The organism is Sphingobium yanoikuyae (assembly GCF_034424525.1).
In the GTDB taxonomy this organism is placed as follows: domain Bacteria; phylum Pseudomonadota; class Alphaproteobacteria; order Sphingomonadales; family Sphingomonadaceae; genus Sphingobium; species Sphingobium yanoikuyae.
Genome location: NZ_CP139979.1, coordinates 3,015,440 through 3,072,772 on the forward strand (window position 1 = coordinate 3,015,440; position 57,333 = coordinate 3,072,772).

51 protein-coding genes (2 of these 51 only partly in view) are annotated in these 57,333 nt (G+C 66.4%); 20 read left to right on the forward strand and 31 right to left on the reverse strand.

All coding sequences use genetic code 11. The features are described 5' to 3' along the window. A protein-coding gene (guaB, locus tag U0025_RS13940; RefSeq protein ID WP_004208012.1) for an IMP dehydrogenase crosses the window boundary here: on the reverse strand, positions 1–732 show its 5' portion. Its footprint begins 726 nt before the window's first position; the window shows 732 of its 1,458 coding nt (coding positions 1–732); the start codon lies at positions 730–732; its stop codon lies beyond the left edge, outside the window. A 326-nt stretch (positions 733–1,058) separates the two neighbouring features. Here guaB and U0025_RS13945 point away from each other — a divergent pair, with 326 nt between their 5' ends. After that, on the forward strand, positions 1,059–3,041 hold the full coding sequence (locus tag U0025_RS13945) for an oleate hydratase (RefSeq protein ID WP_004208013.1): 1,983 nt from the start codon (positions 1,059–1,061) through the stop codon (positions 3,039–3,041). 16 nt (positions 3,042–3,057) lie between these two features. Here the strand turns inward: U0025_RS13945 and U0025_RS13950 are convergent, their stop codons facing one another. From U0025_RS13950 to ptsP, 7 genes are all read right to left on the reverse strand, one after another. After that, positions 3,058–4,359: a hypothetical protein gene (locus U0025_RS13950; protein WP_004208014.1), complete on the reverse strand. Its 1,302-nt coding sequence runs from the start codon at positions 4,357–4,359 to the stop codon at positions 3,058–3,060. 147 nt (positions 4,360–4,506) lie between these two features. Further along, a complete protein-coding gene (gene ftsH / locus U0025_RS13955) occupies positions 4,507–6,453 on the reverse strand; it encodes an ATP-dependent zinc metalloprotease FtsH (protein ID WP_004208015.1) in 1,947 nt (648 codons plus the stop codon). 100 nt (positions 6,454–6,553) lie between these two features. Then, a complete protein-coding gene (locus tag U0025_RS13960) occupies positions 6,554–6,745 on the reverse strand; it encodes a hypothetical protein (RefSeq protein ID WP_004208016.1) in 192 nt (63 codons plus the stop codon). Between the two features lie 130 nt (positions 6,746–6,875). After that, positions 6,876–7,823, reverse strand: a complete 948-nt coding sequence (gene tilS, locus U0025_RS13965; RefSeq protein ID WP_004208017.1) for a tRNA lysidine(34) synthetase TilS — start codon at positions 7,821–7,823, stop codon at positions 6,876–6,878. Between the two features lie 10 nt (positions 7,824–7,833). Beyond that, the gene (locus U0025_RS13970; RefSeq protein ID WP_004208018.1) at positions 7,834–8,775 is read right to left on the reverse strand and encodes a tol-pal system YbgF family protein; all 942 of its coding nucleotides are present in this window, start codon (positions 8,773–8,775) and stop codon (positions 7,834–7,836) included. A gap of 96 nt (positions 8,776–8,871) precedes the next feature. Beyond that, positions 8,872–9,798 carry a helix-turn-helix domain-containing protein gene (locus tag U0025_RS13975; protein WP_072893671.1) on the reverse strand — a complete coding sequence of 309 codons (927 nt, stop codon included), beginning with the start codon at positions 9,796–9,798 and terminating at the stop codon, positions 8,872–8,874. Between the two features lie 74 nt (positions 9,799–9,872). Beyond that, the gene (ptsP, locus tag U0025_RS13980; protein WP_004208020.1) at positions 9,873–12,146 is read right to left on the reverse strand and encodes a phosphoenolpyruvate--protein phosphotransferase; all 2,274 of its coding nucleotides are present in this window, start codon (positions 12,144–12,146) and stop codon (positions 9,873–9,875) included. Positions 12,147–12,342: 196 nt separating this feature from the next. On the opposite strand from ptsP, the gene U0025_RS13985 reads away from it, so the two are divergent. Together U0025_RS13985 and U0025_RS13990 are read left to right on the forward strand one after the other, a co-directional pair. Then, positions 12,343–13,500, forward strand: coding sequence for a pyridoxal phosphate-dependent aminotransferase (locus U0025_RS13985; RefSeq protein ID WP_004208021.1), 1,158 nt, complete (start codon positions 12,343–12,345; stop codon positions 13,498–13,500). Positions 13,501–13,644: 144 nt separating this feature from the next. Then, positions 13,645–14,811 (forward strand): pyridoxal phosphate-dependent aminotransferase, encoded by a 1,167-nt coding sequence (locus tag U0025_RS13990; protein ID WP_004208022.1) that lies wholly within the window; start codon positions 13,645–13,647, stop codon positions 14,809–14,811. Positions 14,812–15,029: 218 nt separating this feature from the next. Here U0025_RS13990 and U0025_RS13995 read toward each other — a convergent pair whose 3' ends face one another. The 4 genes from U0025_RS13995 to U0025_RS14010 form a co-directional block, all read right to left on the reverse strand. Further along, positions 15,030–15,566, reverse strand: a complete 537-nt coding sequence (locus U0025_RS13995) for a hypothetical protein (RefSeq protein WP_004208023.1) — start codon at positions 15,564–15,566, stop codon at positions 15,030–15,032. 78 nt (positions 15,567–15,644) lie between these two features. Beyond that, a complete protein-coding gene (locus U0025_RS14000; RefSeq protein ID WP_004208024.1) occupies positions 15,645–18,422 on the reverse strand; it encodes a TonB-dependent receptor in 2,778 nt (925 codons plus the stop codon). Between the two features lie 14 nt (positions 18,423–18,436). Continuing rightward, positions 18,437–19,207 carry an EF-hand domain-containing protein gene (locus U0025_RS14005; RefSeq protein ID WP_004208025.1) on the reverse strand — a complete coding sequence of 257 codons (771 nt, stop codon included), beginning with the start codon at positions 19,205–19,207 and terminating at the stop codon, positions 18,437–18,439. A 74-nt stretch (positions 19,208–19,281) separates the two neighbouring features. Beyond that, positions 19,282–19,590 carry a hypothetical protein gene (locus U0025_RS14010; protein ID WP_004208026.1) on the reverse strand — a complete coding sequence of 103 codons (309 nt, stop codon included), beginning with the start codon at positions 19,588–19,590 and terminating at the stop codon, positions 19,282–19,284. Between the two features lie 239 nt (positions 19,591–19,829). Between U0025_RS14010 and U0025_RS14015 the strand changes: the two genes are divergently transcribed. Then, a complete protein-coding gene (locus tag U0025_RS14015; RefSeq protein ID WP_004208027.1) occupies positions 19,830–21,089 on the forward strand; it encodes an oligogalacturonate lyase family protein in 1,260 nt (419 codons plus the stop codon). Between the two features lie 511 nt (positions 21,090–21,600). Next, on the forward strand, positions 21,601–22,560 hold the full coding sequence (locus U0025_RS14020; RefSeq protein ID WP_004208028.1) for a hypothetical protein: 960 nt from the start codon (positions 21,601–21,603) through the stop codon (positions 22,558–22,560). Here U0025_RS14020 and U0025_RS14025 read toward each other — a convergent pair. Genes U0025_RS14025 through U0025_RS14045 form a run of 5 tightly spaced genes read right to left on the reverse strand, consistent with a single transcriptional unit; the run spans position 22,523 to position 25,150 of the window. Further along, positions 22,523–22,990: an SRPBCC domain-containing protein gene (locus U0025_RS14025; protein WP_004208029.1), complete on the reverse strand. Its 468-nt coding sequence runs from the start codon at positions 22,988–22,990 to the stop codon at positions 22,523–22,525. The two genes, U0025_RS14020 and U0025_RS14025, sit on opposite strands and share 38 nt — an antisense overlap. After that, positions 22,987–23,478 (reverse strand): VOC family protein, encoded by a 492-nt coding sequence (locus U0025_RS14030; protein WP_004208030.1) that lies wholly within the window; start codon positions 23,476–23,478, stop codon positions 22,987–22,989. Before U0025_RS14030 ends, U0025_RS14025 begins: the two co-directional genes overlap by 4 nt. Beyond that, entirely contained in the window at positions 23,478–24,278 is an 801-nt protein-coding gene (locus tag U0025_RS14035; RefSeq protein WP_004208032.1) for a VOC family protein, read from the reverse strand. Before U0025_RS14035 ends, U0025_RS14030 begins: the two co-directional genes overlap by 1 nt. A gap of 32 nt (positions 24,279–24,310) precedes the next feature. After that, positions 24,311–24,673 carry a DUF1428 domain-containing protein gene (locus U0025_RS14040; RefSeq protein WP_004208033.1) on the reverse strand — a complete coding sequence of 121 codons (363 nt, stop codon included), beginning with the start codon at positions 24,671–24,673 and terminating at the stop codon, positions 24,311–24,313. Between the two features lie 30 nt (positions 24,674–24,703). Continuing rightward, the gene (locus tag U0025_RS14045) at positions 24,704–25,150 is read right to left on the reverse strand and encodes a VOC family protein (protein ID WP_004208034.1); all 447 of its coding nucleotides are present in this window, start codon (positions 25,148–25,150) and stop codon (positions 24,704–24,706) included. Between the two features lie 114 nt (positions 25,151–25,264). Between U0025_RS14045 and U0025_RS14050 the strand changes: the two genes are divergently transcribed. Then, entirely contained in the window at positions 25,265–25,960 is a 696-nt protein-coding gene (locus tag U0025_RS14050; RefSeq protein ID WP_004208035.1) for a winged helix-turn-helix transcriptional regulator, read from the forward strand. Here the strand turns inward: U0025_RS14050 and U0025_RS14055 are convergent. Both U0025_RS14055 and U0025_RS14060 read right to left on the reverse strand, forming a co-directional pair. Then, positions 25,932–26,252, reverse strand: coding sequence for a DMT family transporter (locus tag U0025_RS14055; protein WP_004208036.1), 321 nt, complete (start codon positions 26,250–26,252; stop codon positions 25,932–25,934). The genes U0025_RS14050 and U0025_RS14055 overlap by 29 nt on opposite strands. 128 nt (positions 26,253–26,380) lie before the next feature. After that, positions 26,381–27,121, reverse strand: coding sequence for an SDR family oxidoreductase (locus U0025_RS14060; protein ID WP_004208037.1), 741 nt, complete (start codon positions 27,119–27,121; stop codon positions 26,381–26,383). Positions 27,122–27,222: 101 nt separating this feature from the next. Here U0025_RS14060 and U0025_RS14065 point away from each other — a divergent pair, with 101 nt between their 5' ends. Further along, a complete protein-coding gene (locus U0025_RS14065) occupies positions 27,223–27,660 on the forward strand; it encodes a winged helix-turn-helix transcriptional regulator (RefSeq protein ID WP_004208038.1) in 438 nt (145 codons plus the stop codon). A gap of 7 nt (positions 27,661–27,667) precedes the next feature. On the opposite strand, the gene U0025_RS14070 is transcribed toward U0025_RS14065, so the two are convergent. From U0025_RS14070 to U0025_RS14085, 4 genes are all read right to left on the reverse strand, one after another. After that, positions 27,668–28,588, reverse strand: a complete 921-nt coding sequence (locus U0025_RS14070; protein ID WP_004208039.1) for a hypothetical protein — start codon at positions 28,586–28,588, stop codon at positions 27,668–27,670. Positions 28,589–28,789: 201 nt separating this feature from the next. Continuing rightward, positions 28,790–29,548, reverse strand: a complete 759-nt coding sequence (locus U0025_RS14075) for a hypothetical protein (RefSeq protein WP_004208040.1) — start codon at positions 29,546–29,548, stop codon at positions 28,790–28,792. Between the two features lie 85 nt (positions 29,549–29,633). Continuing rightward, positions 29,634–30,647 carry an NAD(P)H-dependent flavin oxidoreductase gene (locus U0025_RS14080; protein WP_004208041.1) on the reverse strand — a complete coding sequence of 338 codons (1,014 nt, stop codon included), beginning with the start codon at positions 30,645–30,647 and terminating at the stop codon, positions 29,634–29,636. A 134-nt stretch (positions 30,648–30,781) separates the two neighbouring features. Continuing rightward, positions 30,782–32,047, reverse strand: coding sequence for an aspartate kinase (locus U0025_RS14085; protein WP_004208043.1), 1,266 nt, complete (start codon positions 32,045–32,047; stop codon positions 30,782–30,784). 351 nt (positions 32,048–32,398) lie between these two features. Here U0025_RS14085 and ubiG point away from each other — a divergent pair, with 351 nt between their 5' ends. The 3 genes from ubiG to U0025_RS14100 all read left to right on the forward strand — a co-directional run bounded on the left by ubiG (position 32,399) and on the right by U0025_RS14100 (position 34,803). Then, positions 32,399–33,133, forward strand: a complete 735-nt coding sequence (gene ubiG / locus U0025_RS14090) for a bifunctional 2-polyprenyl-6-hydroxyphenol methylase/3-demethylubiquinol 3-O-methyltransferase UbiG (protein ID WP_037490399.1) — start codon at positions 32,399–32,401, stop codon at positions 33,131–33,133. Between the two features lie 385 nt (positions 33,134–33,518). Continuing rightward, on the forward strand, positions 33,519–34,052 hold the full coding sequence (locus U0025_RS14095) for an energy transducer TonB family protein (RefSeq protein ID WP_004208045.1): 534 nt from the start codon (positions 33,519–33,521) through the stop codon (positions 34,050–34,052). Between the two features lie 157 nt (positions 34,053–34,209). Next, positions 34,210–34,803, forward strand: coding sequence for a YdeI/OmpD-associated family protein (locus U0025_RS14100; RefSeq protein WP_004208046.1), 594 nt, complete (start codon positions 34,210–34,212; stop codon positions 34,801–34,803). A 4-nt stretch (positions 34,804–34,807) separates the two neighbouring features. On the opposite strand, the gene U0025_RS14105 is transcribed toward U0025_RS14100, so the two are convergent. Both U0025_RS14105 and U0025_RS14110 read right to left on the reverse strand, forming a co-directional pair. Then, a complete protein-coding gene (locus U0025_RS14105; RefSeq protein WP_037491694.1) occupies positions 34,808–35,080 on the reverse strand; it encodes a hypothetical protein in 273 nt (90 codons plus the stop codon). Positions 35,081–35,130: 50 nt separating this feature from the next. Then, complete coding sequence (locus U0025_RS14110; protein ID WP_037491696.1) at positions 35,131–37,758, reverse strand: TonB-dependent receptor; 2,628 nt, start codon at positions 37,756–37,758, stop codon at positions 35,131–35,133. Positions 37,759–38,203: 445 nt separating this feature from the next. On the opposite strand from U0025_RS14110, the gene U0025_RS14115 reads away from it, so the two are divergent. Next, entirely contained in the window at positions 38,204–40,240 is a 2,037-nt protein-coding gene (locus U0025_RS14115) for a tetratricopeptide repeat-containing sulfotransferase family protein (protein ID WP_004208049.1), read from the forward strand. 93 nt (positions 40,241–40,333) lie between these two features. On the opposite strand, the gene U0025_RS14120 is transcribed toward U0025_RS14115, so the two are convergent. Together U0025_RS14120 and U0025_RS14125 are read right to left on the reverse strand one after the other, a co-directional pair. Beyond that, positions 40,334–41,746 carry a sensor histidine kinase gene (locus U0025_RS14120; RefSeq protein WP_004208050.1) on the reverse strand — a complete coding sequence of 471 codons (1,413 nt, stop codon included), beginning with the start codon at positions 41,744–41,746 and terminating at the stop codon, positions 40,334–40,336. Next, complete coding sequence (locus U0025_RS14125) at positions 41,736–42,389, reverse strand: response regulator (protein ID WP_004208051.1); 654 nt, start codon at positions 42,387–42,389, stop codon at positions 41,736–41,738. The genes U0025_RS14120 and U0025_RS14125 overlap by 11 nt, the downstream gene beginning before the upstream one ends. A gap of 106 nt (positions 42,390–42,495) precedes the next feature. On the opposite strand from U0025_RS14125, the gene U0025_RS14130 reads away from it, so the two are divergent. The 4 genes from U0025_RS14130 to U0025_RS14145 are packed head-to-tail and all read left to right on the forward strand — an operon-like array spanning position 42,496 to position 47,446. Next, positions 42,496–43,569 (forward strand): ABC transporter substrate-binding protein, encoded by a 1,074-nt coding sequence (locus U0025_RS14130; RefSeq protein WP_004208052.1) that lies wholly within the window; start codon positions 42,496–42,498, stop codon positions 43,567–43,569. Positions 43,570–43,571: 2 nt separating this feature from the next. Continuing rightward, positions 43,572–45,062, forward strand: a complete 1,491-nt coding sequence (locus tag U0025_RS14135; protein ID WP_004208054.1) for an OprO/OprP family phosphate-selective porin — start codon at positions 43,572–43,574, stop codon at positions 45,060–45,062. Positions 45,063–45,096: 34 nt separating this feature from the next. Further along, the gene (locus tag U0025_RS14140; protein WP_004208055.1) at positions 45,097–46,398 is read left to right on the forward strand and encodes a CitMHS family transporter; all 1,302 of its coding nucleotides are present in this window, start codon (positions 45,097–45,099) and stop codon (positions 46,396–46,398) included. Between the two features lie 4 nt (positions 46,399–46,402). Beyond that, positions 46,403–47,446, forward strand: a complete 1,044-nt coding sequence (locus U0025_RS14145; protein WP_004208056.1) for an AbrB family transcriptional regulator — start codon at positions 46,403–46,405, stop codon at positions 47,444–47,446. Between the two features lie 91 nt (positions 47,447–47,537). Here U0025_RS14145 and U0025_RS14150 read toward each other — a convergent pair whose 3' ends face one another. Both U0025_RS14150 and U0025_RS14155 read right to left on the reverse strand, forming a co-directional pair. Next, entirely contained in the window at positions 47,538–48,191 is a 654-nt protein-coding gene (locus tag U0025_RS14150) for a TerC family protein (protein WP_004208057.1), read from the reverse strand. A gap of 117 nt (positions 48,192–48,308) precedes the next feature. Further along, complete coding sequence (locus tag U0025_RS14155) at positions 48,309–48,959, reverse strand: DedA family protein (RefSeq protein WP_004208058.1); 651 nt, start codon at positions 48,957–48,959, stop codon at positions 48,309–48,311. Between the two features lie 201 nt (positions 48,960–49,160). Between U0025_RS14155 and U0025_RS14160 the strand changes: the two genes are divergently transcribed. Beyond that, on the forward strand, positions 49,161–50,207 hold the full coding sequence (locus tag U0025_RS14160; RefSeq protein WP_004208059.1) for an NADP(H)-dependent aldo-keto reductase: 1,047 nt from the start codon (positions 49,161–49,163) through the stop codon (positions 50,205–50,207). Between the two features lie 18 nt (positions 50,208–50,225). On the opposite strand, the gene U0025_RS14165 is transcribed toward U0025_RS14160, so the two are convergent. After that, positions 50,226–51,566 (reverse strand): sensor histidine kinase, encoded by a 1,341-nt coding sequence (locus U0025_RS14165; protein WP_004208060.1) that lies wholly within the window; start codon positions 51,564–51,566, stop codon positions 50,226–50,228. Next, the gene (locus U0025_RS14170) at positions 51,556–52,965 is read right to left on the reverse strand and encodes a sigma-54-dependent transcriptional regulator (protein ID WP_174320745.1); all 1,410 of its coding nucleotides are present in this window, start codon (positions 52,963–52,965) and stop codon (positions 51,556–51,558) included. The genes U0025_RS14165 and U0025_RS14170 overlap by 11 nt, the downstream gene beginning before the upstream one ends. A 183-nt stretch (positions 52,966–53,148) precedes the next feature. Between U0025_RS14170 and U0025_RS14175 the strand changes: the two genes are divergently transcribed. The 4 genes in view from U0025_RS14175 to U0025_RS14190 are tightly spaced (at most 52 nt apart) and all read left to right on the forward strand, a layout consistent with a single transcriptional unit that may run on beyond the window. After that, positions 53,149–53,349, forward strand: a complete 201-nt coding sequence (locus tag U0025_RS14175; protein ID WP_004208062.1) for a hypothetical protein — start codon at positions 53,149–53,151, stop codon at positions 53,347–53,349. A 52-nt stretch (positions 53,350–53,401) separates the two neighbouring features. Next, positions 53,402–54,718, forward strand: coding sequence for an efflux RND transporter periplasmic adaptor subunit (locus U0025_RS14180; RefSeq protein WP_004208063.1), 1,317 nt, complete (start codon positions 53,402–53,404; stop codon positions 54,716–54,718). Between the two features lie 11 nt (positions 54,719–54,729). Then, complete coding sequence (locus U0025_RS14185; RefSeq protein WP_004208064.1) at positions 54,730–55,422, forward strand: ABC transporter ATP-binding protein; 693 nt, start codon at positions 54,730–54,732, stop codon at positions 55,420–55,422. A 24-nt stretch (positions 55,423–55,446) separates the two neighbouring features. After that, positions 55,447–57,333: the 5' portion of an FtsX-like permease family protein gene (locus U0025_RS14190; protein WP_004208065.1), read on the forward strand. It continues 618 nt past the right edge of the window; only the first 1,887 of its 2,505 coding nucleotides appear in the window; the start codon lies at positions 55,447–55,449; the stop codon falls past the right edge of the window.

Here is a 57,333-nt window from a genome sequence, read left to right on the forward strand (position 1 = left end):
GATGACGATCAGGTCGCATTCCGCGTCGATCAGCGCCTTGCTGCGCTCCAGCCCCTTGTCGCCCACGGTCGATGCAGCCGCGACGCGCAGCCGGCCCGACGCATCCTTGGTCGCCTGCGGATAGGTGACGGCCTTCTCGATATCCTTGACGGTGATGAGGCCGACGCAATGATAATTGTCATCGACCACCAGCAGCTTTTCGATCCGGCGGGCATGCAGCAGGCGCATCGCCTCATCCTGGCCGACGCCGGCCTTGACCGTCGCCAGATTGTCCTTGGTCATCAGCTCGCTGACCGGCTGGCCGGGATTCTCGGCAAAGCGGGTATCGCGATGGGTCAGGATGCCGACCAGCTTGCCGCTGGCCTCGACAACCGGAATGCCGCTGATCCTGTGGCGCTGCATCAGCATCTGCGCGTCGGCCAGCGTGGCGGTCGGCAGGATGGTGATGGGATTGACGACCATGCCGCTTTCGAAGCGCTTGACCGCACGGACCGCATCGGCCTGTTCCTCGACCGTCAGGTTACGGTGCAGCACGCCGATGCCGCCCAACTGCGCCATGACGATCGCCATGTCGGCCTCGGTCACCGTGTCCATCGCCGACGACAGGATCGGGATGTTCAGCTTGATCGCCTTGGTCACATGGGTCGACGTATCCGCCTGGCTGGGCAGCACATCGGATTCGGCGGGCTGCAACAGCACGTCGTCAAAGGTGAGGCCAAGGCGGATGTCCATGTGAAAGCCACTTTCTGCTGCGCGGGTCGGGCGGAGGGGAACCGGACCGCTGGGGATTCGTGGCGGCCCATGTAACCATTAACCCGCAAAACGGCCAGACCCCGGCGTCATTTTATTGCGGCACCTGCGCGGCATCCTGCAGCCGCCGGTCCAACGGCCCGGACGCGGCCAGGCGCAATATGCTCCCCTTGCCAGCCACATGGGATTTTCTGCCCTGTCTCAGGGTATTTACGCAATGCCCACGCCGTCCACCGGCTGCTAGACCGACCCCGACCAAGGCTTTCCCCTGCGATCGTTCCGCGATCCAAGCGAAGGAGACGGCAGATATGCCCCAATCGCCGATACCGGGTTTCGACATTCCCCGCACCGCCCCCGACGGATTCGTCCACGAACCCGACGCAGCCGGTGCCTTCTGGGAAAACAGCGCCGCCAACACGCTTCCCCCGCCCGACATGGTGGCCGCCTATCAGCGCAATCGCCCCCTGCCCACGGACGGCATCGACACGCGCAAGGCCTATATCATCGGCGGCGGCATCGCCGGCCTTGCCGCCGCTTATTATCTGATCCGCGACGCGCATATGCCGCCCGCCAACATCATGATCCTCGAAAATCTCGATATAGAGGGCGGCTCGCTCGATGGCGCGGGCAATGCGCAGGACGGCTATATCATCCGCGGCGGGCGCGAGATGAACTGGAATTATGACAATCTGTGGGACATGTTCCAGGATGTCCCTGCGCTCGAACTGCCCGCAGGCTTCAGCGTCCTCGACGAATATCGGATGGTCAACGACAATGACCCCAACTGGTCGAAGGCCCGGCTGATGCACCGGCAGGGCGAGATACGCGACTTCTCGACCCTTGGCCTCACCCGCGCCCAGCAATGGGAACTCATTCGCCTGCTGCTCAAGCGCAAGGAGGATCTGGATGACCTGACGATCGAGGATTATTTCTCCAAAGGCTTTCTCCAGAGCAATTTCTGGTTCCTCTGGCGCTCCATGTTCGCCTTCCAGAACTGGCAGAGCCTGCTGGAAATGAAGCTCTACATGCACCGCTTCCTCGATGCGCTCGACGGGCTGCACGACATGTCGGCGCTGGTCTTCCCCAAATATAACCAGTTTGACAGCTTCGTCCGCCCGCTCAGCAAGCTCTTGCGCGACAAGGGCGTGCAAATCCGCTTCGACACCCAGGTGCGCGACATGCGCATGCGCCTGGAGGGCGACCGGCGCACCGTCACCGACCTGCTCTGCCGCATCGACGGCCGGGAAGACAGCATCGCCGTCGGTCCCCGCGATCTGGTCTTCGCCCTCACCGGATCGATCACCGAGGGGACGGCCTATGGCGACATGGACCATGCGCCGGTGCTGAAACGGGGCAAGGCCGATCCCAGCCCCGACAGCGACTGGACGCTGTGGAAGAATCTCGCCGCCCAGTCGCCGGTCTTCGGCCGGCCCGAAAAATTCTATGGCGACGCGGACCGTTCCACCTGGGAATCGGCGACGCTCACCTGCAAGCCATCGCCGCTGGTCGATCGCCTGAAGCAATTGTCCGTCAATGATCCCTATTCGGGCCGCACCGTCACCGGCGGGGTCATCACCTTCACCGACAGCAATTGGGTGATGAGCTTCACCTGCAACCGCCAGCCCCATTTCCCCGACCAGCCCGGCGATGTGCTGGTGCTGTGGGTCTATGCCCTGCTGATGGACAAGGACGGCAATCATGTAAAGAAGCCGATGCCGGCCTGCACCGGGCGCGAGATATTGGCCGAACTCTGCTATCATCTGGGCATCGCCGACCAGGTCGACGCGGTCGCCGCCAACACCAAGGTGCGGCTGGCGCTGATGCCCTATATCACCGCCGAATTCATGCCGCGCGCGGCTGGCGACCGCCCCCGCATCGTGCCGGAGGGTTGCACCAATCTCGGCCTGCTCGGCCAGTTCGTGGAAACCAACAATGATGTGGTCTTCACCATGGAAAGCTCGGTCCGCACCGCGCGGGTCGCGGTCTACACGCTGCTCGATATCCCCAAGGCCGTGCCGGACCTCAGCCCGACCCAATATGATATCCGCAACCTGCTGAAAGCCGCCCGCGCGCTCAACAATGGCGAGCCCTTCATCGGCGAGCGGCTGCTGCGTCGCCTGCTCGACCGCACCTATTTCGCCCATATCCTGCCGCCCGCCCCCGACGGCGCGCCGCTTGACCGGGCGGAGGAGGAATTGCGCGGCCTGCTCGGCAAGGGCGGCGACGCGATCCAGCGCGTCGGCACCTGGCTCAGCGGCTTCCGCGATGCGCTGCAACGCCGGGGCGACTGACCGCGCCCGACGCGGCTCAGCCGATCAGCGCAAAGAACAGCGGCGCCCCTGCCATCAGCCCGCGTGCCAGGCGCCTATGCCGCGCGTCGGGCAGCGATCGGATGGCATATAGCGCCGCCAGCGGAACGATCGGCAGCAGCGGCAGATAATAGCGGGGATAGGCGTCCATCATCCATCCCGTCGCCAGATGCCGTTGATAGCTGAACAGGATATGGACCAGCATCACGCCGGCTGCGGCGCCGCCGCCCGCCAGGATCAGCATCGCCAGCGGATCTCGACGACGCTGCACGAGCACCGCCACGCCCGCGCGCTTTATCCCGTCCATCGCCAGGATCAGCATGCAGGCCGGAATGGCAAGCGCCCCCCATTGCAGCCCCGTTCTTTCGCTCAGCACCGGCATCCACCCTTCCACGAAGGATGTCAGGAACATCAGGACATAGGCCGGAAAGCCCATCCGCGCCTGCCCGGCCCAGCCGGCAGCGGCCGCCCCATCCCGCAACAGGCTTTGCTGCGCGAAGGTGTCGGGTGCGGGGCTTCCATAAGCCAGCCAGAAGGCGACAAACGGCCAGGTAGCAACCGCGAACGCCAGCAGGACCACGCCAAGATGCAGGAGCGGCATTCGCTTCCCCGTCCAAACCAGCAGCATCAGCAGCGCGGCCAATGTGCCCCCACACAGCATCAATCCCGTCAGCTTGGCCAGGCTCGCCACGATCAGGCCGATGCACGCCAGCAGCAGGTCGCCCAGGGCACCACGCCGCAGATAGCGGCCCAATCCGAACAGCAACGCACCGCCGCCCAGAAAGGCCAGATTGTCGTTGTTGACCGCCCCGGCCAGTTCGATCAGCAATCGGACGCAGCACAGGTTCAGCGCCAGCGCGATCCATTCCGCGTCCGCCCGCACCAGACCCCGCCCAAATCCCAGCATCAGCAGCAGGCCGATCCCGACGATCGCGACATTGGCGAAATGCAGGATGATGACGGCACCGGCCCCTACGCCAGTCAGGCGCGGCGCCATCGCTGCCATCAGCTGATAATAGGGCGCGGGATGGTTCAGATAATTATCATTGTCGGTCCATTGCATCGTCGCAGGATCGAGCAGCCGCAACCGTTCAAGCGGGACCGCAGCGCCATTGGCGTCCTGGATCTCGGCCACATAGGATAGATGGGCAAGTTCATCGAACCCCTGCGTCACATTGACGCGCAGCGCCGACAGCGACGCCGCAACCATGAACAGCAGCAGGCAGGCCCCGAGCACGAGGCCGGGCCGCAATGTCGGCGCATGCGCCTGCACGGGAAAAGGCATGTTCTTGGTGGTCATGGCCTGCCATCATCAAAGACTGGTCCATGCCTGCCAGAGACGCCTTAAGATTAAGGTAAAGCCCGCCTTCAGCAGTGCTGCCAGCCGCCGACAAAAAAGAAGGCCCGGCAAATCTGCCGAGCCTTCTCATCTGCCTCAATCGCTGGATCAGGCGCCAGCGGGGGTCGGATCGCCGAACGGCCCCTTGCGCTTGCGCGTTTTGGGAATGGACGACCCCGCAGCCGGGATCACCGACGGCTTGATCGTGGTGCCGTCGTCGCGGGTGATCTCGCCCTTCTCCAGCAGCGCCTTGATCTCCTCGCCGGAGAGCGTCTCATATTCCAGCATGGCGTTGGCCAGCAGGTGCAACTGGTCCTCATGGCCCTTCAGCAATTCCTGCGCGCGGGCATAGCCCTGCTCCACCAGACCACGGATTTCCTTGTCGATCAGCTTCGCCGTCTCGTCCGACATATGGACGCGCTGGCTCTGCGAATAGCCAAGGAAGGTCTCGCCCTGCTGCTCTTCATATTGCAGCGGGCCCAGCTTGTCGGACATGCCCCACTGGGTGACCATGTCGCGCGCCAGCTTGGTGGCATATTGGATATCGCCCGACGCACCCGACGACACCTTGTCATAGCCGAAGATGATTTCCTCGGCGACGCGGCCGCCCATGGCCACGGCCATGTTCGCGTGCATCTTGTCACGATGATAGCTATAGCTGTCCCGTTCCGGCAGGCGCATCACCATGCCCAGCGCACGGCCGCGCGGGATGATCGTTGCCTTGTGGATCGGGTCGGACGCCGGCTCATGGACCGCGACGATGGCATGGCCTGCCTCATGATAGGCGGTCATCTTCTTCTCGTCGTCGGTCATGACCATCGAGCGACGCTCGCTACCCATCATGACCTTGTCCTTGGCCGCCTCGAACTCGTCCATGGCGACCAGGCGCTTGCCGCGACGGGCCGCCATCAGGGCAGCTTCGTTGACCAGGTTGGCGAGATCCGCGCCCGAGAAGCCCGGCGTGCCGCGCGCGATGGTGCGCGGATTGACGTCGGGTGCCAGCGGCACCTTCTTCATATGGACGGCCAGGATCTTCTCGCGGCCCTCGATGTCGGGACGGGGCACTACGACCTGACGGTCGAAGCGGCCCGGACGCAGCAGCGCGGGGTCCAGCACGTCGGGGCGGTTGGTCGCCGCGACGATGATGATGCCCTCATTGGCCTCGAAGCCGTCCATCTCGACCAGCAGCTGGTTCAGCGTCTGCTCGCGCTCGTCATTGCCATTGCCCAGGCCCGCGCCGCGATGGCGGCCGACCGCGTCGATTTCGTCGATGAAGACGATGCACGGCGCGTTCTTCTTGGCCTGCTCGAACATGTCGCGCACGCGGCTCGCGCCGACGCCGACGAACATCTCGACAAAGTCGGAACCCGAAATGGTGAAGAAGGGCACGCCCGCCTCACCCGCGATCGCGCGGGCCAGCAGCGTCTTGCCGGTACCCGGCGAACCGACCAGCAGCGCGCCCTTGGGAATCTTGCCACCCAGCCGCGCGAACTTGCTCGGATCCTTCAGGAACTCGACGATTTCCTGCAGTTCCTCGCGCGCCTCATCGATGCCGGCGACGTCATCGAAGGTCACCTTGCCATGCTTTTCGGTCAGCAGCTTGGCCTTGGACTTGCCGAAGCCCATCGCGCCACCGGCGCCACCGCCCTTCTGCATCTGGCGCAGCACGAAGAAGGCGATGCCCAGGATCAGCAGGAACGGCAGCGACTGGTAGAGCATGATCTGCCAGAAGCTGGGCTGCTGTTCGGCCTGGCCCGAATATTTGACATTATAATCGTCCAGCAGGTCGGTCAGCTTGGGGTCATTGACCGGGACCGTGCTGAAACCCTGGCCACTCGACAGGGTGCCGGTGATCCGGTCGGGCGCGATCGCCACATCCTTGACCTGGCCTTCCTGCACCTTGGCACGGAATTCCGAATAGGCGATGGCGCTGCCGGCCTGGGTGGTCGGGCGCTCGAACAGCGAAACGAACAGGAGCAGGGCGATGATGACCCCTGCCCAAATCATCGCACTCTTGATCCAGGGATTACCCTGTGGGTCTTTTTCGTCGTTCATCATCACTCTCTTTCACCCCGCAAGATAGGGTGTGGCCGGCAAAGCGCAAGCTGGACGCGCCGTCCGCTGCCGATTTCCGGCCCTGTCGATTGCCAGATGGTCAGTTGCCGGTCAGCTGGAACAGCGCGACATAGGCCAGCACCAGCGCCAGACCGGCGGACAGGCCGCACAGCAGATAGCCCATATAGAGAAGCAGCGGCGGATGCGCCTTGTTCAGCTTCCGGTTCCGCTTCACGGCCGAAAGGATCACGCTGATCAGCAAGCCATAGGTCAGCGCCGCAAATTCCATCATTCCGAACAAATCCCGCTATTGGTCACGCCATGTGGTTAACGGCCCATGGGTTAAGAACCGGTCAGCATGCCGCCCAAAAGCGACCGGCCGTTGGCACCCTGCGTCGGACGGTGGAACTTTTCCGAAAATCTCAGCGTCGCGGGGGTGCCGGTGACAGGGTCCATACCGCGCCACCCCGCAGCAGCCAGTCGCCCAGACTCGCCTGCCGCCCCGCCCGCGCAGCGGCAATCGCCCGGTCCAGCGCCTCGCCGCGCGGCAGCACGATCTCCGGGTCGGCAGAACAGAGCATCTCGATCAGCAGCCGCCGCAAAAGCTCGCGCGGCAGGTCGGTGCGGTCCAGCACCCAGGCGTCGGTCGACGGATGGATATGCGTGGCCGCCAGCCCCGCCACCGTCCATTGCAGCGCCGCCTCCGCCTCCGCCAGCGCCGCCGCGCTGCGCGCCGCCGCCTCGGCATCGATCCAGTCGACGCCATCCAGCCGCTTGCGCAGCGCCGCCCGGTCGAAGCGCGGATCGGCATTGGACGGGTCCAGCACATAGGGCAGCCCGGCCTGGTCGGCATGGGCCTGCAACTGCGCCTTGCGCACCGTCAGCAACGGCCGCAGCACCCGGCCGGCCCGCGCCCGCACCCCGGCCAGACCGCCGACCCCCGATCCCCGGTTGAGCCGCATCAACAGGGTTTCCAGCTGGTCGTCGGCATGATGGGCGGTCAATATCCAGTCCAGCCCGGCGCCGGCCCGCCATGCCTCCAGCTGAGCATAACGCTGCCGCCGCGCCCAATCCTGGATATTGCCGGACACTTCCGTCTCCGGCGCCAGCGTCGCATGGGGCACGCGCCGCTCCGCGCACCAGCGCGCGACCATCGCCGCCTCGGCCGCGGATTCAGCCCGCAATCCATGATCCAGGGTCGCCGCCGCCACCCGGCCGGGCCAGGCCTGCACCGCCAGATCGAGCAGCGCCATGCTGTCCGGCCCGCCCGACACCGCAATGCCGAACCGGGCCGTCTCCTCCCCGTCCACCAGCGCGCGCACGGCCAGCCGCAGCGCATCGGGGCGATGGGAAGGTGCCAGCTCCGGCACGTCTATCGGCTCACACGCTGCACTTGGCCTTGGTCCGCCCCTTGTCCATCATGCCGCGCAGGCCGCTCGACAGGGTCGAACCATAGACCTGTTCCAGCTCCGCATAGACCTTGCAGGCATCCGCAGGCTTCTTGAGCTGGATCAGCGCCTCGCCCAGATAGGCCAGGCTGTCGGGCGCGCGCTCGCCACGCGGGCGCTTCTGGTAATTTTCGTAGAAGGCGACCGACGCCAGCGCCGGCTTGCCATCGTCCAGATAGGCCCGGCCCAGCAGGTTGGCGGCGCGGCTGCCGACCGACCCGTCGCCATATTTGTCGACCGTCGCCTTGAGCTGCGCCTGCGCCTCGGGATAGAATTTCGCGTCCCACAGGCGGAAGCCATAGCTATAGGCATCGCCCGCCGCATCGCCGGTATCCGGCTTCTCGATCGCCGCCACCGCCGTCTTGCGGGCATCGCTGGCCACCGGCGCGGCGGCGGACTTTGCGGGCGGGGTCGTCGGCTTGGCAGCAGCCGGCTTGGGCGCGGGCGCATCGGTCGCGACCGTCGGACGCATCACCGGCGGGCCGGCCTCGACCGGCGTTGCGGCCCGCGCTTCGGCTTCCGCCTTGTAGCGGTTGAACGCCTCTTCCAGCTGCTTGAGCTTGTAGCTGTTTTCCTCGACCTGGCCGGTGATCGAGGCGAGCTGCGATTCCAGCGCCCCCACCCGCGCGGTCAGGTCGGCCACCGGGCTCGACGTCGGGCTGCCCGGCGCGATGGTCGGCGTCTGGGGACGGGTGATTTCCGCCTCTACCGGCGTGCCGGCCGGGAACACCTTGCGCTGCACCGCCCGCATTTCCTTTTCCAGCCGGTCGACCCGCAGTTCGACCGTGGGATTCTGCTGGGCAGCGGCCGGCACAGCCGACAGCAGCGGGGCCGCCAGCGCGATGGCGGTGGTGGCAAGAAAGGCGTAACGCATGATGATCCCCGACTAAATCTTTCCGCCTTTAACCATAGGCGGACGCGCCACGCAACAAAGCGCGGCCCGCTCGTACCTGTACGGCTATGGGACGGATTAGTTGCCCGCGCTGGGCTGCGGCGCGGCGGTCGGCGGCGGTGACGCAGCCGGCGTCGGCACGCTCCCCTGCCCGCCCGCGGGCGTCGTCGGCGCGCGCTGCGGCTGGCCGGCCGGTGCCGGAGCGCCCGCCGGAGCAGCGGCCCGTGCCAGCAGCGCCTCGGCACTGACCGGAACGTCGGCGATGGTGCGGTCGGCCGCGCCCAGCGGCGGGATCGCCTTGCCACCCACGGTCACGTCCAGCGCCTGCGGGCGACCGGTCAGGATCGTCGGATTGCGCGCGCCGGCCGGCAAGGTGAAGCTCTCGCCCTTCTTCAGCAGCCCGTCTTTCAGCCGCTCGCCCGCCTCGTCGACGATGCGCATCCACACATCGTCATTGGCGGTGAACACCACCGGCCCGGTGACGGGCGCCGCGATCGGCGCCTGCACGCCGACCTTGGGCGCGGCGGCGGGCTTTTCTGCCTGCTGCTCGGCGATTTCCTCGCCGGTCGGCGGGGTCAGCAACTGGGTGCGCCAGATGGTGAAGCCGGCAATCACGATGATGCCGATCACCGCCGCGGTCCAGGCCAGGGTGCGCGACGGCACCCGCGCCGGATCGGCCGGCTCGAACGCTTCGTAGCGGGTCGCCCCCATGTCGGAATTATGCACGGCATTGCGCACGTCGGCGGCGATCGCCACCTCGTCCAGGTCGATCGCGCGGGCATAGGCGCGGGCGAAACCCACCGCATAGGGAATGCCCGGCAAGGCGCCATAATCATCCCGCTCGATCGCCTCCAGCTGACGCTGGGCGATGCGGGTCCGGGTGGCGATATCCTGCACCGACAGCCCCTGCGCCTCGCGCGCGGCGCGCAACTTGGCGCCGGGGGTGCTGGGATGCGCTGCCGTCGCGTCGTCCGCGACGGGTTCGAATTCGGGTTCGTCTGCCATGCTGCTCCGCGACCTTGATTGCCGGCCTTGTCTCATTGCGGGACGGCGCTTGTCAACGCCGGGGCGGTGTCTTTTCAGGCCAGCTCGATGTTCCGCTGCTCGGCCCAGCTGGTCAGTTGCGCGCGCAGATCGCTCGCCCCGCTGTCCAGCAGATCGCGCATCAGCGCCTGCAATTCGGCCGCATCGATCGCGCGGATCATCGCCTTGACCGGCCCGACCGACGCCGGCGTGATCGACAGCCGCCGCACGCCCAGGCCAATCAGCGCCATCGCCTCCAGCGTGCGTCCGCCCATCTCGCCACAGACGCCGACCGGCACCTTGTAGATCTCGCAGATCCGCACCACCCGATCCAGGAACCGCAGGATCGCCAGGCTCAGCCAGTCATAACGCTCCGCCAGCTTGGGATGGGCACGGTCGGCGGCGAACAGGAACTGGGTCAGGTCGTTGGTGCCGATCGACAGGAAATCGAGCTGCGGCAGCAGCAGGTCCAGCACCTCGGCCAGCGCCGGCACCTCCAGCATCGCGCCATAGCGCACCGCCACCGGCAGCTTCTTCTTCTGCCCGATCAGCCATTGCCGCTGATGCTCGACCAGCGTGCGCGCCTCTTCGAACTCCCAGGGTTCCGACACCATCGGGAACATGATGTTCAGCACCTTGCCCGCGCTCGCCTCCAGCAATGCGCGCGCCTGCGCCTTCATCAGGCCGTCGCGGTCCAGCGCCAGCCGGATCGCGCGCCAGCCCATCGCCGGATTATCCTCATGCTCGTCATCCTCGCGCGTCATATAGGGCAGCGCCTTGTCACCGCCGATGTCGACGGTGCGGAAGATGACGGGCCGGTCGCCCGCCGCGTCCAGCACATCCTTGTAGAGCCGCTGCTGCTTCTCGCGCTGCGGCAGCGTCGCCGACACCAGGAACTGGAACTCGGTGCGGAACAGGCCGATGCCGTCGGCGCCGACCATGTCCAGTGCCTGCGCATCCTCGCGCAGGCCGGCATTGACCATCAGCTCGATCCGCGCCCCATCCTGCGTCACCGACGGCAGGTCGCGCAGCGCGGCAAATTCCGCCCGCCGCTTCTGGGTGATGTGCAGCTTGGTCTCGAACGCCTCCTCCATGTCGGGCGTCGGCCGGATCAGCAGCGCATTTTCGGCGACATCCATCAGGATCAGGTCGCCTTCATTGACCCGGTGGCGAATGTCGCGCACCCGGCCCAGCACCGGCACGCCCATGGCGCGGGCGACGATGGTGACATGGGCGGTCAGCGACCCTTCCTCCAGGATCACGCCCTTCAGCCGCCGCCGGTCATATTCCAGCAGCTCCGCCGGCCCCAGGTTGCGGGCGATCAGGATCGCATCTTGCCGCAACCCCAGTTGCGCCGCCGTGCCCAGTTGCCCGGACACGATGCGCAGCAGCCGGTTGGCCATGTCCTCCAGATCGTGCATCCGGTCCTGCAGCAGCGGATCGTCGATCTGGCGCATCCGCATCCGGGTGCGCTGCTGCACTCGCTCGATTGCCGCCTCGGCGGTCAGGCCGCTGTCGATCGCCTCGTTGATGCGGCGGATCCAGCCTTCGTCATAGGCGAACATCTTGTAGGTTTCGAGCACCTCCTGATGCTCGCCCTCGGTCCCGAAATCGGCCGTGCCGGTCATCCGGTCGATCTGTTCGCGCATCTTGGCAAAGGCGGAAATGACCCGCTGCCGCTCGGCTTCCGTATCCTCGGCGACGGTATGCTCGATATGGACGCGCGGCTGGTGGAAGACGACATGGCCCCGCGCCATGCCCATCACCAGCTGCAGCCCGGTCATGATGTTCGACCCGGTTTCCTGCACCCGCGCATCGGTCGGGCCGTCATCGGCCAGCTCGGCATTGGCGATCAGCTCGGACAGCACCATGGCGACCGTCTGCAGCGCCTCGATCTCGACCTCTTCATATTTGCGCGGCTCGACATGCTGCACGCACAGCACGCCCAGCGCGCGCTCGCGCCGCACGATCGGCACGCCGGCAAAGCTGTGGAACAGTTCCTCGCCGGTTTCCGGGCGATAGGAAAAGTCGGGATGGGCGGCCGCCTCATCCAGGTTCAGCGGCTCGACATTGGTGGCGATCAGGCCGACCAGCCCCTCGCCCTTGGCCATGCGGGTGACATGCACCGCCTCCTGCTTCAGGCCACGGGTCGCGAACAGTTCCAGCACGCCCTCACGCACCAGATAGATGGAGCAGACCTCGCTCGACAGCGATTCGCCGATGATCTCCACCACCTTGTTCAGCTTGGCCTGCGCGCTGGTGCGCGCCGCCATCACCTCCTGCAGGCGGACGAGGATCTGGCGGGCGGCGGCGGCGGGCGTACTGGGCATGGCAAATCGCTAACAGATGGATGGCTTTCTTTCCAAGCGCTTTCCTCGCGATATGTTGATGAACACCGCAGAAAAGCACGATTGTTGCGCATCGCTGATAAGCTAGGTCATCTTCCTCATTTGCGTGGCGGATACATGCTGTACATTCGTCTAACGCCGCAAAGGCAGCATCAAGCATGTCTGGGAGTCAGGGATCATGGAAACGACCACGCCAACGGAGTTTGAACAGGAGCTTCTGGACCGCGGCTATTCGCGCCGCCAGCTGGCCAAGGTGACCGCGCTGCTCGGCGCCGGCGCCGTCGCGATGCGCACCGTCGGTGCCGCCGCACAGCAGGCCGCCAAGCCGGTCGAAGGCGCGGTCCGCATCGGCGCCAACGAATGCTGGACCGGCCCCTTCCCGGTCGCCGCCGAAGCCGCCTTCAAGCTGGTGACCGAAGGCAATCGCTACGAACCCGACAATGAGCATGAAAAGCTGTTCGCCGCCGTCGCGCAGGTGGAGGGCATTCCGGCCGACCGCATCGTTGCCTGGCCCGGCTCGTCCGATCCGCTGAGCCGCGTCGCCGTCGCCTTCGCCTCGCCGACCAAGGGCATCGTCACCGCCGACCCGACCTATGAAGCGATCTGGCGCACCGGCGCCTGGCTCGGCGCCAAGGTGACGAAGGTGCCGCTGACCAAGGACAATGCCCATGACGTGAAGGCGATGCTGGCGGCCGATCCCAATGCCGGCGTCTATTATATCTGCTCGCCCAACAACCCGACCGGCACGATCACGCCGATCGGCGACATCGAATGGCTGGCCGCCAACAAGCCCAAGGATTCGGTGCTGGTGGTCGACGAAGCCTATATCCACTGGACCGATACGCCGCGCGCCGCCAAGCTCGCCGCCACCCGCGACGACGTGCTGGTGCTGCGCACCTTCTCGAAGCTGTTCGGCATGGCCGGCATGCGCCTCGGCCTCACCTTCGCCGCGCCCTCGCTGATGGAAAAGATGATGCGCTATGACGGTGGCCAGGTCACCGCCATGCTGCCGATGACGGCCGTTGCCTGCGGCACCGTCTCGGTCGCCCAGGCCGATCTCATCAAGGCGCGTCAGGCCGAAATGGCGGCCAACCGTGACAAGGCGATCGCCCATCTGACCAAGAAGGGGATCAAGGTGCTGCCGGGCAGCATGGCGAACATGTTCATGGTCGACTGGGGCAAACCCGCCAAGGACATGCAGGCCGCCCTGCTGACGCAGAAGGTGCAGATCGGCCGCAACTGGCCGATCTGGCCCAATGTCTCGCGCATCTCGGTCGGCTCTGCCAGCGAGATGGACGCCTTCTGCAAGGCTGTGGACGCGGTCTGGAAGGCCTGATCTGACCTGACCTTACGAAAAAGGGGCTGCGGCGCGTAAAATAAAGCGTGCCGCAGCCCCTTTTGCATTGCGGAAATTGTTTCCGCCTTCGTTTCTCCAGACGAAATCCAAGGCATTTCGCAGGAAAACAAGGGGACAATCGGCATGACCATGATGTTGGACAAGGAAGCGCGGGAAGACCTGATCGAGCGCGGCTATTCGCGCCGCCAGCTTGCCAAGGTTGCCGCCCTGATCGGCGCCGGCGCCGCGATGCACGAAATGCTGGCCGCGCCCGCCTTCGCGCAGCAGCAGGCCGCCCGCGGCATCAAGGGCGCGGTGCGCATCGGCTCGAACGAATGCTGGACCGGCCCCTTCCCCTCGGGCGTCGACGCCATCGCCAAGGCCGGCGCGGTCGGCAACTGGTATGATCCCGACAATTATCGTGGCGACCTGGTCTCGACCATCGCCAAGGTGGAGGGCATTCCCGAAGCGCAGGTGATGCTGTGGCCCGGCTCGGGCGGCCCGCTGGTCTCGACCGTCGCGGCCTATTGCTCGCCGACCAAGGGCCTGGTGACCGCCGACCCGACCTTCGAATCCGCCTGGCGCACCGCCGATTACCTCAAGGCGCCGATCGCCAAGGCCCCCCAGGCCGTCGGCAAGGGCCATGACGTCAAGGCCATGCTGGCCGCCAACCCGAACGCCGGCCTCTACTATATCTGCACGCCCAACAACCCGACCGGCACGATCACGCCGATCGCCGACATCAAGTGGCTGCTCGACAACAAGCCGGCCGACGCCATGCTGCTGGTCGACGAAGCCTATATCCACTTCTCGGACGCGCCCAGCGCCGCTTCGCTGATCGGCAACCGCAAGGACATCATCGTCATGCGGACCTTCTCGAAGCTGTTCGGCATGGCCGGCATTCGCCTCGGCCTCACCTTCGCCGATCCCGAAGTGCAGAAGCGCCTGATGCTGTTCGGCCCGTCGGCCGGCGGCCTGTCGATCACCGCCATGGCCTGCGGCAACGCCGTCTATCCCGAAGCCGCGCTCATCAAGGCGCGCCGCGACGAGATGATCGCCGCCCGCGACCAGACCATCGCCTGGCTCACCAAGAAGGGCATCGAAGTCCAGCCCGGCAGCGAAGCCAATATGTTCATGGTCAACTGGAAGAAGCCGGCCAAGGAAATGCAGGCCGCCCTGCTCGCCTCGCCGGAAAAGGTGCAGATCGGGCGCAACTGGCCGATCTGGCCCAATGTCTCGCGCGTCACCGTCGGTTCGGCCGAAGACATGACGAAATTCTGTGCGGCTGTGGACAAGGTCTACAAGGCCTGAGAGCCTGTCTGAAAAATCGCGAAAGGGCGATTTTTCAGTACGGTTCCGGCCCGCGCCCCCGCCCAACCACCCGATCCAGTGTCATCCTGTCGGGTGGTTGGGCGGGGGAGCGGGCTGGAGCCGGCTTTCTCGAACAGACTCTAAGCCTGAGCCACGGCATCCCATAGCAAAGCCGTCACGAAGGAGGGGCGTCCGGACACCGGGCGCCCCTTTTCATATCAGGGCGCATCGCCTTCCTGACTGTCCAGCGCCTTGCGATCCTCATGCGACACGAACTCGCAGGTCAGCAATGTCCGACCGGCCAGGGCAGGTCCCTGCCGCGCAACGACGGAAATCAGCCCCATCTCGCGCATATCCTGCGCCGCATCGTCCAGTTGCCGCGCAAAGCCCAGGCTCGACGCGCCGAACAACCGGCTCTTTTCCCTGGCAAGCCCATAACGGGCGGCCGCGGCCTCCGCGACCTCGCCATCCAGCAGCACGCCGACCGACATGCCGGCGAAGACCACCGCCCGCGCCACAAAGCCGTCCCGCTCGATCGGCGTGGGCAGCGTATAGATCGCCGCCCCCAACATCGATGTATCTGCTTTGGCGACCTTTTCGGCGGCTTCATACAGAGCGGTCGCGCTGTCGGTCGAATAAGGCGGCTGGCACAGCGCCGCGCCGAAAAAGTCCGGCGCCTCCTGCGCAGCGGCGGGCGTCCCCAGCAAGACGCTGATCGGCGCCCCTATCCGGGCAAGGAAAGAGATTTTGCTCATCCGAGTCAGATGCGCATTTTATGACGCATTTTCAATCAGGTTGAAGGGGCAGCCAGTCATCGGCCGCCCCTTTCCCGTTCAGAATATCTTCCGCACCGACAGCATCAGCGTGCGCCCCTCGGGATCGAGATAGGCGGGCTGATAGGCGACCGGCGTCGCGCCCGTGCCATCGGTCACGCTCTGCCGCCGGTTGAGCAGGTTGCCGACGGTGAAGCTCACCCGCATGCCCCGCGCCCAGTCCTGGCCGCGGAACCGGTTGGCCATGTTGGCGAACAGCCGCAGGTCGAACGTCACCAGCTGGCCAAAGCGCAGGTCGCCACCCGACGCCGTCTGGTCGCCGGTCACATGCGACGCGCTCTGCCAGTTGCCGTCCAGCCGGATGCCGACGCCATTGTCGATCACGCCACTGCTCAGCTGCACCTTGTGGCGCGGCTGCGGACTCCCGCCCAGCGTGCCGCCGTTCAACAGGTCGACCCACGGGCCGCCTTCGCTCAACAGCACTGCGTCGCGCAGCATGATGCTGTGATAGAGCGAGAGTTGCAGCCGCGCGCCATTGTCGCTGCCGCCGCCGAACGGGCCGCCACCGGGCGGACCGAAACCGCCCCGTCCGCCGGGCCCGCCGGGACCGCCCGGACCACCAGGTCCACCGCCGGGCGGCGGACCATCGGGCGGCCCCATGCCATCGGGCGGAGGGCCAGGCGGCGGACCAAAGCCATCCGGCCCGCCAAAGCCGCCGGGCGGCCCCATCGGCGTCGCATCATCGGGCCGGTGGCCATCGACCAGGATCGCATCCTGCTCGGCATCGGGACCACCGCCGGGCGCGCCCTCTGCGGGCTGCCCGTCGCCACCCTCCGCCTTTGGCGCCGCCATCTGCGCCTCATCGCCCTGCGCCGCCGTCCGCCGCCATGGCGGCACGAAACCGGCCGGCGGCTCGGGCCGCTTGGGCTTGCGCAATAGCTGCGTGAAATTGAGGCCCCAGCGCAGCTGCTTCACCTCCTCGCGCGCGACATTGACGGACCGTGTGTCGATCCGCGTCAGCATCCCGTCCTCGTCGCGGCTGTAGCGATCGGGGAAGGCCGCCTCCAATGCCGAGGATACGCCGGTCAGGCTGATGATCGCGTCGCGCGTCTCGCTGCTCACATAATTGGCCGACAGGGTCAGGTTGACCTTGGTGAGCGGCTTCACCGTCGCGCCCAGCTTGAACTGGTGGCGATTGTCGGCGGTCAGCGCCGGATTGCCGCCGCTCACCTGCGTCACCGTGACGCTCTGCCCGCGCACATAATCATAGACGCGGACATTGCTGGTGGTGATGGTCGGGCTGTTGCGCTGGTCCAGCGTCGGCGCGGTCCGGTCATTATTGACCGCCGCGATGATGGTGATGCCAGTGCGCGGCGTCCAGCTCAGGCCATAGCCCAGCGTGCCGAGCGTACCATAGTCGGAAACCTGCGTCACCGACGCGTTCATATTGGCGGTCAGCGTCCCCAGCACCGGCAGGAAGCCATTGCGCCGGCTGGCGATCGGCAGGTCGAAACTGATCTGGGCGCCGCCATTGGTGCGGCTCGCGGTCCGCTGCGACATCACGCCGTCCAGCGTGCTGGACGATCGCAGGCTGCTCGTGTCGCCGCTCAGGCGCAGGTTCATGCCGACATTGCCGGCCGGCAGCTTGAACAGCTTGCCATTGACCAGCAGGCTGGCGCTGCCCGTGTCCTGCAACGCACGCGCCTTCTGCGTGCCCATCGCCCCCAGCAGGCTCGCGGGCAGCACGCCATCGGCCGCCACATCGCCCGCGTCCAGCGCCGCCTGCACATCGTCCAGATCATAGCCGCGATCGCTGTCGGTGCGGCTATCGCTATGGCTGTAGCTGCCGATCACCGACAGGCGCCAGGTCTTCGACAGGTCGACATTCAGGCTGACGCCGCTGCTCAGCGTCAGCGCGCGCGTGTCCTGATGCAGCGGATCGAGCGACAGGATGCGGTCGACCGTTTCGTCGCCTTCGGTCAGGCTGCCGGTGGGCAGGCCATTCAGCGCCTTGCTGGTCTTGTAGTCCGCACGCCCGTTCCAGGACAGGTTCGCCGTCTCGCTCAACTGATGCGCGACCGTGGCGTTCAACATATAGCTGCGGGTGGCGGGCGACAGCGTGCGATAGCCGCGGTCGTCGCTGACCCGCCCGGTCGGATCGCCCGCCGCCTCCGGATCGACGATCACGTCGCGTTCGCTCTCCAGCAGCGAGGCGGAGGATTTGGCCCGCGCCGTCACGCTCACCCGGTCATTGTCGCGAATGCGGGTATAGCCGACATCGCCGGCCAGATTTTCGCCCTGTCCCGCCGTCGCGATCCCGCCGCCCGCATTGGCGACCTGCGATCGGAAGCGGCGGTGCAGGATGATGTTCACCACCTTGCGCTGCGCATCATAGCCATATTTGAGCGCGACCTCCTCGGGCAGGATGTCGAGCCGCAATATCGCCTCGGTCGGCAGGTCGCTGACCTCGTTGACGCCCGAAATCCGCTTGCCGTTGACCAGCACCACCGGGCCGTCATCGCTGCGCCCCTGGTTGCTGCTGGTCTGCGACGCGATCTCGTCCAGCAATTCGCTGACCGTGCCGACGCCATAGGCATCGATGTCGGCACGACCCAGTTGGTTCTGCGCGGGAATATCGCCGATCACCGCCCCCGGCGGCGCCTGCCCGGTGACGACGATATCATCGCTCGCCACCGTCTGCGCCGCCGCTGGCGTCGACAGGGCGAACGGGGACAGGGCGAACGGGGACAGGGCGAACGGCGACAGGGCGAACAGGCTGCATCCGGCGCGCAGCAGGGCGCTGCCCGCCCGACGGCAGGACAAGGATAGGCAAGGCATCGGCATCTATCCCGTCAATTGCGCGGCGGCGGTCCGCCCGCGCCGCCCGGTCCACCCGGACCGCCGGGGCCTCCACCGGGGCCTCCCCCCGGACCACGCCGCGGCATCAGGCTGCGCATCTCCTCGGCCGACAGCACGCCGTCATGATCGGCGTCTGCCGCATCGAAGCGGGTATGTTCGAACGCCAGCACTTCCTCCAGCGATGCGCCGGCATCATAATTGCTGTTGGCCTGGGCGATCGCGCTGGCATTGAGCGGTTCGATCAGCCGGCCCAGTATCGCGTCCTCGGGGTCGTCGCCCAGCTTGGGCATGATCGCCTCGGCCACCGGCCCGCCCTGATCGCCCATCGCGCCCGTTTCCGACAAGGCAACCGATCCCATGCTGCTCTGCCAGGCCTGGAACTCGGCCAGGCTCAGCGTGCCGTCATGATTGCTGTCGATCGCCTCGAAGCGGGTACGGATGATCGCTTCGCGCCGCGCCTGCACCATCAGCCGCAATTCGTCGATCGTCACCATGCCGTCGCGATTGCTGTCGGCTTCGGCAAACATGGCGGTAACGATCTTGTCGATCTGGCTGCGCTTGATCGGCTTCATCTCGCGCGGCTTTTGCGGCCGGCCTTCGCCGCCACCGGGAGGGCCGCCGCCGCCGGGCGGGCCACCGCCCATGCCTCCCCCCATGCCGCTGCCGCCCATGCCGCCGCCGCCCATGCCGCCACCCATGCCCCCCTGGGCCAGCAACGGCGCCGAACAGAGCAGCAGCGCCGCCCCGATCATCATCTTGCGCATCGCGCCTCGTCCTTCTTCATGAAAACAGGAACGGGGCGGCGCCGTCCCCCGGCACCGCCCCGCGTCGATCGCGATCAGAGCGTGCAGCGCACCCGCTTGCCGCGATAGAGATAGCTGTCCAGCCTGGCGTCATAGCTCTTGTAGCGATTGCGGCAGGCCTTCTGGTGCGCCGCGCCGGTCGAACGGCCCTGGGCCTTGGCGGGTTGGGCCTTGGCCGGCTGAGCCTTGGCCGGTTGGGCCTTTGCCGGGGCAGGCTTCTTGGCCGGCGCCTTGCTGCTCGCCGGCTGGCTCGCGCCATGATGCGGCGCCTGCGCCATGGCCGGCGCGCCCAGCGTCGCCATCAGCGCGGCGGCGCCCAGGGTCAGGAGCGAGGGATAAGTCATGTCATGGCCTTTCATCTGGGTGGAAAATCTCCGCCCCGTCTGTGGCCACCCGATTTTGCCCCGTCATTTCACGAATATTTCAGAAGCCCGCGCCTTATTGCCCTCCTCTGTCAAAGGCTTGGCCCGGCAAGCACGCGCCGCGCCGAGATCACAGCCGCCTTGCCAAATTCCCGATATGCGGTATCCAATCCCGCAAATTGAACTTGAATTGGGAGGATTGGATGCGGTTGAGGCAGGCAATGATCGGGCTGGCCCTTCCCCTGCTCGTCGCAGCGCAAGCACCCTCGCCCGCCAGCTGGACCGACCCGACCACCGGCCACCGCATCGTCCGCGTCGATGACCGGCCGGGCAATTACGGCCTCTATTTCAATTATAATCCCTTCACCCCCGACGGAAAGCGCATGGTCTATCTGACGCCGGAGGGGATCCGCGTCGCCGACACCAGCGACTGGACCACCCGGCTGGTGCTGAAGGAAAAGGTCGACCGGCTGCTGTTCGTCGGCCACCGCGCCAATGTCGCTTATTATACCACCAACCCGACCGGCAGCAGCGAGGGCGAGCCCTCCTTCATCGTCTGGTCGGTCGATCTCGACAGCGGCAAGCGTCGCCGTATCGCGGACATGCCGGGCGGCCGCATCGAATCCATCAATGCCGACGACACGCTGCTCGCCGGCCATCGCGAACTCGCCCCGCCGCCGCCCGCCATCGCCGCCCAGGGCAAGCGCGATCCGAAAACCGGCTCGCCCAGCTATAGCGGCACCGACGATCAGGGCCGCCCCCTCTCCTTCGCCGCCGCCAAGGAAAAATGGATGGAGGCCCGGCTCGCCGCCGGCGTGCCGATGGAAATCTTCGCGATCGACATCGCCACCGGCCAGCAGCGCCGCATCACCGCGTCGAAGGACTGGCTCAACCATGTCCAATTCTCGCCGACCGATCCCGATCTGCTCATGTATTGCCATGAAGGCCCCTGGCAGCAGGTCGACCGCATCTGGACCATCCGCACCGACGGCAGCGCCAAAACCAAGGTGCATCAGCGCATCCTGCAGGGCGAGATTGCCGGCCATGAATATTGGGCGCCCGACGGCCGCACCATCTGGTATGACCTCATCATGCCGCAGGGGATGCGCTGGCTCGCCGGCCATGACCTCGCCAATGGCGCGCGTCGCTGGTATGCGATCCGCCCCGGCCAGGGCTCCTATCATTTCGCCTCATCGCCCGACGGCCGCAGCTTCTCGGGCGACGGCGCCAATGACGGCAAATATATCAGCCTCTTCCACCCCCGCCCCGACGACAATCCCCGCGCCCGCAACACGCTGTACGGCGACACGCTGATCGCCACCGGCACGCTGGAGACGGAACGGCTCGTCGATTTGGCGAAACATGACTATACGCTCGAACCCAACCAGCATTTCACGCCCGACGGCAAATGGCTGGTCTATCGCAGCAATATCGCCGGCAGCCCTGCCATCTACGCCGTCGAAACCGCGAAACCACGCTAGACCGCGCGCGCACAAGTCCGACGCCCGCCGAATGGCGAGGATGGGTGGGAATCTGGCCACCTGTTTCATAGGGTCATCCCCGCGCAGGCGGGGATCCATCTCCCCAGCGTCGGACCAGATGCAAGATCAGGAGATGGATTCCCGCCTGCGCGGGAATGACGGAAAGGGGTGGGAATAAGACATAGCCCCTCCCTTCTAGGGAGGGGTTGGGGTGGGTTGCGAGCGCAGCGAGCTTCTGCCCTATCGACCGTAGACCGCCGCTACGCGGCGCCCCCACCCCCGGCCCCTCCCTGGAAGGGAGGGGAGTAGGTAACGTCCGCTTCTGGTCGTTTGCAGATCGTCCGAATTTGTCCCAGCGGCGCACAAGCAAAGAATAGCGTTTAATTGAAATCGCGACATCGCGCGGAAGGGTAAACATCCCCTTCATCCCATTCCCTCATATTTCGGTAACAGCTCCCCCGTCAGGCTGTCGCCGCGGCGCGCCCGCATTCCTTCCTGCAGGACCCTTGCCATGCGCCGCCTCACGACCAGCTTCCTCGACAGCGCCTTTGGCCATGGCGCGGACGGCCGCCCGCTGTTCATGCCGTTCGGCCTGATCGGCGGCCAATATGCCATCCCCGACATGGCCACCGCGCAGCGCCTGCGCCGCGGCGTCGCGCGCCTGCTGCCGCTCGCCCTGCTGCCGATATTCTGCCTGCTCGCGCTGTTCCTGCCGCCTGTCCGCAACGCCTACGCCCTGTCGCTGCTCGGCGCGATGGCGGCCAGCTTCGCGCTGTTCAGCCTCACCTTCTTCCTCTGGGTCCGTCACGCCACGCGCGGCCTGCACCGCGTCGATCGCGCGCGACACGGCATGCCCGCCCTGCTCGATCCGGACGAGGCGCTTGCCCGCCGCCTGCTCGACCGGGTCCGCCCGCCGCGCACCCGTTCGGCCGAAGAGACGCTGGGCGCCCTGGCCGGTTTCGCCTGCCAGATGCTGCTGCGCCATCGCGCCGAGCAGGAAGGCACCGCCGCCCCGTTGATCGAGGTCGCGACCCATGACGGGCGGTTGCGCTATTTCGGCGATGCCCTGAATGGCCTGCTCGCCGAATATCCCGGCTCGCTCTGGGCGGGCGTGGGCGATGGCAAGCCGGCGCTGCTGCTCGGCCCGATCTTCCGCGAGATGACCGATGCCTGTGTCGGCGACTCCCGCGACTATGCCGACATGATCGGCCTGCTCCAGCGGCACTGGAGCGCCACCGCGCTGATCCTGCGCGGCCAGGGCGTGGATATCGAACGCTGGCCCGACCTGTTCGTCCGCGCGCTGCGGGAACTGGTGCAGGAAAGCGGCGACACATCGCTGCGCCCCGCCCTCCTCTTCATGCGCGCCGCCATCGCCATGTCGAAAATGGACCCGGCGGAAATATTGGTGCCCGACCAGCCCGTCGGCGATCCGCTCAGGCGCTCGCGGCCGACGTCTCGCACAGCGCCTTGAACTGGGCCATCATCTCGTCCCAGCCGGGATGGAAGCCCATTTCCTCATGCCGCGCCATCGCCTCGGCGTCCCAGTGGCGCGCGGTCGCGGTGAAGCGGGTGCCATCGCCCTCCGCCGCAAAGTCCCAGATCGCGGTCATGAACGGGCTCTGCGGTATCCAGCCGGCGGCATAGGCATCGGTCGTCACCACCCGCGCACCCGGCACCACCTCCAGAAAAATGCCCTCCATCGGCCCGGTTTCCTCGCCATTCGGCCCAAACATCTGCACCGCGCTGCGGCCGCCCGGACGCATATCCTCCTCGATCACCTCGGCGCGCCAGGGCTTGGGACAGAACCATTCGTCCTTCAGGTCGGTCCACACCTTCCAGCAGATTTCGCGCGGCGCCTCGATCAGGCAGGTGACCGACAGCTCATGCTCCGCCCCGCTCATGCCGCCTCTCCCAGGAACGCCGCATGCATCGCGCCGCTGTCCAGCTTCTGCATCACCATCATCGCCTGCATCATGCGGGCGATGCCGGCGCGGTCGCCGCTATGATAATTGTCCATGATCTGGCGCGTCACCAACTGCCAGGAGAGGCCATATTTGTCGGTTACCCAGCCGCACGGCCCGGCCGTGCCACCGTCACCGGTCAGGCGGTCGAAATAGCCGTCCAGCTCGGCCTGGTCCGCGCATGCCACCGACAGCGATATCGCCTCGTCGAAAGTAAATTGCGGCCCGCCGTTCAGCGCCTGATAGCTTTGCCCGAACAGGCTGAACTCGACCAGCAGCACGCTCCCGCCCGGCAGCGGCGAAGGCGACGGATTGACCTCGGGATAATAGCTCACATGATCGACCGACCCGCCGAAGACCGACGCATAATAATGCGCCGCCTCCTCGGCCTGACCGTCGAACCACAGACAGGGGGAAATCTTGTCCATCACCCCTCTCCCTTGCTGCCGACCAGCGCGAACATCGCGCCCTGCGGATCGGTCGCCTGGATGATCCAGGCGCCACCCGGCACCTCCATCGGCCCCTGCAGCACCGTGCCGCCACCGGCCGTCACCCGCTCGACCGCCGCGTCGATGTCGCCGACGGTGAAGTAGAACAGCCATAGCGGCACCGGCATCATCGGCGGCACCGGCATGATGCCGCCGGTCATGCCGTCAAAGTCCGTCGAGCCGGTCTGCGAGACAAGCTGGTAACTGCCCATCTCGCCCATATCCATGGCCTCGCCCTTCGACCAGCCGAGCTGCCCGGTATAGAAGGCCAGATCCTTGTCGAAATCGCCGGCATAAAGCTCGTGCCAGCCGACATGGCCCGGCGCCATTGGCGGCGGCGCATCCATCCCCTCGGGGCTCGATCCCTTGAGCAGCATGAACACCGCGCCGCCCGGATCGGCCATCACCGCAAAGCGGCCGACGCCCGGAATATCCTCGGGCGGCCGCTTCACGCTGCCACCGGCCGCGCTCAGCCGTTCGGCATCGGCGTCGACATCGGCCGACCCGACATAGCCGCCCCACCAGGGCGTCATGCCGCAATCCTTGGCCTCGGCCGGGATCGCCATCACCCCGCCCAGCGGCCCGGCGCTGCCGGAAATCACCTGATAGGGCCCGTCGGGCAGGTCGCCGCCAAACGGCTCTGCCGTCCAGCCGACGACATCGCCATAAAAGGCCAGCGCCGCCGCGGGATCGCTGGTCATCAATTCATACCAGAAGAATTTGCCACCAAGGTCGGTCATCCTCTTTCTCCCGAAAACGATATTGGGAAAGCTCAGGCGCTTTCGTCGACCAGCACCTCGAACCCGCCATAGATCAGCCGCGCGCCGATGAAGGGCATGTCCTCGCCCTCCTTGGGCTGCATGCGTTCGTCCTTCATCACCTTTTCGGCGCCGGCATCGCGGGTCGCCTTGTCGGGCCATTCGATCCAGGAGAAGACGACTTCCTCATCCTCTTCGGCGATCACGGCAGTGCGGAAATCATTGACCTTGCCGGGCTTGATGTCGTTGCCCCAGCATTCGACCACGCGCAGCGCGCCATGTTCGATGAAGATCGGCGCGGCAAAGGCCGCGACCTCCTTATAGCGCTCCTTGTTGCCCTTGGGCACCGGGATCACGAACCCGTCCATATAGCTCATCGTCTCTCTCCTTCTGCAAGGTCGTCGACATCAGGCGTCGGCAGTTTCTCCCTGGTTCGCGGCCATTGCGGCGGCGACATCCATCCACATCACTTCCCAGATATGGCCGTCCAGATCGGCAAAATTGCGGCCATACATGAAGCCATGATCCTGCTTGGGGTTCGGCTCGGTCCCGCCCGCCGCCAGCGCCCTGTCCACCGTCGCGTCCACCGCATCCCGGCTCGTCTCGCTCAAACACAGCAGCACCTGCGCGGTTTCATGGGCATTGGGGATCTTGCGCGGGGTAAAGCCGGCGAACCGTTCATGGGTCAGCAGCATCGCGTGGATCGTCTCGGAAAAACTGATCATCTGCGCGCTGTCATCGGCGAAATCATTGTTCCGCACGGCGCCGACCGCTTCATAAAAGGCGATCGCGGCGGGCAGATCGGTGACGGGCAGGTTGACGAAGATCATCTTCGGCGCGGGCGCATCGGCCATCGTCTCTCTCCTCATGCTTTCATGGCGGCTCGCACCTTGGCTTTGAGTCGCCGACTTGAACTTTGTGCGCCCGAAGATTATATTATGCAACAGACAAGTTAGAAAAGATAACCAATGAGTTCCAATCCGCGCAAACGCGCTTATCAGGATGGCTGTGCCACCGCCCACGCGCTCGATCTGATCGGCGATCGCTGGGCGATGCCGATCATGCGGGAATTGCTGCTCGGCCCCAAGCGCTTCACCGACCTGCGCGCCAGCCTGCCCGGAATCAGCGCCAATGTGCTGACCCAGCGGCTGGAGGAACTGGAAGCGGCCAGCATCCTTGTCCGCCGCCGCCTGCCCCCGCCCGCCGCCAGCCAGATTTACGAGCTGACCCAATGGGGCCGCGAGTCGGAAATCCTGTTCATGGTGCTGGGCCGCTGGGCCTGCCGATCGCCCACGATGCAGCCGGGCATGCCGATGAGCCAGGTGTCGGTGGTGATGTCGATGCGCACGATGATCGACCGCGCCGCGATCGGCGATCTGGATGCCACCATCGGCTTCCGCTTCGGTGAGGAGGAATTTCGCGCCACGCTCCATGATGGCGATTTCAGCATCGACCGGGGCGAAGCGGCCGGCGCCGATGTGATCTTCACCGGCGACCAGAATGCGCTTGCCGCCATCGTCTATGGCGGCCAGTCGTTCGCCGCCATGGCCCCGGCCCTGCAAATGGAGGGCGACCGGGCGCTGGCGGAACGCTTCGTCCGCCTCTTCCCCCTGCCGCCCAAGGCCCCCTCCACCGTCAGCTGGGCGACGCCAGCTTCATCATGACAAGACCGGAGAGGATCAGCGCCGCCGCCGCCAGCCGCGCCGGGCTGATCGCCTCGCCCAGGAAGGCGACGCCGACGGCAAAGGCGCCCAGCGCGCCGATCCCGGTCCAGATCATATAGGCAGTGCCCAGTGGCAGGCTGCGCATCGCCAGCGACAACAGGCCGAAACTGGCGATCATCGCGATGAGGGTGATGAGGCTCGGCACCAGCCGGGTGAAGCCATGCGACTGCTTCATCGCAAAGGCCCAGACGATTTCCAGCAATCCGGCAAAAAACAGGGCAATCCAGGCCATGATGGCGCTCCTTCACAAGGGGCGCCGGGCCGTCCCGGACTTGAAACCCGCATGGCGGGGGAGGACGTGGCCTCGCTTGACGAAGCCCAGATAGTCCTCCCCGATGCAGGAGGCAAGCTTTGCGGGTCTCAATGCGCCCCGTTCAGCATCCCGAACACCTGCGCGAACTCGCCGCGCTTGGTCGCCTCGCTCAGGAATTTGACCCGCTCGACATGGATTTCGGCCGGGGTCGGCTCCTGCCGCAACAGGCCCATCGTCTCGCTGATGAAATCGGCGAGCGGCATCATCTGCGGATTTTCGGCATGGCCGGGCATCAGGTCGGTCTGCACGCCGGGCGGCACGATCTCCACCACATCGACGCCCGTGCCCTTGAGCTGCTCGCGCATCGCCAGCGACCAGCCATGGATCGCCGCCTTGGTCGCGCTGTAGGTCGGCGTCGCCGCCAACGGCACGAAGGCCAGGCCCGACGACACGGTCAGGATCGTCGCGCTCTTCTGCGCCAGCAGATGCGGCAGCAGGGCATGGGTCAGGCGGATCGGGCCGAGCAGATTGGTCGCCACCGTCGCCTCTGCGATGGCGAGGTCGATCCTGTCCTCCGCCACCATGATGCCGGCATTCAGCAGCACCGCGTCGAGCGCCGGGAAGTCGGCGACCAGTTTGTCCGCAAAGGCGGCGATCGCCGCCGGATCTTCCATGTCGATCACCATCGACGCCATGCCGGGGTGCGCCGCGACCACCTCGTCGAGCGCCGCCTGCCGCCGCCCGGCGATGATGACCTGGTTGCCCGCCGCGTGAAATTCATGCGCCAGCGCCGCGCCGATACCCGAACCGCCGCCGGTGATGAGGATGGTGTTGCCGGAATTTTTCATGGGAAAGCTCCTTAGTTTGGTGGCTTGCCCATTAATTTAGGCCCATACTCTCTTTTGGAAAGAAGGCACCGAAAAGTGCCATAGGCACCCAAAGGTAAGAAATGGCAAATCCTCTGGAATCCCGCTTCGCCACCGCTGAAATAGCGGCCGCCGAGCAATATCTCGACCATGATCCGCCGACCGAACTCGATCCACGGGTGGAGCGACTCGTCAATGAACTGATCGGCCGGGTGGCCGACAAATGGACGATGCTGATCCTGGAATTGCTGGAGGAGCGCGGCACGCTGCGCTTTACCGAGATCGGCCGCGCGGTCGAGGGGATCAGCCAGAAGATGCTGACCCAGACGCTGCGCCAGATGGAGCGCGACGGCCTGCTCACCCGCACCGTCCATCCGGTCGTGCCGCCGCGCGTCGACTATGCCCTCACCCCACTCGGCAACAGCCTCAGCGCCGCCTTCTGCGGCGTATGGGTCTGGGCCGAACGCAATCTCGCCACGGTCGAGGACGCCCGCGCCCGCTTCGACGCGCGCGACGCCTGACCGGCGATCAGCTTTCGGGCGGCGCGGGAACCGGCTGCAACGGCAATGTGGGCGCCTGCACCTGCGGCTGGGTCGGCACCACCGGCGGCGGCACGCTCGGCGTTCCCGGAACAGCCGGGGCCGGAGCAGCAGGCGCGGGCGCGGAAGCCGGCGCATCGGGCAGGATCATGTCCGACGGCCGCTGCATCGGCGTGGCCGACACCTGCCCCATCGGCGCGGGCGCGGTCGGCGCCGGCGGTTCATGGTCGTTCAGATCATCGCCGCCGACCGGGCCGACCAGCTTGACCGTCGCGCCGAAGCGCTTGCGCCATTCCTCCAGCCGCCGCAGATAATCCTCATATTCCGCCCAGAAATCGCGGAAGGGCTGCTCCAGTTCATCCAGCGCCTTGGGCGCATAGGCGGCCAGCGCCTCGGGCGTCAGCCCGTTGATGATCGTCATCGTCGCCACCGCCTTCTGGCAGAAGGCCTTCTGCGCCGGCGGCAGGGCGAAGAAATTATAGACCAGCGTGTTCAGCACTTCGCGCATGCGGATCGCGCTGCTGCCGTAACGCTGCTGATAGCTGACCTCCAGCGTATCGTTGGCGCGCTTCAGCGACGCGCCATGCACGGTCAGCATCTGGTTGTACAATATGCGCGTCTGGCCATTGGTCTCGGGACAGCCCAGCGCCGCGACGTTCAGCCCCATGCGCACATGCCACAGCGCCTGGTCCCCCTCGGAATCGCGATTGGGGGTGATGAACTTCCCGGCCTCGTCCTTGTCCGGCGGCACCATGTCGGGCGCGGAATTGCGCGGCGGGGTCGGCATCACCGTCGGCACCACCGCCGGCGGCGGCGTGGGCGGCACTTGCTTCACCGGCGTCGCACAGGCCGCCAGCGCCGTCAGGGCAAGCAGCGACAGACGGGAAGACAGGGAACGTGGCAGGAACATCAACTACTCCGACGATCTGGCCCGGCCAACATGCCGGGCATTTCCACCGGAGGAAATATGCTTAACGCGCAGCCAGGGACGGCCCCGCCTGTGGTTCACCGCTGAACCCCCGCCCGGTTGCTGTTAAAAGCCCGCTATCCCAATTGGTTGCAATGCGGCAAGTCGAGCATCGCGAAAAAGGCCGGAAATAACCGATTTTTCTCAGTCGGCGCGCGCCAGCAGGCGCGGCATCGCTCCCTTCGGCACCGTCACGCCATCATCCGCGATCAGGTCCGCCCGGCTCAGCCGGACCTCCAGCACCACCGGCGCCGCCGCCAGCGTCCGCCCCGAACGCCATGCCGCCAGATCGGTCTGATAGCGGGCATAGGCATCGAAGAAGTCGGTGAAGGGCTTTTCCAGCGCGGCGAGGCCGGTCGGCGCATAGGCCAGCAACTGGTCCGTCGGCAGACTGTTGACGGCCGCCCCCACCCGCACCGCCTCCGCGCAGAAACCCGCCTGCGCCGGCGGCAGGGCAAAGAAATTATAGACGATTGTATTCAGCCGCTCGCGCTGCGCGATCGCGCCGCCGCCGAACTGCGCCTTATATTCCCCCTCGACCTGCGCATTGGCCCGCGTCAGCGCCGCCCTATGCCGGGCCAGCAGCGCATTATATTGCAGCCGCGCCGCGTCGCCGCTCCCCTGGCAGGACAGGGCCGCCACGTTCAGCGCCATGCGCATATGCCACAGCGTCGCCGGCCCGCTCAGGTCGCGGTTGGGTGTGACGCGCTGACCATCGGCACCGATCGGCGGTATCTGCATGGTGGCCGTCGCGCCCATCGGCGGTAGCGGCTGGGGCACGGGCTGTGCCCGCACAGGCGCAGGCGGCGGCGCAACCGCCACCTCCCGCTGCCCCGCGCAGCCCGACAGCAGCGCAATCCCGCCCAGCGGGCACAAGAGCAGGTGACGGATCGAGGCACGCATGAACGGTCTCCGGCAAATCTGATGCCGGAAACCATGCCGGATATTGGTTAAAAGCCGATAAAGCCTGTTTTCCAGGCAGCGGGGATCAGGCCGCGCGGCGCTCCAGCGCCGTGGCGGCCTGCGCCATCAGCTCGGCAATGATGTCGGCGACCGGCTCTTCCTTGGTCACCATGCCGACCGACTGGCCCGCCATCAGCGACCCGCCCTCGACATCGCCGTCGATCACCGCCTTGCGCAGCGCGCCGGCCCAATAATGCTCGATCTGCAGCTGCGCCTCGCCCATGTCGACCGCGCCGCTGTCCAGCAGGTTGGCGACTTCGCGCTGCTTGGCGGTGAAGGCTTCGGTGCCGGCATTCTTGAGCGCGCGCACCGGGATCACCGGCAGGCGCGGATCGATCTGCACGCTGGCGATCGCATCGCGCGCCGACGCGCGGAAGAAGGCCTTCTTGAACGCGGGATGGGCGATGCTCTCGCTTGCGCAGGCAAAGCGCGTGCCCAGCTGCACGCCGGCCGCGCCCATTTCCAGATAGGCGGCGATCGCCTCGCCCCGGCCGATGCCGCCGGCGACGAACACCGGCACCTGCTGCGCCATTTCGGGCAGGATTTCCTGCGCCAGCACGCTGGTCGCGACCGGACCGATATGGCCGCCCGCTTCCATGCCCTCGACCACCAGCGCGTCGACGCCCGATCGCACCAGCTTCTTCGCCAGCGCCAGCGCGGGCGCGAAGCAGATCAGCTTAGCGCCATTGGCCTTGATCGCCTCGATGCTGCCCTTGGGCGGCAGGCCACCGGCAAGAACGACATGGCTCACCTCATGCTTGGCGCACACCGCGATCAGGTCGAACAGCTGCGGATGCATGGTGATCAGGTTCACGCCGAACGGCTTGTCGGTCAGCGCCCTGGTCGCCGCGATTTCCGCGTCCAGCAGTTCGGGCGACATCGCGCCACAGGCGATCACGCCGAAACCGCCGGCATTCGAGATCGCCGACACCAGATGCCGCTCGCTGACCCAGCTCATCGCCCCGCACAGGATCGCGCTCTCGCAGCCGAGAAATTCGGTGCCGCGGGCCATCAGGGAAGCGAGTTTGGCGTGAGTCATGATCTAACCTCAATAAACACAAAAAGCCCCTCCCCTTCAGGGGAGGGGTTGGGGTGGGGGCCATCCACCTGACGCGGCATGTGGGGCGATCCCCCACCCCCATGCCCCTCCCCTGAAGGGGAGGGGAGAAAAAATCAAGCCGCCGGGGCGTCGAGGCCGTAGGCGGTATGCAGCACGCGCACCGCCAGTTCGGTCTCGTCCTCGTCGATCAGCACCGAAACCTTGATCTCGCTGGTGGAGATCGCCTCGATGTTGATGCCGCGTTCGGCCAGCGTCTTGAACATGGTGGCGGCGACGCCGGCATGGCTGCGCATGCCCACGCCCACGACGCTGATCTTGGCGACTTCGGTGTCGGTGATGATCCGGCGGAAGCCGATCGCGTCCTTGTTGGCTTCCAGGATGTCGACGCTGCGGGCCAGGTCCGCGCGCGGGACGGTGAAGGTGACGTCGGTCTCCTCATTGTCCTTGCTGTCATTCTGGATGATCATGTCGACGTTGATCGCCGCATCGGCCAGCGGGGTGAAGATGCTGGCCACCGCGCCCGGCTTGTCGGGCACGCGGGTGACGATGATCTTCGCCTCATTCTTGTCATGGGCGATGCCGGTGATGAGCTGACGTTCCATCTTGGTTTCCTTGAGCTTGGCTTCCAGTTCCTCGTCGCTCACGATCAGCGTGCCGGGGAGGTCGTCCTGGGTGGGATCATCGAAGGAGGAAAGCACCTGCACGACCACGCCTTCCTTCATGGCGAGGCCGACCGAGCGGGTCTGCAGCACCTTCGCGCCGACCGAGGCCAGCTCCAGCATTTCCTCATAGGTGACGAGGTCCAGCTTGCGGGCACGCGCCACGATGCGCGGGTCGGTGGTATAGACGCCGTCGACGTCGGTATAGATGTCGCAGCGATCGGCCTTGACCGCCGCAGCCACCGCGACCGCCGACGTGTCCGAACCGCCACGGCCCAGCGTCGACACCCGGCCATCGTCCATCATGCCCTGGAAACCGGGGATGACGGCGACCTGGCCGGACTGCATCGCCGCGATCAGCGCATCGGTCTCGATCGTGCTGATGCGCGCCTTGGCATGGGCCTCGATCGTGCGGATCGGCAATTGCCAGCCCAGCCAGCTACGCGCGTCCACGCCGATCGCCTTGAGCGTCATCGCCAGCAGGCCGCTGGTGACCTGTTCGCCCGCCGCCACGACGACATCATATTCGGCCGGGTCGTAAAGCGCCGAGGCTTCCTTGCAGAAGCCGACCAGGCGATCGGTCTCGCCGGCCATGGCCGATACCACGACCGCCACTTCATGGCCCTGGTCGACGACATGTTTGACGCGCGCGGCCACGTTGCGAATTCGCTCCATCCCCGCCATGGAGGTGCCGCCGAATTTCATCACGATGCGCGCCATTTGCTTGTCGAACCTGTCCTTTAAGCGTTTTCGAAGCAGGTGGAACACCTGCTGACTCGGAAAACGCGACCAACAAAAGATATGGAGCAGCCGAGCCGATGCAATCGGATCGGACATTGCTCCAATTGTGAAACAAAATGTCCCAAAGGGGCAAAACGGCTGCCCTATTAGCAGCCGCGACGGATATGGCAAGCAATCCCGCCATCCGCTCACCCTCCTTGCCGCTGCCCGCGCTCCTACATGCCCCGCCTTCAAAGACATAGCTATGACAGCATGGCACATTGGCCTTCCCGCCGCCCGCTGCTAGAACGGCGGCACGGGTGCCTCGCCACCCAGCAAGACCCAAGGTGCATGATGACTGAGACGACCGCGACGATCGACCCGAAGGAAGCCGCCCATTTCGGCACCATGGCCGCCGACTGGTGGGATCCCAAGGGGTCTAGCGCGATGCTGCACAAGCTGAACCCGGTCCGCCTCGCCTATATCCGCACCGCGATCGACCGGCACTGGGACAGCGACGATCATGGCTTCCGTCCGCTCAACGGCAAGCGCGCGCTCGATGTCGGCTGCGGCGCCGGCCTGCTCGCCGAACCGCTCGCCCGCCTGGGCGCGAGCGTCACCGGCCTCGACGCGGCGCCGGAAAATATCGCCGTCGCTGCCGCCCATGCGCAGGGCCAGGGCCTCGCCATCGACTATCGCGCCACCCCGGTGGAGCAGGTCAGCGACAGCGGCTATGACCTCGTCACCTCGATGGAAGTGATCGAACATGTCGCCGATCCCGCCGCCTTCGTCCGCGCGCTCGCGGCCAAGCTCGCGCCAGACGGCCTCATGATCCTCTCCACCCCCAACCGCACGCCGATGTCGCGCCTCGCCATGATCACCATCGGCGAAAGCATCGGCGGCATTCCCAAGGGCACGCATGACTGGGCCAAGTTCATCACCCCCGATGAACTGACCGCCCTGCTCGAAGACGCGGGCTTGGAAGTCACCGACAGCAGCGGCCTCGCCTTCGATCCGGCGCGCGGCTTCACCCTGTCGGCCAACACAGCGATCAACTATCTTCTGACCGCGCGCCACAAGGGCTGAAAAGGACTCGGGCGCGCCAGCCTCAAGTCGACCGTCCCGCCATGGTCGACATGTGCCCCCGCCATCCTGCGCCATGCCGGCCCGCGCACCGGAATAGCGCGCGGTTTTCCGTGACTTCTTCCCTTCCCCTGCCATCCAGCGCCAGAGAGGCCACTCAAGAAACGCTGTTCTCACGAAAAGCATTTGCAACTAAATTTTAATTTCCAAACATCTTAAGCATCTAAATGGCAAATTCATTTGTAAAATTGTCATTTCATCTTTCACCTGATAAAAAATGCGGGTGCAGACATTGCCGGGTCGCCGTCTGCACCTTCGACCGCATGCGGGCCGACCAACGACGTCCTTCCCGCCCCCGGCCGATCATCCGCTCTCAGGAGATCGAAACATGAAACTGCTTTTTTGCCTCTGCCTTGCCGTGCCGCTGCTGCTGCCGGCGGCATCCCGCGCCCAATCATCCGCCCCCTCGATCGACGTGACGGCGCCCACCACCGCCCCGCCCACGCTCGACCGCTGGGTCGAACGCACCGGCAACATCCTCTCCAACCGGCTGCGCTATCCCACCATCCTGTCCGGGCCGGAGGAAGGCATCGTCCAGGTCAAGTTCGCCTGCAGCGACAGCGGTGCGCCCGCCGGCATCGCCCTGCTCAACTCGTCCGGCTCGCGCCAGCTCGACAAGGCGGCGATGCGGGCGGTCCAGCGCATCCCGACCCTGCATCCGCTCCCCGCCGGGATCGGCGCCGGGCAGAATTATGTCGCGACCATCCTCTTCGCCACGACACAGGCCAGCTACAACCGGCAGATCCGCGATCTCCGGCGGCAGGCGCTCGACAATAATGCCCGCTTCGCCCGCCGCGCGGGTGGCCCGGCCATGGCCATCGCCCTGCTCGACACGCCGGACACTCCACGCGCCGCCAACTGAGCCAGGCTCTGCGGGCGCGTGAAAGGGGCGCGCCCGCAGTCCCCCTCGCTGCGCCCCGTGCGATTGCCCCGTGCGTTGCACTGCCCGCCGGCTGATGGCATCACCAGCCGATCGGGACAGCCGCTTGAGCCCGCGGCACAGCGAGGGGGATCATCCTATGGCCATGGATCCGCGGATCGACGCCTATATCGCCGCCCAGGCGGACTTCGCCCGCCCCATTCTCGACCATATCCGCGCGCTGATGCACGCCGCGTCGCCGGACATGGGCGAAGCGGTCAAATGGGGCATGCCCTTCTTCACCTACAGGAACCAGAATCTCGCCAACATGGCCGCCTTCAAGGGCCATGCCGCCTTCGGCTTCTGGCATGACAAGGTTGGCAGGGAAGATGCCAGCGACGACGCCATGGGCCAGTTCGGCCGCCTCACCGCCCTTTCCGACATCCCCTCCGACGCGGCGATCGCCGGCCTGATCGCCCAGGCCATGGCCCTGATCGACGCCGGCGATCGCCCACGCACCGGCCCCAAGACACCCAAACCGCCTTTGCCCGTCCATCCCGCCCTCGCGGCCGCCATCGCCGCCAGCCCGGCCGCCGCCGCCATCTGGGCCGCCTTCCCGCCCGGCAAGATCCGCGACTATTGCGAATGGATCAATGAGGCGAAGAATGACGCCACCCGCGACAAGCGCATCGCCCAGGCCGTGGACTGGATTGGCGAGGGCAAGGGCCGCAACTGGAAATATGAGCAGAAATAGGGATCTACTTTCGCCCCTCTCGCGGCTCTGCGGGCCAGCAATTGGTGCAGCGCCGCCAGCAACTCACGCCCGGCATCGCGGCCGCCGGCTTCAGCCCCGGTTCGGGATGCAGCCCTGCCAATATCTCCGGTGAGACGCCCTCCGGCGCGGCGCGACTGTGGCACATCAGGCATCGGGCGCGATAGGCTGCGCGGGTCAGGCCGGAATGATCCTCCTGCGCGCGCGGCGCCACCGGCATGGCGAGCAACATGCCCGCCACCCCGATGAAAATGGCCATGCCCCGCGCGCATATCGTGCGGGGCATGGCCATATTGTTCGGCGACCTGTTTAGAATTTTTGGCCGAACCTTATGCCGAAGAATTGCGGCTTGATCGTGAAGGTGCGCGAGCTGTTGGCGCAGAAGTCGATCGAGCAGAAGGTGTTGCGCGTCAGCTGCCCACGCTTGTCGAAGGCGTTCTGCAGGAACAGGGTGACGCTCCAATTATCCTTCTTGATCCCGCCCGAAAAATCGAAGCTGACAAAGCCCTTGGTATTGCCCAGCAGCTCGTTGCTCTCGACGTTCAGATCCTGGGTCGCGCCGGTCTGGTAGAGCGCCGCGCCCTGGACATAGGCGGCATAGTCGCCCAGGTCGGTGTCATAGCGGATCGATGTCGTCCCCTTGAAGCGCGGCTGGCGCGGCAGGCGGGTGCCGTTGGCGGCCGCGACCTGCGGCGTCGGCGGGCTCGATCCTTCGACGAACTCGCCCAGCGTACAGCTGCTCAGCTGCGCGATCGACTCGGTCTCGGTATTGAGCGCGAAGTTGCAGAAATCGCCTTTCAGCTTGGCATCGTTGAACGCGCCGGAGGTGGAGATCGTCACCTTGCCCAGCCGCAGGTCGGCATCATATTCGATGCCCTTGACCTCGGCCTTGCCGGCATTGCCGGTCATGCCCGCGCCCTGTGCGCCCGACACGACCACGCCATATTGGATATTGTTCCACTTCTCATAATAGACGGCGGCGTTGAAGCGGAAGATATTGTTCCAGGTCGTCTTCACGCCGACCTCGAAATTGGTCAGCGTTTCCGACTTGAACGGCGCGACATTGACGATCTTGCCCAGGCTGCGGATGCGCAGCGGCCGGTTGAACCCGCCGGGGCGGAAGCCGGTCGAATAGTTGAAATAGACCATCTTGTCGGGCTGGAACTGCCAGTCGAGCGCGACCTTGTGGGTCTCGCCATCCTCCTTGTAGCGGCCGGTGCCGTCCGCCGCATTGGGGTTGGTGTTGACGCAGGTCAGCCGCTCGTCATCGGGCAGCGGCGTGGTGCAACCCACGCCTGCGGCCGATCCGGCCACGCCGGCAAAGCCCCGAACCTTGTAGTCGGTCCAGAAATAGCGGATGCCGCCGGTCAGCTTCAGCGTCGGCGTGATGTTGTAATGGCCTTCGGCAAAGATCGCCTTGTCATGATAGAGCTGGTCCTGCTCGACATAATAGAAGGCGTCGCCCTTCACCGCCTGGGTGCCCAGGATCATCGTGCCCAGCGGATTGCCGTTGGCGTTGATGACGTCGCTGGTATCGAAATAGGGATTGCCGTCCTCGTCATAGGCGATGCCATACATGGCCGGCACGCCGATCAGCCCGCCCGTCACATCGCCGCCGCCGGTCGCGGTATAGCCTGTGATCGTATCCAGTCCGCGGATCGCATAGCTGGTGTTCAGCTCATTCTTCTGCCGCTGGTAGAAGCCACCGACGGTCACGTCGAACGGCCAGTCCTTGGGCGTCGAGATCCGCAATTCCTGGGTGAATTTGTTGCGATGCGTGTCGGCATGATAATATTGGGTCGGGTTGATCATCTGGCACTGCTGGCTGGCGCCGGAGCCGGTGCAATTGTCAAAGAATTGCAGATAGCTTTCATAGCCCGGCCCGAAGCCGTCATAGGTGACCGTGTAATAGGTATAGTCGTTCAGCGTGCGGGTGCGGCGCTTGAAATAGCCGGTGGCAGAGACGATGTCCCAGTCGCCGATATGGCCGTGGATCGACAGCGCCGCCTGATACCAGCGATCGTCATTCTTGGTCTGGTCATAGTCATGGACTTCCAGGTCGCCGACCCGCGGATCATAGCCGAAATAGCCGCGCGCCACCTGCTTCTGGGCCGTGATCTCGGGCGTGATGTCCCAGCCCTCGGTCGGCTGCCACAGCAGCTGGAAGCGACCGCCAAATTCGCGGATGGTGTTGTAATCATCCTTGGCGATGTCGCTGTTGTCGAGCGTGTAGGATGTGTTGGGGTTGTTGTCGCCCAGCGTCAGGGTCGACGAACTGCCATCGTTGAACGTGCCATTGTTGGGCGTATTGTCGATATAGCCGCCGTCGCGGCGATAATAGCCCATGGCGCGCACCGCCAGCGTCGGCGCCAGCGGCACGTTGATGTAGGATTCCAGCTGGCCGCCGAAATCGCCCTTGCCATATTTATTGGCTTCCACGTCATAGCCGAACTCGAACTTGTCGAGCTTGGGCTTGTTGGTGATGAGGCGGATGGTGCCGGCCAGCGAGCCCGCGCCATAGAGCGTGCCCTGCGGCCCGGACAGCGCCTCGACCCGCTCCAGGTCATAGGCATGGATATCGGGCACTTCGGTGCCGGTGATCGGCATGTCGTCCAGATAATAGCCGACCGAGGCATAGGCGCCGCCGGCGGGCACGATACCGCGGAAGAAGGCGGTGTTGCGGCCGGGGCCGATGCCCTCGAACGAGACCGACGGCAGCAGGGCGGCGAAATCGCTCAGACCCTTCACCTGTCGTTCCTGCAATTTCTCCGCGCCCAGCGCCTGCATCGAAATCGGCACCTTCTGGATGCTCTGCGCGCTGCGCGTCGCGGTGACGACGATTTCGCCCAGCCCCTGTTCGGCCTCGGCGGCGGCCGCATCGGCTGCGGCGGCATCCGCCGCCGGGGCCTGCGCCAGTGCCGGCGCGGACAGGATCATCGGTGTGAGGAACGTGCTCGTGCCCAGCGCGCAGAACGTGCGCACTCTTCGCGAGCGGAGACGAATGGCCATACGAATACCCCCTGATACGCGTTGCGACTCGTCCTCTCCTGCGAAATTCGCCCGGTGCTCCGGGTCTCCTTCCCTGACGCGTTCGCATGGCCTCGCGCACCGGCGGCCGACAGGGCGAAGGATGCCCCGCCCGAAAGAGAGACTCTTTCAGGATCGCCGCCAGACGCTGGCCACGCTGTTTATCTGTTCCATAATCCCCGGACAGTTCGCTTTTGCAGCAATCAGAACAACTGTCCTAAATTCGATACTGCCGATCGGACACGCCCTGTCAAGCGGCTGTTCGGCGACTTTTTGAAACTTTTACGACAAGCTGACTCGACGCCCGCCTGCAGCCGACATAAGATTTTGAGCAGTCGCACAAATATGAGGGGCTATGGGGAACGCGTCCGCCGTACCGGCAACCGACAGCATCCAGACGGCGCTGGCAGACGCCGCCGCGCTGCTCGACGCCCGCCCCGAGGCGGCATTGGCGCAGGCCGAGGCGATCCTGCGCCGGGCCAGGCGCCTGCCCCCCGCCGAACTGCTGATCGGCCAGGCGCTACGCCGCCTCGGCAAGCCCAAGGCCGCACTGGCCCGGCTCGCTCCCCTCGCCCGCCAGCATCCCAGCGTGCCCGCGATATTGTGGGAACTGGCCCAGGCCGCGCAGGACGCCGGCGACCAGCGTCAGGCGATCGCCGCGCTCGAAAGCCTGACCCGCCAGCAACCCGGCGTCCCCGGCGGCTGGTTCCTGCTGGCCGGGCTGCTACGCACGGTTGGGCGCGATGGCGATGCCTGGCGCGCCGACCTGTCGGGCGTTCATGCCGCCTCGCGCGATCGCGACCTGCTGGCAGCAGCAATGGCGATGAACGAGGGGCGGCTGGACGACGCGGCAGCGCTTCTCACGGCGCGCGCCGATCGCCTGCCCGACGATCCCGCCGGCATCCGCCTGATGGGTGAGGTGCAATGGCGGCGCGGCGACATGAATGCCGCCCTCGCTCATGTCGAGCGCGCCGTCGCGCTGGCGCCCGGCTTCGACCTCGCCCGCGACTTCCTCATCCGCCTCCTGCTGCAGAACAACCGCCTGAACGAAGCGCTGGCCCATGCCGAAATCCTCGCCCGCTCGCCGATCCATAATCCGGGCTATGATCTGATCCGCGCATCGGTGCTGGTGCGGCTGGGCGATCAGGACGCGGCACGCTCCATTTATGAAAGCCTGCTGGCCGATCGTCCCGACCAGCCGCAGGTCTGGCAGAATCTGGGCCATGCGCTCAAGACGCTGGGGCGACAGGCCGACGCGGTCCATGCTTATCGCCAGGCCGTCACCCATCGCCCGACCATGGGCGAAGCCTGGTGGAGCCTCGCCAACCTCAAGACCGTTAAGCTCGACGCCGACGACCTCGCGACGATGGAGCGCGCGCTCGAAACCCTGGCCCGCGATGGCCAGACGGAGGGCGAGGATGTCTTCCACCTCCATTTCTCGCTCGGCAAGGCGCAGGAGGATCGCAAGGCGGACGAAGCAGCCTTCCGCCATTATGACGCCGGCAACCGGCTGCGCCGCGCCATGATCCGCCATGATGCCGGCGAATTTTCAGCCGAAGTCGCGGCCACTGCCACGACCTTCAGCGCGCCCTTCATCGCCGCCATGTGCGATGGCGGCTGCCCCGCGCCCGACCCGATCTTCATCGTCGGCCTGCCGCGCGCCGGATCGACATTGGTCGAACAGATCCTCGCCAGCCACAGCCAGGTCGAAGGCACGATGGAACTGCCCGAGATGATGATGATCGCCAGCCGCCTGCAATCGCGGGTGGACGAAGGCGAATTTGCCGATTTCGCGGCCATGGCGGCATCGCTGACCCCGGCCGACCGTCGGCGGCTGGGCGAGGAATATGTCGAACAGACCCGCGTCCACCGACAGAGCGGCAAGCCGCGCTTCATCGACAAGATGCCCAACAACTGGCAGCATGTCGGCCTCATCAAGCTGATCCTGCCCAATGCCAGCATCATCGACGCGCGCCGTCATCCGATGGGCTGCTGCTTTTCCGGCTGGAAACAGCATTTTGCGCGTGGTCAGGCCTTCACCTATGACCTTACCGACATCGGCCTTTATTATCGCGACTATGTCGCGCTGATGGCCGCCTATGACGCGGCCGCGCCGGGCCGGGTCCATCGCGTCATCTACGAACAGATGGTCGCCGACACGCCGGGTGAGGTCGACCGGCTGCTCGCCTATCTCGGCCTCGATTTCGAGGCGGCCTGCCTGTCCTTCTGGCAGACCGACCGGGCGGTGCGCACCGCCAGTTCCGAACAGGTGCGCCAGCCCATCTATACCGGCGGCGTCGATCATTGGCGGCGCTTCGAACCCTGGCTGGCCCCGCTGGCCGACGCGCTCGGGCCGATCGCGCACAGCTATCCCGACCTGCCGCCGCGCTGATCATGCGCGCCTTTGCTCCCCTCCCTTCCAGGGAGGGGCCGGGGGTGGGTGCGCCATGAAGCGGCCGCCTGCGCACGAGTGGGCAGACGCGCGCTAAGCCCCGCCATCCTCCCCCCGTCGCGGAAAGCGCACCCGGATATGCGTGCCCGCGCCACCCTCGACAATCTCCACCTGCGCGCCCATGCGCGACGCGGCAGACTGGACGATGGCAAGGCCCAGCCCCGTCCCCTCCGGCGCGCTGGCGCCGCCCACGCGGAAGAAGCGCTCGAACACCTTGTCGCGATGCTCCACCGCAATGCCGGGACCGTCGTCGCTGACCGTCATCAGGGTCGCGTCCTCGCCCTGCGCCAGCGCGATCGTCACCGTGCCGCCGGGCCGGTTATAGCGGATGCCATTGTCGACCAGATTGGCCAATATCTCGAACACCAGCGTGCGATGCGCCTCGACGCGATAGCTTTCCGCGTCCGACGCCTCCAGATTGAGTTCGACCTGCGCCTGGATCGCTTGGTTGATCAGCCGGTTGACCACCACCGCGCTCACTTCCTTCAGGTCCACCGTCTCCAGCGGCGGCGATGCCCCGGCTTCCTCGGCCCGCGCCAGCGCCAGCAACTGCGTCACCAGCCGCTCCAGCCGCTGCGCCGCATCGGCAATCTCGTCGAACGCCTCGCGCGATCCCCGGCGCGCCAGTTCTATCTGCACCTTCAGCACCGAAATCGGCGTGCGCATCTGGTGCGAGGCATCGGCGGTGAAACGACGGACGCCCCCCGTCGCCTGGTCCAGCTGGCGCAGCAGCCGGTTGAATGCCCGCGCCAATGGCCGCAATTCGCTCGGCAGCGGCCCCGCATCCAGCGCCGAGAAATCGGGCCGCGCGCCGCCATCGCGCACCTCGACCGCGCGCCGCAGCCGCAGCAACGGCCGCAGGCTCCAGCCCAGCGCCGGCCGCAGCAGCAGGATCGCGACCCCCACCAGCGTCAGTTCGCCGATCAGCAGCGCGATCATCAGCCGGTGCATCAGCGCCCGCCGGTTATCCAGCGTCTCGGCCACCTGCACGATCACCGGGTCGGCGATCCGCGGCAGGCTGCGCTTCACCTCGCCGATGCGGATGTCCTGCCCGCGATACCGGGCAAAGCGGAACCGCGGCTGGTCGACCGGCATGGTCCGCGGATCGGGCGCGGGCAGATCGGCATAGCCGGTCAGCAACGTGCCGCCCACCGCGATCCGGTAATAGACATTGTCCCGCTCGCTATTCTCCAGCATGCCGAAGGCGGCGGGCGGCAGGTCCAGCGTCACCTCGCCCCGTTCCACCTGCACGGTTTCGGCGATCGCGCCCAGCGCGCCGCCCAGCACCCGGTCGTTGGTCCGGCGGACCACGTCGGAAATCAGCGTCGCGCCGCCCACGCCGATGATCGCCGCCGCGCCCAGCATCGGTCCCAGCATCGCCGCCAGCAGGCGGGTGCGCAGGGCAATGGCCCGCCCCTCGCCCGATGGCCGTCCCTCATTGGGCATCGAGCATATAGCCCACGCCGCGCACCGTGCGGATGCCCGGCCCGTCGGGCGCCAGCTTGCCGCGCAGCCGGGTCACATGCACCTCGATCGCATTGCTGCCGACCGGCTCGTCAAAGCCGAACACCTCGCCGATCAGCAATTCGCGCGGCACCACCTGCCCGGCCCTGGTCGCCAGCGACTCGAGCACCGCCAGTTCGCGGCGGCGCAGGTCCAGCGCCCGTCCGGCGACATCGGCGGCCCCGGTCGATCGATTGATGGTCAGCGGCCCGACCGTGATTTCCGGGGTCGGATCGCCGCCCCGCCGCCGCCCCAGCGCCCGCACCCGCGCCTCCAGTTCCTGCGGCTCGAACGGCTTGCGCAGATAATCGTCGGCGCCCAGGTCCAGCCCCCGCACCCGGTCGTCCAGCGCATCGCGCGCGGTCAGCATCAGCACCGGCACTTTCTCGCCGCGCCGGCGCAATTCCGCCAAGACGGTGAAGCCGTCGATATCGGGCAGGCCCACGTCCAGTATCACCAGCGCATAGGGTTCCCCGCCCACCACCGCCAGCGCATCCTCGCCGGTCGCGACATGGTCCACCGCATGGCCGCCCGCCCGCAGCAGGGCTGCAATGCTGCGCGCCAGTGCGGCGTCATCCTCGATCATCAAAATCCGAATAGGGCACCCGATGCTGAAAGGTTGATGACAGCTTGGCTTCGTAACTGCCTCTCCCAATCCGACAGAAGAACGGAACATGTGAGGAGCAGGGTCGATGCGAAGGGTTATTCAGATAGTGGCGGCGCTGGCAAGCCTGTCCGTCACCAGCGCGACAGCGGTAGCGCAAAGGCCAACCGGCTATCCGCGTTCCTATGACGATCTGATCGGCGATGCCCGTGCCGAACGGCAGGTCATCGTCTATGCCAATGCCGACACGTCGGAAATGGCACCGGTCATCCTGGCGTTCCAGCGCCGCTATCCCGGCGTCACCGTCAGCTATTCCGACCTCGGGTCGAACGAGATGTTCCGCCGCTTCTCGAGCGAGGCGCGCAGCGGCCGGATGTCGGCCGACCTGGTCTGGTCGTCGGCGATGGACCAGCAGGTCAAGCTCATCAACGACGGCTTTGCCCAGGCCTATGCCAGCCCGGAAAAGCCCGCCCTGCCCGCCAATGCGGTGTGGAAGAATATGGGCTTTGGCGTCACCGCAGAGCCGATCGCCTATGTCTACAACAAGAAGGCGATTGCCAATCCGCCGCGCAGCCATGCCGCGCTGGAGGCGATGCTGCGCAAGGATCGCAAGGCACTGATCGGCAAGGTCGCGACCTTCGATCCTGCCCGCTCGAACACCGGCTATCTCTATCTGACCCAGGATTATGCCATCACCCGCGACACCGGCTCGCTGGTCGAGGCGATGGCGGCGACCCGGCCGCAACTGCACATCACCACCGAACCGATGCTGCGCGGCGTGGCCGAAGGCAAATTCTCGATCGCCTATAATGTGATCGGCTCCTACGCGCAGGAACGCGCCCGCCGCGACCCGCGCATCGGCGTCGTCTTTCCCGAAGATTATACCATCGTGATGTCGCGCATCGCCTTCATCGCGCGCGAGGCGCGGCATCCCGCCGCGGCCAAGCTGTTCCTCGACTTCCTCCTCTCGCGCGAAGGGCAATCGCTGCTCGCGCAACATAGCCTCTGGCCGGTGCGGACCGACATCAACGGCCGCCGCCTGCCCGCTGCCCAGGCCCGCCCGATCCGCGTCGGCCCGCAGCTTCTCGTCAATCTCGACCGCCTCACGCGCCAGCGCTTCCTGCGCGAATGGCAGGCGGCCCTTATTTCCGGAGCCCGATAAGCATGACCCATATGATGTTGCGCGGCGGTTGCGCCGCGCTGGCGCTGATCGCCGCCACGCCCGCGCTTGCCCAGACGCCCAGCGCCGATGACCTGGCCGCACTGGTGAAGGCCCAGGCGGCCGAGATCGCCGCGCTCAAGGCCCGGCTCGACAAGATCGAGGGTCAGCAGGCCGCCGTCCAGGCGACCACGCCGCATGCCGCTTCGCAGACCGCACCGCAAATGGCCCAGCAGGATGCGGCCCAGCCGCTGGTCATCACCCCCTTCGCGCCACAGATCGTGCCGCCCGGCCCGGCCGATCTCGACGTGGCACAGGCCCGTGCGGTCGCTGCCAATCCGGCCGGCGTGACAACCGAATGGGGGGCAGGCCTGCCCGTCTTCCGATCGGCCGACGGCGTCTTCACCTACAAGCCGCGCGGCCGCATCCTGGTCGACGTCAGTTCGACCATGGGGTCGAAATATGGCGGCCGCAACACGACGACGACCGGCATGCGCGCGCTGCGCCTGGGCCTGGAAGGCGGCGTCGGCCCGCATTTCTTCTACCAGTTCGAAAGCGATTTTTCGGAGAATGAGGTCGACATCGTCACCGCCTTCCTGGGCTATCGCAACAAGATCAGCAGCAAGGTCGATTATGACGTGCGCGCGGGGCACCTGTTCAACGACCGCGCCTTCGAAGGCAGCACCGGTTCGGACTCCACCCCCTTCCTGGAACGGGGCGTGGTGTCGACCGCCATCATCCCGCAACGCGGCTTCTACGGCATCGGCATCATGGGCCGCATGTTCGGCCCCAACTGGCATGCCTCGCTCAGCGTGACCGGTGACCGCGTCGATGGCGAACAGGCGACCAATGACAGCCGTACCTTCAGCGGCCGTGCGCACTGGAACCCGATCAGGACCGATCGCTCGCTGCTCCATGTCGGCGGCTGGTTCTTCGACGAGGCCCTGTCCTCCGCCGCGACCACGCTCACCCGCAGCACCGTCATCGGCGGCCGCTTCAACGGCGCGGTCCGCGTCACCACCGGCGAACTGCTCGGCGGCCGCTCGACCACCGGCTATGGCGCGGAACTGGGCGGCTATGTCGGCGGCCTGTGGGTGATGGGTGAGGCCGGTCGCCGCATCGCGCGCCTCGACGGCGGACGCCCCAGCTTCGAAAGCAAGGCCTGGAGCCTGTCGAGCGGCCTGTTCCTGACAGGCGAACTGCCGCCCTACAACCCGCGCCTCGGCAGCTTCGGCCAGCCCAATGTGCTCGATCCCGTGCTGGACGGCGGCCTCGGCGCGATCGAGCTGACCGCCCGCTACGAAAATCTCGATTATACCGACCTGGTGCTGGGCGGCGACGGCTGGGCCGCGACGCTGGGCGTCAACTGGTATCTCAACAGCTTCACCCGGATCCAGCTCAACGGCATCCAGTGGCACACCAACAACCGCGCCGGCACCTACACGGGCGGCGATGACGGCCAGACCGTCAGCGCCCGTGTCGGCGTGACCTTCTGATCCTCCTTCCTCCAGCCCCCTCAAGGACGCAGCGATGAATCTTGCCCTGCTCGGCTTCCTGATGGTCGCCACCTTCATGACGCTGATCATGACCAAGCGGATGACGCCGCTGGTCGCGCTGATCGTCATCCCCTCGCTGTTCGGCGTGATCGCCGGTCAGGCCGCCGGCCTTGGCGACATGATGATCGACGGCATCAAGAATCTGGCGCCGACCGGCGTCATGCTGCTGTTCGCCATCCTCTTCTTCTCGACCATGACCGACACCGGCCTGTTCGACCCGCTGGTCGCCCGGCTGGTGAAGATCGTGCATGGCGATCCGCTGCTGATCCTCCTGGGCACGGTGGTGCTCTGCTCGATCGTCAGCCTCGACGGCGACGGGTCGACCACCTACATCATCACCATCGCTGCGCTGCTTCCCCTCTACAAAAGGTTCGACATGAACCGGCTCTATCTCGTCTGCCTGCTGATGGTGACGAGCGGGATCATGAACCTGACCCCGTGGGGCGGGCCGACCGCCCGCGCCGCGAGCGCGCTGAAGCTGGACCCGGCCACCCTGTTCCTGCCGCTCATCCCCGGCATGATCGCCGGCCTCGCCTTCCTGCTCGGCCTCGCCTTCTGGTTCGGCATCAAGGAACGCCGGCGCCTCGGCAAGGTGCAGGCGCGCCAGTCGGTCGCCCCGTCGGACCTGGGCGTCTCGCAATATCCCGAAGCGCGCCGGCCGCATTTGCGCTGGTTCAACGGCCTGCTGGTGGTGGCGCTGCTCGTCCTGCTGGTCTGGGGCGTGCTGCCGCTCTCGGTGCTGATGATGATCGCCTTCGCCATCGCCATGATCGTCAACTATCCCGGCGTCGCCCAGCAGAAGGAACGGATCGCCGCCCATGCCGGCAATGTCCTGTCGGTCGTGTCGCTGATCTTCGCCGCCGGCATCTTCACCGGCATCCTCGGCGGCACCGGCATGGTGGAGGCGATGAGCAAGGAAGTCGTCGGCGTCATCCCGCCCGCGCTCGGCCCCTATATGGCGCCGATCACCGCCCTGCTCTCCATGCCCTTCACCTTCTTCATCTCCAACGACGCCTTCTATTTCGGCATGCTGCCGATCCTTGCCGAAGCCGGCGCCCATTATGGCGTCGAACCGATGGCAATCGCCCGCGCCTCGCTGATGGGCCAGCCGGTCCATCTGCTCAGCCCGCTGGTCCCCTCCACCTATCTGCTGGTCAGCCTGGCGGGCGTGGACCTGGCCGATCATCAGCGCTTCACCCTGTTGCCCGCCGCCGCGGTCGGCATCGTCATGACCCTGGTCGGCATGATCGCCCTGGCCTTCCCCTTTGTCGCCTAGGGGTGTGGACACGCTTCTCCGCTTCCTGGCGGCGCTTGCCGTCGGGGCGGCCGGCGGCGCGCTTTTCTGGTCGATTCATGCGCCACTGCCCTGGGTGCTCGGATCGATGGCGGCCTGCGCGGTCGCCAGCGTCGCCGGTTTGCCGATTCAGGCTTCCGCCGCCACCCGCCGCCCGATGGCGGCGGTGATCGGCGTGGTGCTGGGCAGCAGCTTTGGCCCGCATTTGTTGCCGCAGGCGCGCGACTGGATCATCCCGCTCGCCGCCCTGCCCTTCTTCCTCGCCACCGCGGCGCTGCTGTGCGTCACCTATTTCCGCAAGGTCGCGAAGTTCGATCCGGTCACCGCCTATTTCGCCGGCATGCCCGGCGGCATTGCAGAGATGGTGGTGATGGGGGCGGAGCGCGGCGCTGACGAACGCGCCATCGGCCTGATCCATGGCGCGCGCATCTTCCTCGTCGTCTTCATCCTGCCCTTCCTGATCCGGCTCGATCATGCGCCGGTCGCGACCAGCGCCGTGACACCCGTGACCGGCGATGTCGCCAGCTGGCCACTGCTCTTCTGGGGGCTGGGCTGCGCGCTTCTGGGCCTGCTGATCGGCCGGCTGCTGCGCCTGCCGGCCTGGCATCTGGTCGGGCCGCTGGCGGTCAGCGCCGCCGTGCATATGAGCGGCCTCGCCGATTTCCGCATTCCTGGCTGGGCGCTGGCCGCGGCACAGGTCGGCCTTGGCGCCACCATGGGCTGCCGCTTCGTCGGCCTGACGCTGAAGGAATTGCTGCGCATATTGGCGCTGGCGGCGGGGTCGACGGCGATCCTGCTGGCCGTCACCTTTGCCTGGGCGGCGGGGATCGGCACGCTTGCCGGGGTCGATCCGGTGCTGCTGACGCTCGCTTATTCGCCGGGCGGTCTCGCCGAAATGAGCATGGTCGCGCTCAGCCTGGCGCTGGAGCCGGGCGTCGTCGTCATCCACCATCTGACCCGCGTCATCCTGGTGCTGATCGGCGCGCCGCTCGGCTTTGCCTCCATGGGAAGGAAGAGCGGGGCCGACTGATCGGCCCCGCCTTCTTATTTGGAAATGCACCTCTGGCGCATCCGGTGCCGCATCGAAAATGCGCTCTCCCGCGCATTTTCCAAACCAGCTCTCAGAACAAGGTGATGAGGCCCGTGGCCGGGTCGATCGCCCCTTCATAGATCATCTTGCCGGCGACATAGAGGATCACGATCAGGCCGAAATAGGCGACCGCGCGATAGCGTTCGATCACGCGGGCCAGCAGGTTCGCCGCCACGCCCATCAGCGCCACCGACAGGACCAAGCCGATCACCAGGATGCCGGGATGCTCCCGCGCCGCGCCGGCCACCGCCAGCACATTATCCAGGCTCATGCTGACATCGGCAATCGCGACCGCCCAGGCCGCCTGGGCAAAGCCCTTGGGCGCCGCCTTGCCGGCCATATGCTCGGCATCTTCCGGTTCGCCATGTGCGCGCAGCTCGCGCCACATCTTCCAGCCGACCCAGACCAGCAGCAGGCCGCCGGCAAAGACCAGGCCGACAAGCTGCATCAGCTGCGTGACCAGCAGGGCAAAGGCGATGCGCAGCACCAGCGCGGCGATCACGCCGATCGCGATCACCTTGCGCCGCGACGCCGGCGGCAGGCCGGCCGCCAGCGCGCCGACGACGATCGCATTGTCCGCCGCCAGCATGATGTCGATCAGCACGACCTGGCCAAAGGCGGCCAGCGCGGATGGAGAGCCGAGATTGGAAAAATCGGCGACTATGTGAGTCCAGATGTCGTTCATAAATCCTCTCGCCGTCCCGCAAGGCAACGACGTGAAGAACATCACCGCCGCAGCGAACAGCCTATTGGGTGTGAATTGGGCCGCCGCCGATTAGCGAAGCAGCCTGTCATCAACCTTTCAGCCGCGCTGTGCGGACATGGTGCGATGCCGCTGGCGCGGCTTGTTGAAGAAACGGATCGCCAGCCATCCCAGCAGCAGCGGCACCAGGCACAGGCCCAGCGCCATCATGGCGAAATGCTCCGCCTCGAAATCGAAATGGGTCAACCGGCCGCCGGCCAGATAGCCGGGCAGCAGCAGCGCCGGCACCCACAACAGGGCGGACAGGATATTGGCGATCTGAAACGGGCCATGCGGCATCTTCACCACGCCCGCGACCACCGGCACGGTCGAACGGACCGGCCCCAGGAAGCGGCCAAGCAGCACCGAGATGAAGCCATAGCGGCGAAAGAAGAGCCGCGCCCGCGCAAAGGCCAGCCGATGCCCGCGCAGCCAGCGATGGCGATAGATGGCCGGCCCGACCGACCGCCCCAGCGTATAGGATACCCAGTCGCCCAGGATCGCGCCGAACACGGCGCAGGCGAACACCGGCGCCGGATCGACCAGCCCCGCCCCGATCAGCCCGCCGACCGCGATCATCGTGGCGATCGCCGGCACGAACAGCCCGATCACCACCAGCGATTCGAAAAAGGCCAGCACGCCGATGATCGGCCCGCTCCACCAGCCATAGCGGGTAATCATGTCCAGGATGAGATCAGACAGGTCAGACATGCTCGATCAACGCACCAACAGGGAAGGAGTCGCAACCTAGGGCGATCCGATGAGCCTTTGGTTAACCGATGGACGAGTTGTTTCCTGTCTGCGGCCGGACGGATGCTGTCAATGATAGTTTCTCAACCGATCCCGCCATGGCTTTGCATTTCCCGACAAACGGCTAGAAACCAGTCGCTTGCCACGAAAGGGCCATGACATATGGAATATCGCACGCTCGGTCGCACCGACCTCTGGGTCAGCCTGATCTGCCTTGGCACCATGACCTGGGGATCGCAGAACAGCGAAGCCGAAGCGCACGCCCAGCTCGACTATGCGGTCGGCCAGGGCGTCAATTTCATCGACACCGCCGAAATGTTTCCGGTCACCCCGGTCAGCCGCGAGACCCAGGGCCTGACCGAAGCCTATATCGGCAGCTGGATCGCCGGGCGAAAGAAGCGCGACGACATCATCCTGGCGACCAAGGTGGCCGGCCCCGCGCGCGATCCCTCGCGCGGCATCCGCACCGCGGACCGGCTCGATCGCCGGAACATCGAACAGGCAATCGACCACAGCCTGCGCCGGTTGCAGACCGACTATATCGATCTGTATCAGGTCCACTGGCCCGACCGGCCGGTCCCCTCCTTCGGCGTGCGCGGCCTGTCCGCCCTGGCCGACCGGCCCGACACCGTGCCGATCGAGGAAACGCTCGATGCCCTTGCCGATCTGGTGAAGGCGGGCAAGATCCGCCATGTCGGCGTGTCGAACGAAACGCCCTGGGGCGTCAGCGAATATCTGCGCCTGGCGCGGGACCAGGGCCTGCCCCGCATCGCGTCGATCCAGAACGCCTATAATCTGCTCAACCGCGTGTTCGAAATCGGCCTGTCCGAATTTGCCCTGCGTGAAGATGTCGGCCTGCTCGCCTATTCGCCGCTCGCCGGCGGCAATCTGACCGGCAAATATCTGGGCGGGGTGATCGCGCCCGGCACCCGCCGCGACGTCGCGCGCCAGTTCGTCCGCTACGACCTGCCCGGCCAGGCCCCGGCCGCTGCCCGCTATGTCGCGATCGCCCATGCCCATGGCCTTGATCCCGCGCAGCTCGCGCTCGCCTATGTCAACAGCCGCCCGTTCGTCACTGCGACGATCATCGGCGCGACCTCGCTGGACCAGCTCAGGGCCGACATCGACAGCGTCAACCTGACGCTCAGCGCCGACGCCATCGCCGCGATCGAGGCGGTCCATCGCGACCTGCCCGATCCCTGCCCCTGATCGGGGCCGGCCGCCGCGCTACAACGTCAGCCGGAACAGCGCGCCGCCCGACGGCGCGCTGTCGATCTCGATCGTGCCGTCATGCGCCAGCAGCACCTGCCGACCAAGGCTCAGGCCAATGCCGCTGCCGGTCTTCTTGGTGGTGAAGAAGGGCAGGAAGATGTCGTGGCGCAGCGCCTCGGGCACGCCGGGGCCATTGTCCGCCACCTCGATCCGGGTGCGCCCGGCGCTGATCGCGGCGATGCTCAGCGACACTTCGGGCCGGTCGCGATGGCATTCGGCCGCATCCGCCGCATTGCGCAGCAGGTTGATGACCACCTGCGCCAACAGGTCGGGATCGGCATCGATGCGATGGTCGGCCGGGCTGACCCGCACCTCCAGATGCACGCTCGCGCGATCGGCATCGGCCGCGAACAGCTTGGCCAGTTCATCGGCAAAGGGCCGCGCCGCGAACAGGCGGCGATCGACCAGCGGCGGGCGCGTGATGGTGCGATAGGTTTCGACGAAATGCATCACCCCGTCGGCGCGCCGGGCCAGCGTATCGACGGCGGCACGGGCATCGGCGATCAGCGGGTCGCCGCCATCGTCCGCCTGCGCCATCAGGTCCGACGCGGTGCGGGCGAGCGATGTCACCGGCGTCATCGAATTCATGATCTCGTGCGTCAGCACGCGGATAAGGTCGCTCTGCGCCGCCACCTCGACCGCATTCAGGGCCTGCTGGATCACCTGCACCGCAATCACCCGCGTCGCCCCGCCCAGCCGGGTCAGGCTGGCGCAGCGGATCAGCACGCGCTGCGGCCCGATATCGGTCTCGATCAACATGGTCTGGCTGCGCCCCGGCTCCAGCGCGGTCAGCGTCGCGGCGAAATGGCCGCCATAGGGGGCATAATCGTCCGGCCGCACCCCGGCATGGCGGTTGAACAGCTTGCGCGCCGCCTTGTTCACCGGTTCGATCCGGCCATCGGGCGCGATCGTCAGCAGCGCGGCGGGCGCATCATCGGCCAGCGCTTCATAGAAGCGCGACGCCTCCTGCAAGCGCACCCGATCGTCGCGCAGCTTGCGGATGCCGCGATCGAGCGCCGCGCCCAGCTGGTCGAAGCCGCTGTCCGATCCCGGCCGGGCAAAGCGCGCCTGCAAGTCGCCGAACTCGATCGCCTCGACAAAGCGGGCCAGCTCGAAATTGGCGCGGCGCACATGATGCCATAGCGCCATCGCGCTGACCGCCGCGCCGATCGCGCACAGGATGCGCACGGCGCCCAGGTCCGGCGTCATCAGCGCCCAGGCGAGCGCCGCCAGGCACGCCATCGCCATGACCAGCCGCAGCGCCAGGCCGATCGAGAAGCGCCGATCAAAGCCCATGTTTTTCCATGCGGCGATAGAGGGAGGCGCGGGTCAGGCCCAGTTCGGCGGCGGCGCTGGAGATATTATAGCCATGCTTCATCAGCGCGGTCTCGACCAGCCGCCGCTCGACCCGCTCCAGATTCATGTCGTCGGGCGGTGGCGGCGCCTCCACCACGGCGGCGCGGTCGATCCGGACCGGCTCGGGACTGCCATGGCTGCGCAGCGGGATATCCTCGATGCCAAAGGGGGCGTCCCCGGCCAGGATCACCGCGCGCTCGATCGCATGGCGCAGCGCGCGGACATTGCCGGGCCAGTCATAGGCGACCAGCGCCGCCATCAGTTCGGGCGCGATCGGATGGACCGGCTGCGCATATTTGCGGGCATAGAGCGCATGATAATGGGCGACCAGCGCGGGAATATCCTCGCGCCGCTCGCGCAGCGGCGGCAGCACTATCTCGACCGTATTGAGCCGGAACAGCAGATCCTGGCGGAACCGCCCCTCGTCCGCGATCTGCCCGGCGCTCAGGTTGGTGGCGGCGATCACCCTGATGTCCACCGCCACCGGCTTGTTGGCGCCCACCGGCGTCACCTTGCGCTGCTCCAGCGCGGTCAGCAGCTTGGGCTGCAGGTGCAGCGGCAGATTGCCGATCTCGTCCAGGAACAGGGTGCCGCCATCGGCCGCCTGCAACCGGCCGATCCGGTCGGCCCGTGCATCGGTGAAGGCGCCCTTCACATGCCCGAACAATTCGGAATCGATCACGCTTTCGGCCACCGCGCCCAGGTCGACCGGCAGCATGATCCGCTCGGCCCGGCGCGATCGGCGATGCAGTTCGCGCGCGACCAATTCCTTGCCCGTGCCATTCTCGCCCAGGATCAGCACATTGGCGTCGGTCGGCGCGGCACGGTCGATCAGTTGCTGCACCCGCGCCATCGCCGGTGATGTGCCGAGCAGCGGCGTCTCCCCCGCCGGCGCCGCCGCGATCATCGCCACCTTGTCCTTCTGCGCCACCGCCTTGCGCGACGCGCGCAGCGCTGCGGCCGTGCGCACCGTCGCCAGCAACCGCTCGTTCGACCAGGGCTTGGTCACGAAATCGGTCGCACCGCGCTTCATCGCCTCGATCGCGACCTGCACCCCGGCATGGGCGGTAATCATCACGATCACCGCCTGCGGATCGCGCGCCAGGAAACGGCCCAGCCATTCGAACCCTTCCGCCGCATTGGTCGCCCCGCGCGAGAAATTGGCGTCGAGCAGGAACGCTTCGGGGGTCAGGCCGGCGGTCGCGGCAAAGGCGGATTCGGGGTCGCGAAAGGTCAGCACTTCGCCAAAGATCGCGCGCAGCAACAGGCGCGCGGCCAGCAATATGTCGTCATCATCATCGATGACGACGCACAGCTCGAATGGCTTCTCCTGTGTCATCCGCCCCTCTGTCATCCGTTCGCTCCCGTACAGCGCCTGTCCGGAACCGTGCAATCAATATCCGTGCCAGACCCGTCACGGCCCCGATCCGTCCCGCACATGCCCGCAAAAAGGCAACTGGCACGCCGCTTGCGAAGCATCGGGCAAAGGGCGTGCGCGCCCATGTCCAGATGGAGACTGACAATGTATCGCCGGCCCGGCTCCTCGCTGTCAAAACCGCTTTCGATCCTGCTCGGCATCGCCGCCACCCTGCTGGTGATGGCCGCGCCGCAGGCCGCTTCCCGGCCGTTCGGCTGCGAAGCGCCGCGCCAGATGGCGGCCGAGGCCGGGCATCTCCGCTGTCCCGCCCGCGCCGGCACCGGCTGCAAGCCCTTCCTCGCCTGATGTTCGGTATCGGACAAGCAATGTTCGGAATCGGACAGTGGAGCGGCCGCGCATGAGCGTCGTCAGCATGCCGAGCGAAACGCCGCGGGCTGCCGCGCCCACCAGTGGCGGCGCGATGGACCGGGTGGTGGCGCGCAAGGCCCTGCCGCTGCGCGCGAAGATCGCGCTGGGTGCTGCCGGCGCGATCGCGCTGATCGGCACCGCCTGGTATTATATGCCCAGCAGCAACAGCCAGACCCTGCCGGCCGACCGCATCGTCGTCTCCACCGTCAGCCAGGGCCGGTTCGACGATTTCCTGCCGCTGCGCGCCCGCGTCACCCCGCTCATCACCGTCTATCTCGACGCGATCGAGGGCGGCCGGGTCGAGGAGGTGCTGGTCGAGGATGGCGCCACCGTCCAGAAGGGCCAGCTGCTCGCCCGCCTGTCCAACGCGGAACTGCAACTGTCGGTCCTCGCCCGCCAGACCGAAGTGACGCAGCAGCTCAATTCGATGCGCAGCCAGGAACTGGCGCTGTCGCAGAACCGGCTCACCAACAACCGCGCCATGCTGGAGGCCGATCTCGACCTCAAGAAGGCGCAGCGCCAATATGAGCGGGAAGCGCCGCTGGCCGCGCGCGGCTTCGTCGCCGGCCGGACCTTTGCCGACACGCGCGACGATCTCAGCTATCAGCGCGATCGCCGGGCCGTCCTCGCCCGCACCCAGCAGACCGACGAGCGGCTCCAGACCAGCCAGCTCGCCCAGTTGCGCGCTTCGGCCGAAACCCTCCAGTCCAGCCTCGGTGTCGCCCGCGCCAGCCTGGAGGCGCTCAACCTGCGCGCGCCGGTCGCCGGCACCGTTTCCGCCTTCTCGATCCAGGTCGGCCAGTCGATGGCGCGCGGCGAGCGACTGGGCCAGATCGACAGCCCCGGGCGCAACAAGCTGGTTGCCGGGATCGACGAATTCTACCTGCCCCGCGTCCAGCTCGGCCAGACCGCGACGGTCGACTGGAACGGCAAGAGCTACCGGATGAAGGTCGCGAAAATCTATCCGACCGTGCGCAACGGCCAGTTCGAGATCGACCTGCAATTCCTCGACGGCGAACCGCCCCAGATCCAGCGCGGCCAGACGCTCCAGGCCAAGCTGACGCTGGGCGATCCGGTGCGCGCGCGGCTCATCCCCAATGGCAGCTTCTACAATGACACCGGCGGTGCCTGGGTGTTCGTGGTGACACCCGACGGCGGCGAGGCGGTGAAGCGCGCCGTGCGCCTGGGCCGGCGCAACGCCGACTATATCGAGATCCTCGACGGGCTGGAGCCCGGCGAGCAGGTGCTCACATCCCCCTATACCGGGTTTGCCGACAAGGATCGGCTGGTCCTCGAAAAGAAGTGAAAGGCAAAGACATGACCCAAGCGTTGCTCAGCCTGCGTGAACTCAGCCGCGTCTATCGCACCGACATGGTCGAAACCACCGCGCTCGACGCGATCGACCTCGACATCTTCCAGGGCGAATTTGTCGCGATCATGGGCCCGTCGGGCTGCGGCAAGTCGACCCTGCTGAACATGATCGGCATGCTCGACAGCCCGTCGAGCGGCTCCTACCGCTTTGGCGACACCGAGATTGCCGGCCTGCCCGAACCCAGGCTGGCGGGCATCCGCAAGACGCATCTGGGCTTCATCTTCCAGAGCTTCAATCTGATCGACGAACTGAGCGTGGCCGAGAACATCGAACTCGCCCTGCTCTATCACGCCATGCCCGCGGCCGAGCGCAAGGCGAAGGTCGAGGCGGTGATGGACCGGGTCGGCATCGCCCATCGCGCCCGCCACCGCCCCAGCCAGCTGTCGGGCGGCCAGCAGCAGCGCGTCGCCGTCGCCCGCGCGCTGGTGTCCGAACCGCGCCTGATCCTGGCCGACGAACCGACCGGCAATCTCGACACCAGCCATGGCGAGGAAGTGATGAAGATGCTCCAGACGCTCAACGCCGAAGGATCGACCATCGTCATGGTCACCCACTCGCCCGCCCATGCCGATTATGCCAGCCGCGTCGTCCACATGCTGGACGGCCGCATCCTGCAGGAACGGCGCCGCGCCGCCTGATAGCCCAAGACGGAGAGACTTCCCATGTGGCGCAATTATCTGACGGTCGGCCTGCGGTCACTGCTCAAGAGCCGCACCTATGCGGCGATCAACATATTGGGGCTGGCGACCGGCATGGCGGCCTGCCTCATCATCCTGCTGTTCGTCCGCAATGAACTGACCTTCGACGCCTGGATGCCGCAGGCGGACCGGACCTTCCAGTTCCAGACCTATTATACCGATCCGCATGGCGGCCGCGAAAACAACCTGCAGATGGCGCCCTATGTCGCGCAGGCGGCGCTGCGGAAGGATTTCCCGCAGATCGCGGCGGCCGTCCATCTGCTGTCGGCCGGGCCGGTCGTGCTGCGCAACGGCGTCGCGACCGAAGTGGACGATATGAAATTCGTCGACGGCCCGGTGTTCGACGTGCTCGACCTGCCGCTGGTGAAGGGCGATCCGCGCACCGCACTGGCCAAGCCCGGCGACATGGTGCTGACCGACAGCGAGGCGAAGCGCCGCTTCGGCAGCGAAGACCCGATGGGCCAGACGCTGACGCTCATCTCGCGCGGCATCTCGACCGACTATCGCGTCAATGGCGTGCTCAAGGATCTGCCCAAGGCCTCGCACCTCAAGCTCACCATGCTCGCCCGCTATGATCCGCCCAGCTACTGGGCGCAGACACCCGATTTCCTCAGCCAATATGGCTGGCAGTCGGGCTGGATCTATGCCCGGCTGAAGCCCGGCGCCGACGTCAAGGCGATCAATGCGCAGCTGCCGCAATGGGAAAAGCGCAACATCCCCGACCAGTTTTTCGGCGGCCGCCGCTTCAACCAGGGCGACGACATGAACTTCGCCCTGGTCAATGTCCGCGACGTCCATCTTGGCCGCGCCCAGAACGGGTCGATGACGCCGGGCAATGATCGCGGCTCGATCATCACCTTCGCCATCGTCGCCCTGCTGATCCTGGGCATGGCCTGCGTCAATTTCGTCAACCTCGCCACCGCCCGCGCCAGCCAGCGCGCGCGGGAGGTTGCGCTGCGCAAGGTGCTGGGCGCCAATCGCCGCCAGCTTGTGCTGCAATTCATCGGCGAATCCATCCTGGTCTCGGCGGTGGCGATGCTGGTCGCGCTGGCGCTGACCGAATTGCTGCTGCCGCTGGTCAGCCGCTTCCTCGACGCGGATCTCAGCCTCCATTATTTCGGCAGCGGCGGCCTCATCCTGCCGATCATCGGCCTGGTGCTGCTGGTCGGCGTGGCCGGCGGCGCCTATCCCGCCTTCTACCTGTCCCGCTTCCAGCCCGCCCGCGTGCTCAAGGCCAACAAGTCGGCGGCCGATGCGGAAGGATCGGGCCGGCTGCGCAGCGCACTGGTCGTTGCCCAGTTCGCCGTGTCGATCGGCCTCATCATCTGCACCGCGGTGGTCTATGCCCAGACCCTCTATGCCCGCAATTCCGATCCCGGCTACAAGCGCGAGGGGCTGATCCAGATTTCGGGCATCAGCCGCCGCCAGCTCGACCCGGTGCTCGACACGATGGTGCGGGAAATCGAGAAGGTCGACGGCGTCACCTCGGTCGGCCGCACCAATATCGGCATCAGCACCACCAACAACACCAATAGCGGCATCCTCGTGCCCGGCCGTGAAGAGCCGATCAGCATGGGCATCTATCAGGTCGACACGAAATTCTTCGACACGATGGGCATCAAGCTGCTCGCCGGGCGGAGCTTCGACATCAACCGGCCGATCGACGACATCACCCGTCCCTTCCCGGAGGTTCCGGAGGCCGAGCGGGCCTTTGCCGCGCGCGGCGCCAATACCGTGGTCAACGAACTGGCGGTCAAGCGCTTGGGCTTTGCCTCACCGCAGGACGCGATCGGCAAGCAGGTGCGTGGCGGCCTGGTGCGCGACGAATTTGGCGGCAGCGTGCCCATCACC

Coding starts and splice junctions, on each gene's coding strand:
- U0025_RS14140 (WP_004208055.1), top strand. CDS start 45,097: ATGAATCTTGCCCTGCTCGGCTTCCTGATGGTCGCCACCTTCATGACG.
- U0025_RS14125 (WP_004208051.1), bottom strand. CDS start 42,389: ATGATCGAGGATGACGCCGCACTGGCGCGCAGCATTGCAGCCCTGCTG.
- U0025_RS14025 (WP_004208029.1), bottom strand. CDS start 22,990: ATGAGCGGGGCGGAGCATGAGCTGTCGGTCACCTGCCTGATCGAGGCG.
- U0025_RS13985 (WP_004208021.1), top strand. CDS start 12,343: ATGGAAACGACCACGCCAACGGAGTTTGAACAGGAGCTTCTGGACCGC.
- U0025_RS14135 (WP_004208054.1), top strand. CDS start 43,572: ATGACCCATATGATGTTGCGCGGCGGTTGCGCCGCGCTGGCGCTGATC.
- U0025_RS14040 (WP_004208033.1), bottom strand. CDS start 24,673: ATGAGCTATATGGACGGGTTCGTGATCCCGGTGCCCAAGGGCAACAAG.
- U0025_RS14130 (WP_004208052.1), top strand. CDS start 42,496: ATGCGAAGGGTTATTCAGATAGTGGCGGCGCTGGCAAGCCTGTCCGTC.
- U0025_RS14170 (WP_174320745.1), bottom strand. CDS start 52,965: ATGACACAGGAGAAGCCATTCGAGCTGTGCGTCGTCATCGATGATGAT.
- U0025_RS14065 (WP_004208038.1), top strand. CDS start 27,223: ATGGCAAATCCTCTGGAATCCCGCTTCGCCACCGCTGAAATAGCGGCC.
- U0025_RS14080 (WP_004208041.1), bottom strand. CDS start 30,647: ATGACTCACGCCAAACTCGCTTCCCTGATGGCCCGCGGCACCGAATTT.
- U0025_RS14015 (WP_004208027.1), top strand. CDS start 19,830: ATGATCGGGCTGGCCCTTCCCCTGCTCGTCGCAGCGCAAGCACCCTCG.
- U0025_RS14000 (WP_004208024.1), bottom strand. CDS start 18,422: ATGCCTTGCCTATCCTTGTCCTGCCGTCGGGCGGGCAGCGCCCTGCTG.
- U0025_RS14070 (WP_004208039.1), bottom strand. CDS start 28,588: ATGTTCCTGCCACGTTCCCTGTCTTCCCGTCTGTCGCTGCTTGCCCTG.
- U0025_RS14155 (WP_004208058.1), bottom strand. CDS start 48,959: ATGTCTGACCTGTCTGATCTCATCCTGGACATGATTACCCGCTATGGC.
- U0025_RS14165 (WP_004208060.1), bottom strand. CDS start 51,566: ATGGGCTTTGATCGGCGCTTCTCGATCGGCCTGGCGCTGCGGCTGGTC.
- U0025_RS13945 (WP_004208013.1), top strand. CDS start 1,059: ATGCCCCAATCGCCGATACCGGGTTTCGACATTCCCCGCACCGCCCCC.
- U0025_RS14045 (WP_004208034.1), bottom strand. CDS start 25,150: ATGGCCGATGCGCCCGCGCCGAAGATGATCTTCGTCAACCTGCCCGTC.
- U0025_RS14035 (WP_004208032.1), bottom strand. CDS start 24,278: ATGACCGACCTTGGTGGCAAATTCTTCTGGTATGAATTGATGACCAGC.
- U0025_RS14110 (WP_037491696.1), bottom strand. CDS start 37,758: ATGATCCTGTCCGCGCCGGCACTGGCGCAGGCCCCGGCGGCGGATGCC.
- U0025_RS13975 (WP_072893671.1), bottom strand. CDS start 9,798: ATGGCAGACGAACCCGAATTCGAACCCGTCGCGGACGACGCGACGGCA.
- U0025_RS14175 (WP_004208062.1), top strand. CDS start 53,149: ATGTATCGCCGGCCCGGCTCCTCGCTGTCAAAACCGCTTTCGATCCTG.
- ptsP (WP_004208020.1), bottom strand. CDS start 12,146: ATGCCCAGTACGCCCGCCGCCGCCGCCCGCCAGATCCTCGTCCGCCTG.
- U0025_RS14050 (WP_004208035.1), top strand. CDS start 25,265: ATGAGTTCCAATCCGCGCAAACGCGCTTATCAGGATGGCTGTGCCACC.
- U0025_RS14180 (WP_004208063.1), top strand. CDS start 53,402: ATGAGCGTCGTCAGCATGCCGAGCGAAACGCCGCGGGCTGCCGCGCCC.
- U0025_RS14005 (WP_004208025.1), bottom strand. CDS start 19,207: ATGCGCAAGATGATGATCGGGGCGGCGCTGCTGCTCTGTTCGGCGCCG.
- U0025_RS14105 (WP_037491694.1), bottom strand. CDS start 35,080: ATGGCCATTTTCATCGGGGTGGCGGGCATGTTGCTCGCCATGCCGGTG.
- U0025_RS13995 (WP_004208023.1), bottom strand. CDS start 15,566: ATGAGCAAAATCTCTTTCCTTGCCCGGATAGGGGCGCCGATCAGCGTC.
- ubiG (WP_037490399.1), top strand. CDS start 32,399: ATGATGACTGAGACGACCGCGACGATCGACCCGAAGGAAGCCGCCCAT.
- U0025_RS14120 (WP_004208050.1), bottom strand. CDS start 41,746: ATGCCCAATGAGGGACGGCCATCGGGCGAGGGGCGGGCCATTGCCCTG.
- U0025_RS13960 (WP_004208016.1), bottom strand. CDS start 6,745: ATGATGGAATTTGCGGCGCTGACCTATGGCTTGCTGATCAGCGTGATC.
- U0025_RS14150 (WP_004208057.1), bottom strand. CDS start 48,191: ATGAACGACATCTGGACTCACATAGTCGCCGATTTTTCCAATCTCGGC.
- U0025_RS14020 (WP_004208028.1), top strand. CDS start 21,601: ATGCGCCGCCTCACGACCAGCTTCCTCGACAGCGCCTTTGGCCATGGC.
- U0025_RS14160 (WP_004208059.1), top strand. CDS start 49,161: ATGGAATATCGCACGCTCGGTCGCACCGACCTCTGGGTCAGCCTGATC.
- U0025_RS14185 (WP_004208064.1), top strand. CDS start 54,730: ATGACCCAAGCGTTGCTCAGCCTGCGTGAACTCAGCCGCGTCTATCGC.
- U0025_RS13950 (WP_004208014.1), bottom strand. CDS start 4,359: ATGACCACCAAGAACATGCCTTTTCCCGTGCAGGCGCATGCGCCGACA.
- U0025_RS14055 (WP_004208036.1), bottom strand. CDS start 26,252: ATGGCCTGGATTGCCCTGTTTTTTGCCGGATTGCTGGAAATCGTCTGG.
- U0025_RS14010 (WP_004208026.1), bottom strand. CDS start 19,590: ATGACTTATCCCTCGCTCCTGACCCTGGGCGCCGCCGCGCTGATGGCG.
- U0025_RS14085 (WP_004208043.1), bottom strand. CDS start 32,047: ATGGCGCGCATCGTGATGAAATTCGGCGGCACCTCCATGGCGGGGATG.
- U0025_RS14075 (WP_004208040.1), bottom strand. CDS start 29,548: ATGCGTGCCTCGATCCGTCACCTGCTCTTGTGCCCGCTGGGCGGGATT.
- U0025_RS13990 (WP_004208022.1), top strand. CDS start 13,645: ATGACCATGATGTTGGACAAGGAAGCGCGGGAAGACCTGATCGAGCGC.
- U0025_RS14060 (WP_004208037.1), bottom strand. CDS start 27,121: ATGAAAAATTCCGGCAACACCATCCTCATCACCGGCGGCGGTTCGGGT.
- U0025_RS14095 (WP_004208045.1), top strand. CDS start 33,519: ATGAAACTGCTTTTTTGCCTCTGCCTTGCCGTGCCGCTGCTGCTGCCG.
- ftsH (WP_004208015.1), bottom strand. CDS start 6,453: ATGAACGACGAAAAAGACCCACAGGGTAATCCCTGGATCAAGAGTGCG.
- U0025_RS14100 (WP_004208046.1), top strand. CDS start 34,210: ATGGCCATGGATCCGCGGATCGACGCCTATATCGCCGCCCAGGCGGAC.
- U0025_RS14115 (WP_004208049.1), top strand. CDS start 38,204: ATGGGGAACGCGTCCGCCGTACCGGCAACCGACAGCATCCAGACGGCG.
- U0025_RS13970 (WP_004208018.1), bottom strand. CDS start 8,775: ATGCGTTACGCCTTTCTTGCCACCACCGCCATCGCGCTGGCGGCCCCG.
- U0025_RS14030 (WP_004208030.1), bottom strand. CDS start 23,478: ATGGACAAGATTTCCCCCTGTCTGTGGTTCGACGGTCAGGCCGAGGAG.